The 57,671-nt window shown below is 47.2% G+C and carries 53 protein-coding genes and 1 pseudogene (1 of these 54 running past the window's edge); 24 read left to right on the plus strand and 30 right to left on the minus strand.

What is annotated here, in order from left to right; genetic code table 11:
- Positions 1 to 91: 91 nt before the first annotated feature.
- Positions 92 to 244: pseudogene (locus H615_RS22745) on the minus strand (IS5/IS1182 family transposase); the annotation flags it as partial.
- Between the two features lie 255 nt (positions 245 to 499).
- Complete coding sequence (locus H615_RS0119225; protein ID WP_027956656.1) at positions 500 to 1,111, minus strand: trimeric intracellular cation channel family protein; 612 nt, start codon at positions 1,109 to 1,111, stop codon at positions 500 to 502.
- A gap of 249 nt (positions 1,112 to 1,360) precedes the next feature.
- On the opposite strand from H615_RS0119225, the gene H615_RS0119230 reads away from it, so the two are divergent.
- The 4 genes from H615_RS0119230 to H615_RS0119245 all read left to right on the plus strand — a co-directional run bounded on the left by H615_RS0119230 (position 1,361) and on the right by H615_RS0119245 (position 3,861).
- A complete protein-coding gene (locus H615_RS0119230; RefSeq protein WP_027956657.1) occupies positions 1,361 to 1,888 on the plus strand; it encodes a helix-turn-helix domain-containing protein in 528 nt (175 codons plus the stop codon).
- Between the two features lie 16 nt (positions 1,889 to 1,904).
- Entirely contained in the window at positions 1,905 to 2,054 is a 150-nt protein-coding gene (gene sda / locus H615_RS22210) for a sporulation histidine kinase inhibitor Sda (protein WP_084163229.1), read from the plus strand.
- A gap of 77 nt (positions 2,055 to 2,131) precedes the next feature.
- On the plus strand, positions 2,132 to 2,833 hold the full coding sequence (locus tag H615_RS0119240; RefSeq protein ID WP_051254780.1) for a YqjF family protein: 702 nt from the start codon (positions 2,132 to 2,134) through the stop codon (positions 2,831 to 2,833).
- A gap of 74 nt (positions 2,834 to 2,907) precedes the next feature.
- Positions 2,908 to 3,861: a ring-cleaving dioxygenase gene (locus tag H615_RS0119245; RefSeq protein ID WP_027956659.1), complete on the plus strand. Its 954-nt coding sequence runs from the start codon at positions 2,908 to 2,910 to the stop codon at positions 3,859 to 3,861.
- 184 nt (positions 3,862 to 4,045) lie between these two features.
- Here H615_RS0119245 and H615_RS0119250 read toward each other — a convergent pair whose 3' ends face one another.
- Positions 4,046 to 5,995 carry an aconitate hydratase gene (locus H615_RS0119250; RefSeq protein WP_027956660.1) on the minus strand — a complete coding sequence of 650 codons (1,950 nt, stop codon included), beginning with the start codon at positions 5,993 to 5,995 and terminating at the stop codon, positions 4,046 to 4,048.
- 312 nt (positions 5,996 to 6,307) lie between these two features.
- Here H615_RS0119250 and H615_RS0119255 point away from each other — a divergent pair, with 312 nt between their 5' ends.
- Positions 6,308 to 7,591 (plus strand): helix-turn-helix domain-containing protein, encoded by a 1,284-nt coding sequence (locus tag H615_RS0119255; protein ID WP_027956661.1) that lies wholly within the window; start codon positions 6,308 to 6,310, stop codon positions 7,589 to 7,591.
- 255 nt (positions 7,592 to 7,846) lie between these two features.
- On the opposite strand, the gene H615_RS0119265 is transcribed toward H615_RS0119255, so the two are convergent.
- The 5 genes from H615_RS0119265 to treP all read right to left on the minus strand — a co-directional run bounded on the left by H615_RS0119265 (position 7,847) and on the right by treP (position 13,867).
- Positions 7,847 to 9,247: an MBL fold metallo-hydrolase gene (locus H615_RS0119265; protein ID WP_027956662.1), complete on the minus strand. Its 1,401-nt coding sequence runs from the start codon at positions 9,245 to 9,247 to the stop codon at positions 7,847 to 7,849.
- A gap of 171 nt (positions 9,248 to 9,418) precedes the next feature.
- Positions 9,419 to 9,922, minus strand: coding sequence for a DUF6933 domain-containing protein (locus tag H615_RS0119270; protein WP_027956663.1), 504 nt, complete (start codon positions 9,920 to 9,922; stop codon positions 9,419 to 9,421).
- Positions 9,923 to 10,010: 88 nt separating this feature from the next.
- On the minus strand, positions 10,011 to 10,727 hold the full coding sequence (gene treR / locus H615_RS0119275) for a trehalose operon repressor (RefSeq protein ID WP_027956664.1): 717 nt from the start codon (positions 10,725 to 10,727) through the stop codon (positions 10,011 to 10,013).
- Between the two features lie 21 nt (positions 10,728 to 10,748).
- The gene (treC, locus tag H615_RS0119280; protein WP_027956665.1) at positions 10,749 to 12,434 is read right to left on the minus strand and encodes an alpha,alpha-phosphotrehalase; all 1,686 of its coding nucleotides are present in this window, start codon (positions 12,432 to 12,434) and stop codon (positions 10,749 to 10,751) included.
- Between the two features lie 23 nt (positions 12,435 to 12,457).
- A complete protein-coding gene (gene treP, locus H615_RS0119285) occupies positions 12,458 to 13,867 on the minus strand; it encodes a PTS system trehalose-specific EIIBC component (protein ID WP_027956666.1) in 1,410 nt (469 codons plus the stop codon).
- 312 nt (positions 13,868 to 14,179) lie between these two features.
- Between treP and H615_RS0119290 the strand changes: the two genes are divergently transcribed.
- The 4 genes from H615_RS0119290 (at position 14,180) to trhO (ending at position 18,482) form a co-directional block, all read left to right on the plus strand.
- Positions 14,180 to 15,409 (plus strand): MFS transporter, encoded by a 1,230-nt coding sequence (locus H615_RS0119290; protein ID WP_027956667.1) that lies wholly within the window; start codon positions 14,180 to 14,182, stop codon positions 15,407 to 15,409.
- A 49-nt stretch (positions 15,410 to 15,458) separates the two neighbouring features.
- Positions 15,459 to 16,007: a cysteine hydrolase family protein gene (locus tag H615_RS0119295; protein ID WP_027956668.1), complete on the plus strand. Its 549-nt coding sequence runs from the start codon at positions 15,459 to 15,461 to the stop codon at positions 16,005 to 16,007.
- A gap of 80 nt (positions 16,008 to 16,087) precedes the next feature.
- Positions 16,088 to 17,452: an MFS transporter gene (locus H615_RS21675; RefSeq protein WP_035532789.1), complete on the plus strand. Its 1,365-nt coding sequence runs from the start codon at positions 16,088 to 16,090 to the stop codon at positions 17,450 to 17,452.
- An 88-nt stretch (positions 17,453 to 17,540) separates the two neighbouring features.
- Positions 17,541 to 18,482 carry an oxygen-dependent tRNA uridine(34) hydroxylase TrhO gene (trhO, locus tag H615_RS0119305; RefSeq protein WP_027956669.1) on the plus strand — a complete coding sequence of 314 codons (942 nt, stop codon included), beginning with the start codon at positions 17,541 to 17,543 and terminating at the stop codon, positions 18,480 to 18,482.
- A gap of 66 nt (positions 18,483 to 18,548) precedes the next feature.
- Here trhO and thiD read toward each other — a convergent pair whose 3' ends face one another.
- On the minus strand, positions 18,549 to 19,352 hold the full coding sequence (thiD, locus tag H615_RS0119310) for a bifunctional hydroxymethylpyrimidine kinase/phosphomethylpyrimidine kinase (RefSeq protein ID WP_027956670.1): 804 nt from the start codon (positions 19,350 to 19,352) through the stop codon (positions 18,549 to 18,551).
- Positions 19,353 to 19,462: 110 nt separating this feature from the next.
- Here thiD and H615_RS0119315 point away from each other — a divergent pair, with 110 nt between their 5' ends.
- The 4 genes from H615_RS0119315 (at position 19,463) to H615_RS0119330 (ending at position 22,870) form a co-directional block, all read left to right on the plus strand.
- The gene (locus tag H615_RS0119315; protein WP_027956671.1) at positions 19,463 to 19,786 is read left to right on the plus strand and encodes an MGMT family protein; all 324 of its coding nucleotides are present in this window, start codon (positions 19,463 to 19,465) and stop codon (positions 19,784 to 19,786) included.
- A 29-nt stretch (positions 19,787 to 19,815) separates the two neighbouring features.
- Positions 19,816 to 20,766: a PD-(D/E)XK nuclease family protein gene (locus H615_RS0119320; RefSeq protein WP_027956672.1), complete on the plus strand. Its 951-nt coding sequence runs from the start codon at positions 19,816 to 19,818 to the stop codon at positions 20,764 to 20,766.
- A 60-nt stretch (positions 20,767 to 20,826) separates the two neighbouring features.
- Positions 20,827 to 21,462, plus strand: a complete 636-nt coding sequence (locus H615_RS0119325; protein ID WP_027956673.1) for an SDR family oxidoreductase — start codon at positions 20,827 to 20,829, stop codon at positions 21,460 to 21,462.
- Between the two features lie 145 nt (positions 21,463 to 21,607).
- Positions 21,608 to 22,870 (plus strand): helix-turn-helix domain-containing protein, encoded by a 1,263-nt coding sequence (locus tag H615_RS0119330; RefSeq protein ID WP_027956674.1) that lies wholly within the window; start codon positions 21,608 to 21,610, stop codon positions 22,868 to 22,870.
- A gap of 637 nt (positions 22,871 to 23,507) precedes the next feature.
- Here the strand turns inward: H615_RS0119330 and H615_RS0119340 are convergent.
- Positions 23,508 to 24,380, minus strand: a complete 873-nt coding sequence (locus H615_RS0119340) for a 5'-3' exonuclease (protein ID WP_027956675.1) — start codon at positions 24,378 to 24,380, stop codon at positions 23,508 to 23,510.
- A gap of 174 nt (positions 24,381 to 24,554) precedes the next feature.
- Here H615_RS0119340 and adh point away from each other — a divergent pair, with 174 nt between their 5' ends.
- Positions 24,555 to 26,075 (plus strand): aldehyde dehydrogenase, encoded by a 1,521-nt coding sequence (adh, locus tag H615_RS0119345; RefSeq protein ID WP_027956676.1) that lies wholly within the window; start codon positions 24,555 to 24,557, stop codon positions 26,073 to 26,075.
- 40 nt (positions 26,076 to 26,115) lie between these two features.
- On the plus strand, positions 26,116 to 26,487 hold the full coding sequence (locus H615_RS0119350) for a DUF779 domain-containing protein (protein ID WP_027956677.1): 372 nt from the start codon (positions 26,116 to 26,118) through the stop codon (positions 26,485 to 26,487).
- A 63-nt stretch (positions 26,488 to 26,550) separates the two neighbouring features.
- Here H615_RS0119350 and H615_RS21680 read toward each other — a convergent pair whose 3' ends face one another.
- On the minus strand, positions 26,551 to 27,264 hold the full coding sequence (locus H615_RS21680; RefSeq protein WP_051254781.1) for a GNAT family N-acetyltransferase: 714 nt from the start codon (positions 27,262 to 27,264) through the stop codon (positions 26,551 to 26,553).
- Positions 27,265 to 27,371: 107 nt separating this feature from the next.
- On the opposite strand from H615_RS21680, the gene H615_RS0119360 reads away from it, so the two are divergent.
- Positions 27,372 to 28,382: an NADP-dependent oxidoreductase gene (locus tag H615_RS0119360; RefSeq protein WP_027956678.1), complete on the plus strand. Its 1,011-nt coding sequence runs from the start codon at positions 27,372 to 27,374 to the stop codon at positions 28,380 to 28,382.
- Between the two features lie 40 nt (positions 28,383 to 28,422).
- Here the strand turns inward: H615_RS0119360 and H615_RS0119365 are convergent, their stop codons facing one another.
- Complete coding sequence (locus H615_RS0119365; protein ID WP_035532791.1) at positions 28,423 to 29,253, minus strand: STAS domain-containing protein; 831 nt, start codon at positions 29,251 to 29,253, stop codon at positions 28,423 to 28,425.
- A 140-nt stretch (positions 29,254 to 29,393) separates the two neighbouring features.
- On the opposite strand from H615_RS0119365, the gene H615_RS22455 reads away from it, so the two are divergent.
- Positions 29,394 to 29,555 carry a hypothetical protein gene (locus tag H615_RS22455; protein WP_156896536.1) on the plus strand — a complete coding sequence of 54 codons (162 nt, stop codon included), beginning with the start codon at positions 29,394 to 29,396 and terminating at the stop codon, positions 29,553 to 29,555.
- Between the two features lie 473 nt (positions 29,556 to 30,028).
- Here the strand turns inward: H615_RS22455 and H615_RS0119380 are convergent, their stop codons facing one another.
- The 3 genes from H615_RS0119380 to H615_RS0119390 are packed head-to-tail and all read right to left on the minus strand — an operon-like array spanning position 30,029 to position 32,742.
- A complete protein-coding gene (locus tag H615_RS0119380) occupies positions 30,029 to 30,397 on the minus strand; it encodes a thiol-disulfide oxidoreductase DCC family protein (protein WP_027956681.1) in 369 nt (122 codons plus the stop codon).
- Positions 30,398 to 30,409: 12 nt separating this feature from the next.
- Positions 30,410 to 32,143 carry an aminodeoxychorismate synthase component I gene (pabB, locus tag H615_RS0119385; RefSeq protein ID WP_027956682.1) on the minus strand — a complete coding sequence of 578 codons (1,734 nt, stop codon included), beginning with the start codon at positions 32,141 to 32,143 and terminating at the stop codon, positions 30,410 to 30,412.
- Positions 32,140 to 32,742, minus strand: coding sequence for an anthranilate synthase component II (locus H615_RS0119390; RefSeq protein WP_027956683.1), 603 nt, complete (start codon positions 32,740 to 32,742; stop codon positions 32,140 to 32,142). Before H615_RS0119390 ends, pabB begins: the two co-directional genes overlap by 4 nt.
- A 174-nt stretch (positions 32,743 to 32,916) precedes the next feature.
- Between H615_RS0119390 and H615_RS0119395 the strand changes: the two genes are divergently transcribed.
- From H615_RS0119395 to H615_RS0119410, 4 genes are all read left to right on the plus strand, one after another.
- A complete protein-coding gene (locus H615_RS0119395) occupies positions 32,917 to 34,272 on the plus strand; it encodes a sensor histidine kinase (RefSeq protein WP_027956684.1) in 1,356 nt (451 codons plus the stop codon).
- Positions 34,250 to 34,870, plus strand: coding sequence for a response regulator (locus H615_RS0119400; protein ID WP_027956685.1), 621 nt, complete (start codon positions 34,250 to 34,252; stop codon positions 34,868 to 34,870). Before H615_RS0119395 ends, H615_RS0119400 begins: the two co-directional genes overlap by 23 nt.
- A gap of 60 nt (positions 34,871 to 34,930) precedes the next feature.
- A complete protein-coding gene (locus H615_RS0119405; RefSeq protein ID WP_027956686.1) occupies positions 34,931 to 35,653 on the plus strand; it encodes a Bax inhibitor-1/YccA family protein in 723 nt (240 codons plus the stop codon).
- 130 nt (positions 35,654 to 35,783) lie between these two features.
- Entirely contained in the window at positions 35,784 to 36,038 is a 255-nt protein-coding gene (locus H615_RS0119410) for a hypothetical protein (RefSeq protein ID WP_027956687.1), read from the plus strand.
- A 60-nt stretch (positions 36,039 to 36,098) separates the two neighbouring features.
- On the opposite strand, the gene H615_RS21685 is transcribed toward H615_RS0119410, so the two are convergent.
- The 3 genes from H615_RS21685 to H615_RS0119425 all read right to left on the minus strand — a co-directional run bounded on the left by H615_RS21685 (position 36,099) and on the right by H615_RS0119425 (position 40,322).
- Entirely contained in the window at positions 36,099 to 37,385 is a 1,287-nt protein-coding gene (locus tag H615_RS21685) for an alpha/beta hydrolase (protein WP_035532795.1), read from the minus strand.
- A 101-nt stretch (positions 37,386 to 37,486) separates the two neighbouring features.
- Positions 37,487 to 38,659 (minus strand): MFS transporter, encoded by a 1,173-nt coding sequence (locus H615_RS0119420; protein WP_027956688.1) that lies wholly within the window; start codon positions 38,657 to 38,659, stop codon positions 37,487 to 37,489.
- Positions 38,660 to 38,930: 271 nt separating this feature from the next.
- Positions 38,931 to 40,322 carry an amidase gene (locus H615_RS0119425; protein WP_027956689.1) on the minus strand — a complete coding sequence of 464 codons (1,392 nt, stop codon included), beginning with the start codon at positions 40,320 to 40,322 and terminating at the stop codon, positions 38,931 to 38,933.
- A 92-nt stretch (positions 40,323 to 40,414) separates the two neighbouring features.
- Here H615_RS0119425 and H615_RS0119430 point away from each other — a divergent pair, with 92 nt between their 5' ends.
- Positions 40,415 to 41,032 carry a hypothetical protein gene (locus H615_RS0119430; protein ID WP_027956690.1) on the plus strand — a complete coding sequence of 206 codons (618 nt, stop codon included), beginning with the start codon at positions 40,415 to 40,417 and terminating at the stop codon, positions 41,030 to 41,032.
- Positions 41,033 to 41,123: 91 nt separating this feature from the next.
- On the opposite strand, the gene H615_RS21690 is transcribed toward H615_RS0119430, so the two are convergent.
- From H615_RS21690 to H615_RS0119445, 3 genes are all read right to left on the minus strand, one after another.
- Positions 41,124 to 41,879, minus strand: a complete 756-nt coding sequence (locus H615_RS21690) for a CAP domain-containing protein (protein WP_035532797.1) — start codon at positions 41,877 to 41,879, stop codon at positions 41,124 to 41,126.
- Between the two features lie 86 nt (positions 41,880 to 41,965).
- Complete coding sequence (locus tag H615_RS0119440) at positions 41,966 to 43,105, minus strand: DEAD/DEAH box helicase (RefSeq protein ID WP_051254782.1); 1,140 nt, start codon at positions 43,103 to 43,105, stop codon at positions 41,966 to 41,968.
- A 136-nt stretch (positions 43,106 to 43,241) separates the two neighbouring features.
- A complete protein-coding gene (locus tag H615_RS0119445; protein ID WP_027956692.1) occupies positions 43,242 to 43,676 on the minus strand; it encodes an SRPBCC family protein in 435 nt (144 codons plus the stop codon).
- 152 nt (positions 43,677 to 43,828) lie between these two features.
- Here H615_RS0119445 and H615_RS0119450 point away from each other — a divergent pair, with 152 nt between their 5' ends.
- Positions 43,829 to 45,235 carry a Na+/H+ antiporter NhaC family protein gene (locus H615_RS0119450; RefSeq protein ID WP_027956693.1) on the plus strand — a complete coding sequence of 469 codons (1,407 nt, stop codon included), beginning with the start codon at positions 43,829 to 43,831 and terminating at the stop codon, positions 45,233 to 45,235.
- Between the two features lie 150 nt (positions 45,236 to 45,385).
- On the opposite strand, the gene H615_RS0119455 is transcribed toward H615_RS0119450, so the two are convergent.
- The 9 genes from H615_RS0119455 to H615_RS0119495 form a co-directional block, all read right to left on the minus strand.
- Positions 45,386 to 45,871: a GyrI-like domain-containing protein gene (locus tag H615_RS0119455; protein ID WP_027956694.1), complete on the minus strand. Its 486-nt coding sequence runs from the start codon at positions 45,869 to 45,871 to the stop codon at positions 45,386 to 45,388.
- A 193-nt stretch (positions 45,872 to 46,064) separates the two neighbouring features.
- Positions 46,065 to 47,021 carry an ornithine carbamoyltransferase gene (argF, locus tag H615_RS0119460; RefSeq protein WP_156896537.1) on the minus strand — a complete coding sequence of 319 codons (957 nt, stop codon included), beginning with the start codon at positions 47,019 to 47,021 and terminating at the stop codon, positions 46,065 to 46,067.
- Positions 47,018 to 50,038, minus strand: coding sequence for a carbamoyl-phosphate synthase (glutamine-hydrolyzing) large subunit (locus tag H615_RS0119465; RefSeq protein WP_027956696.1), 3,021 nt, complete (start codon positions 50,036 to 50,038; stop codon positions 47,018 to 47,020). The genes argF and H615_RS0119465 overlap by 4 nt, the downstream gene beginning before the upstream one ends.
- Positions 50,031 to 51,092 carry a carbamoyl phosphate synthase small subunit gene (locus tag H615_RS0119470; RefSeq protein WP_027956697.1) on the minus strand — a complete coding sequence of 354 codons (1,062 nt, stop codon included), beginning with the start codon at positions 51,090 to 51,092 and terminating at the stop codon, positions 50,031 to 50,033. Before H615_RS0119470 ends, H615_RS0119465 begins: the two co-directional genes overlap by 8 nt.
- 98 nt (positions 51,093 to 51,190) lie before the next feature.
- Positions 51,191 to 52,351: an acetylornithine transaminase gene (locus tag H615_RS0119475; RefSeq protein WP_211225381.1), complete on the minus strand. Its 1,161-nt coding sequence runs from the start codon at positions 52,349 to 52,351 to the stop codon at positions 51,191 to 51,193.
- A complete protein-coding gene (gene argB, locus H615_RS0119480) occupies positions 52,348 to 53,157 on the minus strand; it encodes an acetylglutamate kinase (protein WP_051254783.1) in 810 nt (269 codons plus the stop codon). The genes H615_RS0119475 and argB overlap by 4 nt, the downstream gene beginning before the upstream one ends.
- The gene (gene argJ, locus H615_RS0119485; protein WP_027956700.1) at positions 53,120 to 54,346 is read right to left on the minus strand and encodes a bifunctional ornithine acetyltransferase/N-acetylglutamate synthase; all 1,227 of its coding nucleotides are present in this window, start codon (positions 54,344 to 54,346) and stop codon (positions 53,120 to 53,122) included. The genes argB and argJ overlap by 38 nt, the downstream gene beginning before the upstream one ends.
- 21 nt (positions 54,347 to 54,367) lie before the next feature.
- On the minus strand, positions 54,368 to 55,405 hold the full coding sequence (argC, locus tag H615_RS0119490) for an N-acetyl-gamma-glutamyl-phosphate reductase (protein ID WP_027956701.1): 1,038 nt from the start codon (positions 55,403 to 55,405) through the stop codon (positions 54,368 to 54,370).
- Positions 55,406 to 56,063: 658 nt separating this feature from the next.
- Positions 56,064 to 57,368, minus strand: a complete 1,305-nt coding sequence (locus H615_RS0119495; RefSeq protein ID WP_035532801.1) for a lysine N(6)-hydroxylase/L-ornithine N(5)-oxygenase family protein — start codon at positions 57,366 to 57,368, stop codon at positions 56,064 to 56,066.
- 102 nt (positions 57,369 to 57,470) lie between these two features.
- On the opposite strand from H615_RS0119495, the gene H615_RS22750 reads away from it, so the two are divergent.
- Positions 57,471 to 57,671 carry the 5' portion of a GNAT family N-acetyltransferase gene (locus tag H615_RS22750; protein ID WP_244877779.1) on the plus strand. It continues 57 nt past the right edge of the window, so only the first 201 of its 258 coding nucleotides appear in the window; the start codon lies at positions 57,471 to 57,473; its stop codon lies off the right edge, out of view.

Here is a 57,671-nt window from a genome sequence, read left to right on the forward strand (position 1 = left end):
GCCCGAGCTTCCTCGCAAAACCCACGCTCGGCGATCTCGGACCACTCGTTCTTCCGCAGGAGTGGAAGGGGCACCGCTCCTTGGGAGTTCTTTAAAATCGAAAAAGACTCTCCTTCACCCTGCTCACCCTTGCTGGATGGAGGACAATCTTTTTCATATTCCGGCAGGCAGCCGTCATCAGCGCCTGTTCTTTCCCTTTTTGTTTTCCACGCAAGCGGCCATGCCGTTCTTTTGAATCTGCGAATCTGCTTAGGGCACAATCTCTCTCCTATATTCTGACGTCGGCACGAGGAGCCTTCGGTGGTGATGCCTGCGGGAACAGCACGGGCCGAAGATCCACTTGGTCAAATGGGTTTCTTGACCAAGTTAGCTGAGGCCGTGCCCGCGGCAAGCATCCACCGATAAGCGGAAAGTGACCCTTCACACGACAAATGGACAACTCTAACTGGTTAACACAAGCTTTTTCTACAGCCAAAGGAGTCCACGATGGACTCCTTTTTTATATGCGGTACAAATCCCGAAATCGTAAATGCCAGCCAAGGTGATACGACAACACTCGGCACAGGATGATCAGCAGAAAAATGCTGTATGTATGAAACGGATTGTAAAGGTCGACCCATCCAAGACCAATCACCACGCCCGTTACCATCGCCCATACCGCGTAAATTTCCTGATGAAGCACCATTGGGCGGCGCTGGGCCAGCACATCCCTTGTCACACCCCCGCCCACCCCTGTCAGGATAGCAGCGAAAACAATACCTCCCAGCGGGAAATCCTGCTGTACAGCAAAGGAAGCCCCTTGTAGAGCGAATGCCGAGAGGCCTACAGCATCAGGGTAGATATTCCAGCGGTCCCAGGCCATCACCCATGTTTTCGGAAAGAAATACACAATGGCAATGGTGATTAAAGCCACGTAAAATAAATATCCCTGTTCCCACACGTGAATCACCGGTACATCCAAAGCAATGTTCCGGATGATACCCCCGGCGAACGGTGTGGCGATTCCTAAAATAAACGTTCCGAATATATCATACCTCTCGTTCAGTGCGACAATAGCTCCACTAAAAGCAAATGCACTGACGGCGAGGATGTTCAAAATTTCCCAAGTCATGCCTCTCCCCTCCCTCTGCCGCTGACTGATATACGAATGTCATGCCGCATCGATTATATCAAATTCTTCAGTACCTCTATCGAAAAAACTAAAAAAATGTTGAAAATGCGTAAAAAACGCTAGAACTAGTATGTTTTATTCTATACACTACCATATATAGTGATTTTTGTTGCAATATGCCACAAGGAATTTTCTTCAACACGTAGAATTTATTATATAACTAAGCATTGTAGGATGTGATGATTCAGAATGAGAAGCTGGCTGATCAATTTAAGAAAAGAACAGGAACTCACCCAGCAGGAGATTGCAGAAGGGGCTCATATTGATAGAGCCTATTACGCACAAATAGAGAACGGTACCAGAAATCCCAGTATGACGGTTGCTTCTCAAATTGCGTCTTACCTGCACATCAACCCCTCTCTTTTTTACACCGAGCACTTGAGTGAACCTTTTGAAAAAGCGCTCGTAAATTCACCTATAGTCATTGCTCACTGTGATTTGAACCTCCGTTATACATGGATGTTCAACCCGCACCCGGACTTTAGAATGAATGTAGTCATGGGGAAAACAGATGAAGAACTGGACTTCAATGAAGGTACAACTGCCTTGATGAATCTGAAGCAGCGTGTGATCGACGATGGAATGGCCAGAAGAGAGATCCTCGCCTTTCCCCTATCCGAAGGCTTAACCAGATATGACGTATTTGCCCAGCCTCTTTATGATCAGCACGGACGTTTAACAGGTGCGGCAACAGTTTCTGTTGAAATGCTAACGTAATGAAGGAGGAGCTGTTATGGCTTTTGATAAACTATCTCCCTTCCTCCTGAAAGATGCCATTCATAAAGCCGTGGAGTTGAAGCTGGAGGAGGAGTTCATCCAGATGCTGCTGAATGAGATGAGGAAGAGGGAAAGAGAAGCAGGGGAAATAGCTTCTTTCGAATGACCGGAACAGCCGATTGAACACCTCTGGAATGTATGTTTCCACTCCGGGACGGGTAAAGCTAAACAGAGGTGATAATCATGGATAAAAGCCGATGGATAATGCATCAGGATTGGGATGATTTATATTTTATACACTGGCCCGTCCCTGTAGATGAACTGCGGACTCATGTACCTGAGGAGCTCGATATAGATGAATTTGACGGCTCAGCCTGGATTGCTGTAGTCCCCTTCCGTATGAGGAATATCCGGTTCCGCGGCCTGCCAAGACTTCCGTTTGGAACGGATCTTCTGGAGCTGAATGTAAGAACGTACGTCTCCTACAAAGGCGAACCAGGGGTTTATTTCATCACCCTCGACTCCGATCATCCTCTCGGGGTTTTTTTAGCGCGCACTGCTTTCGGACTCCCCTACGTACACGCCTCCATGCGGATGGATAACAGAGATTCAATTACGCAATTTTCCAGCCGGCGTACTCATAAAGGATACCCGCCTGCCCACTTTCATGCGGAGTTCCAGACAATCAGTGAACCTATGCAGGCCCGTCCCGGCTCACTTTTATACTGGCTGACGGAAAGGTACGCCCTCTGGATGGTTCAGGGAAAGCGTGTATATAAAGGCCCCATCATTCATAATAACTGGAAGCTGCAGAAAGCTGAAACGACTGTAACGACGAATCACCTGTTGGACTTTCTCCCTGCTGAACATTTCCAGCATAGACCGATCACCTATTTTTCCAGATCCGTCCAGACACGTATTTTTCCGTATGTACGTAAGTCATGAGCGCCCTTGTTGAACCTCATAACTTCCTGCGGTATAATTATCTCGAATTCAAAGTAAAATGAGGAGGATCAATCATGGAGTTAAAAGGCATCCATCATGTTTCAGCCATAACAGCTTCCGCTGCCAAAAACTATGATTTTTACACGAACGTGCTGGGGATGCGGCTCGTTAAAAAGACGGTAAACCAGGATTCCCCTTCTATGTACCACCTCTTCTATGCGGATGAAAAGGGAAATCCCGGGACAGACCTGACCTTTTTCGAAATACACCGGGCCGGCCATACCTATCCAGGGACAAGGAGCATTTCCACGACATCTCTACGGGTTAAAGATGATGAAGCCCTGTTATACTGGCAGAAACGCTTGATTGCTTACGACCTTGATGTAGATCGTGTACAGGAACGTTTGGGTAGAAAAACGCTTGCGTTCAGAGACCCGGAAGGCCAGCGGCTTATGCTTGTATCCGATCAGAACAACTCCGGCGTACGTGCAGGAACCCCCTGGGAAAACTCCCCCGTTCCTCAAGACAGCGGTATTACTGGACTCGGCCCTGTCCATTTGACCGTTCATGAAGCCGTTAAAACAGAAAAAGTCCTGACGGAAGTCCTTGGTTTCCGTAAAGTCGGCGCCTATGATCAATGGACGGTTTATGAGACTGGGGAAGGTGGGTCAGGAGCAGAAGTCCATGTGGAAGAAAAGCCGGACGAACAACCTGAAAAGCCTGGAAGGGGCAGTGTTCACCACGTCGCCTTCCGTGTTGAAAACGAAGAAGAATTAGCAAAATGGAAGACAATCATCGATGCCGCCGGTTATCCGAATTCAGGTCTTGTCGATCGCTTTTACTTCAAATCGCTGTATTTCAGAGAAGCCAATCACATTTTATTCGAACTGGCTACAGACGGACCTGGATTTGCCACTGATGAAGACCCGGCACACCTGGGTGAATCACTGGCTCTTCCACCGTTCCTAGAGCACGAACGCGAAAAAATCGAAAAAACCCTGACTCCACTGGATACTTCAAGAATATAAATTGTGCTCTATTTTGGATAAGCCACGTACGATCCACCAACCGTACGTGGCTTTCTATATTCAACTCATCTTCTCACTTCCACCCACGAAGAGCGAGGTTTGCAGGCTTCCAAAGCATGTAAAAAAGCTTGTAGAGAAATAGATCCTTTCCCTACAAGCTGATTTCGTTAAAATTGAATGTGTATTACGATTCAAGCCGCGATTTAACCCAGTTGATCAAACCACCTTTTTCCATAATGTCAATCTGTCTGTCCGATAAGGCATGCTCCAACTTGATCGTTTGACCCCTGCCTTTAATTTCAGCTTCAACCACAGGCGATTTTTTGATCTGTTCTCTCAATCCAGTGAAAACGAGAACGTCTCCCTGCTCAATCTCTTCTAATTGAGCCGGATCCTTGAATGTAAGCGGCAGCACGCCAAAGTTGGCCAGGTTCTGCCAGTGAATTCTGGCAAAATCTTCGACAACCGCTACTTTCATCCCTAAATACTTAGGAGCCAGAGCGGCATGTTCGCGGCTGGAACCCTGTCCGTAGTTGGCACCTGCCACAACAACATGACCCCCCTTATCTCTCTGCTCCATCGCCCGGTCATAATACGTGTCATCTACGATCTCAAAGGTGAACTTACTAATTTCAGGCAGGTTGCTGCGGTATGGCAGCACTCGCGCTCCTCCTGCAAGAATCTCATCGGTGGAAATGTCATCACCCATTTTCAGGAGCACAGGGAGCTCCATTTCGTCTGGAAGTTCCTCCATCTCTGGAATCGAGGCGACATTTGGACCTTTGACTAATTCGACTTCCTTTGCCTCCTCGTAGGGCAGGGGTTCATCCAAAAGACGTGTGTCCACGGTCGGCTCATCCAAATCCTGCACGTCAGGATAGTCAAACCCGGATTTTCTCGGGTCCGTTATGACTCCTGTCAAAGCAGAAACAGCTGCGGTTTCTGGACTGCATAGAAAAACGCTGTCTTCTTTCGTCCCGGAACGGCCGGGGAAGTTTCTCGGCGTTGTACGCAGGCTGTTCCGTCCTGTGGCAGGTGCCTGTCCCATACCGATACATCCATTACACCCCGCTTGGTGGAGGCGTCCTCCAGATTGAAGAAAATTAGCGATATGCCCTTCCTGTGACAAGTCAATCAGCATTTGTCTGGAGGTCGGATTTATATCAAAAGAAACCCCATCGGCTATATGTTTATTTTCAACAATTTTGGAAGCTATCGCAAAATCACGGAATCCAGGGTTCGCCGAGGAGCCGATATAAGACTGGTAAATTCCTTCTCCCTCCACTTCCTCTACAGGTACCACGTTGCCTGGGCTAGAGGGCTTGGCCACCATTGGTGTAATTTCTGAGAGATTCAATTCATCATGCACATCATACGCGGCGTCTTCATCCGGCGACAGTTCAATCCATTCGTCTTCCCTGCCTTGAAGCTTCATGAATCGTTTCGTTTCCTCATCGGAAGGAAAGACTGTTCCAGTTGCCCCAAGTTCTGCTCCCATATTCGCAATGACATGCCTGTCCATGGCTGTGAGGTTTTTCAAGCCAGGTCCATAATATTCAAACACGTGGTTCACTCCGCCTTTCACCCCGTGCCTGCGCAGCATTTCCAGTATGGCATCCTTCGCACTGACCCAGTCTGGAAGGGAACCGGTCACTTTTACGCCCCATACTTTCGGCATCTTCACATAAAACGGTTCACCGGCAACAGCCATCGCGACATCAATGCCGCCGGCCCCCATGGCAAGCATGCCCATACTGCCGTTGGCACATGTGTGGCTGTCAGATCCGAGCAGTGTTTTCCCCGGCCTCGCCAGCCTCTGCATATGGACAGGATGACTGACCCCATTTCCCGGCCGGCTGAAATAAAGCCCGAACCGTTTGGCGGCACTTTCTAAAAACAAATGGTCATCTGGATTTTTGCTGTCTTCCTGGATCAAGTTATGGTCTACATACTGAGCAGAAACCTCTGTTTGAGCCTGCTCAATCCCCATAGCCTCCAGTTCAAGCATCACCATTGTCCCTGTAGCATCCTGTGTAAGGGTCTGATCAATTTTCAAACCGATTTCCGATCCAGGCGTCATCTCTCCCTCGACTAAGTGGTCCTGGATCAGCTTCTGTGTGACATTGTATCCCACACGAATCACTCCTCCTCACTGATTGGTCGATATTTCAAGAATAGATGAAATTTTCCTATACCTTTTATACCCTTTCTCATGTATCATTACTCCTAAACCCATAATTTCCCTTGAAAAACATCTAATAGACACCCATTTTGTCCCTTCTATGAAAGTCCCCTCTAAAAACCACCTCTTAAGTACCATTTTTTCTGCGACTTGGGAAACTGCCGAAATTTATTGAAAATGATGAAACGAACATGTATTCTAAAAATAGATTTGAAAGAGATCTTTTCTCCCAAATCAACAGTTGATCAACTAGGTGTGTGGAAAATGGAATATGGAAAAGTACTTCGGTTCCATCGGGTGAAACAAGGGTTAACACAAAACCAGCTTGCTGATGGAATTATTTCCCCAGCGTATTTATCCAAGATTGAGAACGATCAGACCGTTCCTGCTATTGAGGTGCTCGAACTTTTGTATGAACGCCTCGGCCTTGATCTTCACGACTCATCCTATAATCATCCTTCCAAAGAAAAGCTGAAGGAATGGTATGAGACAATCGTCTTTAAAAGGAAAGAGGAAGCGGAGATGTTAAAGGAGGAACTTTCTCATCAAAAGGATACGCTGAACAATCATCATCTGTATATATTTTTCGAGCTCTTCCGCATTCGCCATCTTTTATTAGAAAACAAGGTGGAGAAGGCTTATGAGGCATGGAAAGATATTAAACAACATGAAGATACATTCGATGATGAAATGAAGTACTATTTTCATTTAAGTTCCGGCCTGCTTGAATATTATCGAGGAAATTTTGATGAATCTTTTCAACAGTTAATGGAAGCTAAGAACTACAGTAGTCCAGCAGGCATCGAAAAGTGGGAAATCAGCGACTTGTATTACCACTTATCCTTAAGCGCCAGCCAGGCCCATCATGTTTCTGCCTCTGTTTTCTATGCAGATCAGGCCTTGGAAATTTATAAAAGTCAGTATGACCTTGCCAAAAGTGCGGACTGCCACATTATTCTGGGCATCAGTTACAGCCGGTTGAAAAACTATACGAAATCTCTTGAAAATTATAATCTGGCCAAAAAAATCGCATCCCAGACCAAAGATAATCAACAGCTCAAACTGGTTTATATCAACATTGCGGTGTTGGAGTCGAGAATTGAAAATCATGACTCCGCCATACTCAACTACAAGAAAAGTCTAAACTACGTTTTCGAGTCAAAATCCACGTATGATTACCAGGAATATCTGAATATCGTCCACGGGCTGATCATTGAACATTACCGTCTGGATGATAAATCCGGGTGTCTTGAATGGATTGAAAAAGGCTTATCGGAAGTCGAAAAAACTGCTTCTGAAAGCCACTACCTGCACTTTAAGGTGTATTACAATTTACTGAAAGAACTGCCTGAAACACTCCCTTTCATTGAGGAAACTGTCCTTCCTTATTTTCAAAAAAAGAAGGACCATGTTTATGTGATCAGGTATTCTAAGTTCTTAGCCGATCTTTTTGAAAGGCAGAGAATGTATAAACGCTCATCCGAATATTTAAGGTTAGCAATGCAATTGTTAAATAAACATTCTCACTTAGGAGGTATAATGTTATGAAAAAAATCATTGCATTTGTCGCTGTTCTAGGTCTGGCTGTATCTATCGCTGCGCCATTGACTACAGATAGTGCAGTTGAAACCCACCCTAGACCATTAGTTTCTGAGCAAGTTTAATTTACGTGTTAATTTAATTTCTATATAATTAACACCTCCCCTAATCCTATACCTATACAAACTTTCGCCTCTACTTTTCTTGAGTAGGGGTCTTTTTTTGCAAAAAAACACGACCTTGTTTCCAAGATCGTGTTTTTCATCAGGATTTATCCCATTGTTGTTCCCAGGCCGCATATCCACCCTTCAAGTTGATGGTGTCCTTAAAGCCGTTGGCCTGCAGCAGGCTGACGGCGATCGCGGAGCGGACGCCGGATTGGCAGTGGACGATCGGTGTCCGGTCGTTCGGAATTTCATCAAGGCTTTCTTTCAAATGCCCAAGCATGAAATGATGGGCATGATCCATGTGACCTGCTTCCCATTCACCTGGATTACGTACATCGATGACCACATATCGATCATCCTGTTTATAGTGATTCTCCAATTCCTCCGGGGTAATGGACGTATAGGTTTCAAGTCCCCCGATCTGACTGAGATCCGATTGTGCAACATAAGCTGTAACTTCATCCAGACCGATGGCTTCCAGTGATTTTTTCATTTCACCTAAGCGGCTTTCTTCACCGATTAATACGATGGACTGGTCATAGTCGACGAGCCAGCCGGCCCAGTTTGAGAATGATCGATTGTAAGGGATATTGATTGTTCCTGGAAGGTGGCCTGCCGCAAAGGTCCACTTGTCTCTCGTATCAATGATGACCGCATCATTTCCTCGATAATCTTCCAGTTGATCCACCGTCAGTTTCTGCACATCTCTTCCTTTATTCAAAGACGGGCCTTCTTTATTCAGCTTTTTCATCATCCCAAAATATTTCGGTGGTTCCGGCTGACCATCAATCAATTCATCTGTAAATTCATCGATATCCGTGTGCTGAAGCGCCCAGTTATTCGCTTTTTCATAACCGACCGTAGAAGCAGGGACTGCCCCTAATGATTTCCCACACGCACTGCCAGCGCCATGGCCCGGCCAGACTTGAAGATAATCAGGGAGATCCTTGAAGGCTTCAAGGGATTGGAACATCTGGCGCGCTCCCTGCCTGGACGTCCCTTCTGAACCTGCAGCCTTTTCCAGCAGATCCGGACGGCCGACATCTCCTACAAATACGAAGTCTCCTGTGAAAATCCCCATAGGAACCTTGGAGCCCCCTCCTTCATCGGTTAGGACAAATGAAATACTTTCAGGGGTATGTCCGGGGGTGTGAAGAACATCAAATTTAATATTTCCAACGTAAAACTGATCTCCCCCGGTCAGTAACACGTGATTCAATTCATTTAAATACTCGTATTTCCAGTCATTGTCTCCCTCATTGGACAAATACAGAACTGCTCCGGTATGCTGAGCCAATTCTCTGGCACCAGAGAGAAAGTCCGCATGAATGTGTGTTTCCGTTACTTTCGTAATTGTAAATCCTTCTTTTTCAGCTGTTTCAAGATAAGGATTGATATCACGTGCGGGATCAATTACCATAGCTTCACCCGTTCGCTGGCATCCTGTCATATAAGACATCTGGGCTAATTCTTCATCAAAAAATGATTTAAAAAACATCGTTCGCATCCTCCTTAAAAAGCTTATATTGAATTTATAACATACCCCTAACCGTATGTAAAACCAAGAAGCTTATATATACCTGGACCATTTTGAGCAAAGAAAAACAAGGAACTTTCCAGTGAAGAACCGGCTTACTTATAAAAAAAAGCACACGAAAACCGTGTGCGCTTACTCTTCAAAGTATTTGTTTAAAGTGGTGACGGGATCCAGGTGCTTCAGAGGGCTCATAGGGAATACATTATTATCCTTATTCAACGCTACGGCGTCGATTTCCTCATAAGACAGGTCGCGGACGGTATGATCGATTCTTGCTTTTGTTTCATTCATCATACCCATGACACTGCGGTTATCCGTTTTGGTATAAACGATTTCATCAGTGGCATCAAGGATATAGTAGGCTGCCTTCTTATCAACATCCAGCAGTTGAAACAGCTGCTGAAGGGAACCTTTAATCACATTATCCAGATGCTCAAATTGTTCTTTCTGCAACCCGAAGAGCGTCAAATTAATACCCGTTTCATTGTTCATAAGCATCAGGCACTTTCTACCTTTCACGGTAATCATATTTGCATGCCATTTATATAAATCGGGAACATCCTGATATTCATTCAAATCACGAACAGGGGATTTCAATTCATTCTGCAGTTTTTTTGTAGCACCAATGACGAACATCTTTCCACCTCTTTCATTTCTTTAGCTACACCTATTTTACCTTTTTCAATATAAAAAACAAAGGAGAACCATTACGGCCCTCCTTTGTTCAAGCTTTCGTCCGCCTGGCGAAGTCTACAAATTGAAACTTGTCAGGACGGTGTCTGGATTCTGTAAATTGGAAGGCTGTCGTATCAGCAAGATAGACATAACTACGAATAACGACCACCTGCTGATGACCATTCAAGTCAAGCAGTTCCCTGTCTTCATCCGTGATATCTTCGACGACGATTTCCTTTTTGGCAAAACTGATTTCAAGCCCCAGCTCTTCTTCTATATAGTGATAGAGAGACTGTTCAGCTGTTTCCTTCGTAATATCCGGGATTAAATCTTCACGGATATAGTCTTTATCGAGAATGATCCGTTCTCCATCAATTTCTCTTGAGCGGATCAGCCTCCAAAGTTTCGCATCTTCCGGACATCCCAGCTGCCTGCGTATGTGGGAGGCCTGTGTGACGATGGTCAATTCATGCACAGACGTTTTCACTTCCTGTCCCATCTGGTCAGCCAGCTCTTTAAAGCTGGTCAGACCAGAAACAGGGAATTTGAATTTGTTCCGTTCCAGAACGACCGATCCCTTCCCACGCACTTTTTGGATATAACCATTTTGAGCAAGTAAATTCAGCGCCTTTCTGATCGTTTCCCGGGATGTATCAAACTGAGCAGTCAGCTCATGTTCAGATGGAAGTGTCTCACCGGCAGAAAAGACCCCCTGCTGTATCTTTTTCACGAGTTTATTAAAGATGACTACGTATTTGTTCTTCAAGGTTTATCCCCCTCTTCCATTTTACCTGCCTGGGAAATGATAAACCACAGATTCGTAAGGACGAAGAGAGATTTCTTTACTGATCGATGGTGCGTCCTCATAGTTGCTGATCAAGACGTCCATTTCTTCCTGACTGTTCATGGATGATGGCAGCTCGAACGTCGCAGCTTCTCCGTAAAAGTTATTGATGACCAGCAGCTTTTCTCCATTCCACTCCCGAAGATAGGCAAACACCTGTGGATGTTCAGGCGTAAGAAGCTGGTAATCCCCGAACGTAATGATATCGTAGGACTTCCTCAACTGAATCAGCCTGCGGTAATGATGAAAAATCGAGTTTTCCTTATTCATGACGTTTTCAGCATTGATGGTTTTGTAGTTATCTGCAGGCTCGATCCACGGCGTCCCATCTGTAAAACCAGCATTCGAGTTATCATTCCACTGGACAGGTGTTCGTGAATTATCTCTCGATTTCTGCTTGAGAATAGCAAGGATCTGCTCATCATCAAAGCCTTTTTCTTTGAATTCTTCGTACATATTCAAAGACTCCACATCACGATACTGTTCAATATGATTGAACTTAGGGTTGGTCATCCCGAATTCTTCACCTTGATAAATATAAGGCGTTCCCTGCATCATATGAATGACAGTCGCAAGCATCTTGCCGGATTCATCCGGATAGTTCACGTCATCCCCGAACCTTGAAAGAACACGGGGCTGGTCATGGTTGCACCAAAAGAGAGCATTCCATCCGCCGCCTTCATTCATTTCCTTCTGCCATTTCGATAGGATGGCTTTCAGTTCATGAAAATCAAAGTCGGCTACGGTCCATTTCTCTCCACCCGGATAATCCACCTTCAAGTGATGGAAGTTAAAGGTCATGCTGAGTTCCCTGCGTTCAGGAGCTGTATATTGAATACAATGGTCAATCGTGGTTGAGGACATTTCCCCAACCGTCATCAAATCATAAGGCTGGAAAACTTCCCGGTTCATTTCCTGCATGAATTCATGGACTCTTGGACCATCCGTATAGAATTTACGGCCGTCTCCGGGCGCTTTGGAGCCATCATCATCAGGAAATTCCTGGTCCTTGGATATCAGGTTAATGACATCCAGACGAAAACCATCGACACCTTTTTCTCCCCAGAACCGCATCATTTCATAAATATCCCCGCGCACCTGTTCATTTTCCCAATTCAGGTCGGCCTGAGTAATATCAAAAAGATGAAGGTAATATTGACCGGACGTTTCATCATAGGCCCAGGCACTCCCCCCAAACTTGGATTTCCAGTTGGAAGGCGCACCGCCGTTTACAGGATCTTTCCAGATGTAATAATCCCTGTACGGACTTTCCTTGGACTGAAGAGCTTCCTGGAACCACTGATGTTCGGTCGATGTATGGTTCACAACAATATCCATAATCAGCTTCATGTCTCGTTTATGCGTTTCATCAAGCAGTCGTTCAAAATCTTCCATTGTTCCGTACTCATCATGAATATCGTAATAATCACTGATGTCATACCCATTATCATTCTGAGGGGATTTATACATCGGAGTCAGCCAGAGAACATCCACTCCAAGTTCATTCAAATAATCCAGTTTCTCAATGATCCCCTGGATATCTCCGACTCCATTTCCCGTTGTATCGTTAAAGCTTTTCGGATAGATCTGATAGACAACCGCTTTTTTCCACCAGGGCTGTTCATTCATGACCTCACCACCATTTCATAGTTTTATACGTCTTTTTTACGTTTTGCATAGAGATAGGTTCCTACAAGAGGAAGCACGATGACGATAGCCATCCCTATCATGAAGTCAAGCCAATAATCGCTGACGATGGAGAAAATTCCCGGCACACCGCCGACTCCAATCGAATTAGCCAGCACGCCTTGGGCTGAGATATACAATCCGGCAATGGCGGATGAACTAATGGCTATAATGAATGGATATTTGAAACGCAGGTTCACACCGAATAAGGCAGGCTCTGTAATTCCCAGCCATGCGGAAACTCCTGACGATACGCCAAGACCCTTCAGTTTTTCATCCTTCGATGCAAGCCAGATCGCGAACGCCGCTGATCCCTGAGCAATGTTGGACAAAGCGAGCATCGGCCACAGGAATGTTGTGCCTGTGGAACCGACCAGCTGGATATCTACAGCCAGGAACGTATGGTGCATCCCGGTAATGACGAGCACGCCGTACAGGCCGCCGTAAATCAGTCCTCCAAGCCAGGAGAACGTATCAAATACGGCAACAAGGCCATCTGTAATCCAGTTTCCAACCGCAAATGTAATCGGTCCAATGATAATAAAGGTTAAAAAGCCTGTAACAAGTAAAGCAATCGGCCCTACGAAAAGCAGTTGAATGCTGTCAGGAATCCGCTTGCGCAGGAAAAGTTCAATCTTCGTAAGTAGATAAGCGGCAGCCAGGACCGGCAGCACTTGACCCTGATAGCCGATTTTCTCGACCGTCATACCAAATAAATTCCACGTTGGCACGGACCCTTCGGAAACAGCTTCCCCATAAGACCATGCATTCAATAAGTCCGGGTGAACGAGAACCAGTCCAATAACAATCCCCAAAATTGGACTTCCTCCAAATTTCTTAACAGCAGACCACCCGATCAATCCAGGCAGGAACACGAATGCCGTATTGGCGATAATAATAATCATGTTTGCGATATCTGACCACTGAGGATACACATCAATTAAGGCCTGATCATCAAAGAAAATATCGGGTGCTGTAAGCAGGTTGTTGATTCCCAAAAGCAGACCAGCAGTTACGATCGCCGGCAGAATCGGTATGAAAATATCAGCCAATGTTTTGATGGCTCGTTGAAGCGGATTCATTTTTTCACTTGACGCTTGCTTCACTTCTTCTTTTGTAGACTCTCCAATACCGGCCAGCGCTACAAATTCCTTATACACTTTGTCAACCGTTCCCTGGCCTACGACAACCTGGAACTGACCATTCGTCGAAAAGGAACCTTTGACCGCTTCAATCTGATTCAGTTTCTCCTGATCGACAATCCCTTCATCGTGCAGGGCCAGCCGCAGCCGAGTGACACAGTGCGTCGCAGCCGACAGGTTTTCCTTTCCACCAATGGCTTCTAAAATTTCTTCAGCCTGTTTTTTGTGATTCATATCCTTACCTCCAGATGTTATTTTTTTGTTCCCAAACAACGAGGTTCATCTACGGGTTTCCAAGCGATAATCTTAAACGCTTTCAACTACCTTTGAACTAAACTTGTATATACACGATTTAAATTCATTATAATTTGTATATACAAGTTATGCAACCGTTAACATCAACATTTCCGTATGGAATTCCCTTCCATGAAAAGGGAGCAAAAATCCGTTAGAAAGAACCTTATTATATGAGCAGATTGTTTTTTTATCCCTTTCTGTTATGGTATATATTTAGGGTGTCGAAATAAACAGGAAGAAGGGATAAGCATGCAGACCAGCAAAGCAGAAGCCCGGAAAAATGTGTGGGTCATGTGGTTTGCAAATTTCTTTATTGCAGGAAGCATCACGATGGTTCTTCCTTTTTTGTCGTTGTATATTGAAACATTCGGAAACTTTTCAGATGCCTACGTCCAGACATGGTCAGGATGGGTGTTCGGCGTCACATTCGTAACTGCTTTTATATGTTCACCGATATGGGGCAAGATTGGAGACCGATATGGACGAAAGAAAATTCTCGTCATGTCTGCGCTCGGATTAGCCTTATCGGTCTACTTCATGGGGCATGCCACTTCTGTATGGCAGCTCTTTTTCCTGCGTTTATTTATGGGCGTATTTACCGGATTCATCCCCATGTCCCAGGCACTCATCTCTACGCAGACACCTAAGGAGATGGCCGGACGGGTACTGGGAACGCTCCAGACCGGGAGTATTACCGGCAGTCTCCTCGGACCGCTGCTCGGGGGATGGATTGCAGATTCCATTGGTTACGCCGCTACATTCCAATACGTTTCCTTCGCCGTAGCCCTTTCCGCCATCATCGTCTTTCTCGGTGTCCACGAACAACAAGTGCAGAAAGAAAGCGAGGGTGAGAAATCCAGCTACAATACGAAAGAAGTGCTCAGCCATATTGTTCACCATCCACTGCTGCTAATGGTCATGGTGGTGTCCTTGTTTGTCCAGATCGCACACTTTAGTATTCAACCGATTCTTTCCTTGTTTGTCGGGGAACTCCACGGCCCGGAAAACCTGGCCTTGTTTTCGGGAATTGCATTTTCCGCTGCCGGACTGGGTAATTTAATGATGGCTAGAAGATGGGGGGAAATTGCAGACCGGGTCGGTTATATAAAAATTCTCATCTTCCTTCTGATTATGGCAGGTGTCGTATACCTGCCGGCTGCCTTCGTTACGAACATATGGGAGCTTGTTCTATTAAGGTTCCTTCTCGGTGTTTCCATCGGAGGCATTATCCCTGTTCGAACCGCTTACATTAGACAGGAAGCCCCTCTAGCCATGCAGGGAGAAGTCCTTGGTTACAACACGAGTCTCCGCTTCCTTGGAAACATCATCGGCCCTGCCATGGGCGGTATGGTTGCAGGTGCATATGGATTTTCGATGGTCTTTTTCGTTACCAGTGGATTGCTTCTTCTCTCCGGAGGCATGTTGTTTTTGGTCCTTCGCAGACGTAAACCCGTTTTCAATCACGCATCCAGTCACTAACAGATTTTATCTGTTAATATAGGTGTAAAGACATTCCGGGAGGGATTCGATGAATCGTGCACTACTAGTCATTGATTACACGAACGATTTTGTGGCGGATGAAGGGGCATTGACCTGTGGAAAAGCAGCTCAGGCGCTCGACCCATTCCTTACCAAGTTGAGCAGGGATTTTGTTGAGCAGGGGCAGACCCTCGTTTACGGGGTTGATGTTCATGAGCAAGACGATCCTTATCATCCGGAAACGAAGCTGTTTCCTCCTCACAATATAAGAGGATCAGAAGGAAGACATCTATATGGAAAAACAGGGAAAGTCTATTCGGCTAATGCCACCCGCTCCTCGGTTTTATACATGGATAAGACACGTTACAGCGCTTTCGCCGGAACCAACCTTGATCTGAAATTACGCGAACGGGGCGTTACCGACATTCATCTTACAGGGGTATGTACAGACATCTGTGTGCTTCATACAGCAGTGGATGCTTATAATCTCGGATATTCCCTCACGATTTATAAGGAAGGGACCGCAAGCTTCAATGAAACTGGTCATGCATGGGCACTGTCCCATTTTGAAACCGTCCTTGGTGCCAAAGTTATATGAAAGGCGCAGCTTTCGTTTCCCGGTGTGGAAGCGAAAGCTTTTCTTATGGCCCGGCATAACAGAACTAAATGGAAGGAGTGATGAGGTTGTCACCATCACCAGAACCATCTATGAAATATTTCAAAACCGTATTTATATTAAGTGCTGCTGTTCTCATTGTTGTCATGAATACAACAATGTTTAACATAGCACTTCCGAGCATTCTGCGGGAGTTTTCATTAGAACCTTCCGAAGGAGCCTGGATTGTTTCCGGGTATTCCATTGTCCTGGCTGTCTTTACGATTACCTACACGCGTTTAACGGATTATATCCCCATCCGTCATCTGTTGACGATCGGAATCACCATTTTCAGTTTATCTTCCATTCTGGGATTCTTTGCAGATTCCTACCTATGGCTGCTGACTGCCCGTCTTTTACAGGCGTCAGGGGCCGCTGCTATCCCAGGCTTGTCCATGGTATTCGCCGGAAGGTATATTCCGCCGGCACGCCGGGGAAGTGCTTATGCATTAATCGCTTCCTCCTCTTCCCTCGGTTTTGGTCTCGGGCCTGTTGCCGGCGGGTTTATTACGGACTACGTCGATTGGAATTTCTTATTTGTTGTCACCGTTATGGTTCTATTCATCGTTCCTCTCCTTTACAGGGTCATGCCGGCTGAAACAACGAAACGTGGAAGCTTTGATGTGTGGGGCGCTGTATGGTCTGGAGGTACGGCTACCTTTTTCCTTTTATACTTTTCCACCTTTACGCCGTGGTATTTAGCCGGGGGCATTCTGGCCGCCCTGTTATTATGGAGAAGAATCAATCATACAGCTGTACCGTTCATTCAACCTGAGATTTTAAAGAATGCTCAGTACCGGAAAATCTTATATATGAGTTTTCTCGGTTTCACGCTTCACTTTGCTGTTCTATTCCTGATGCCGATTATGCTTGAGCAGGTGTATGAAAAAGGAGCGGCAGCCATCGGCCTGATTATTTTCCCGGGAGCTATGCTTTCAGCTGTCGCTGCTGTGTATATCGGACGGCTGATTGACAGCTACGGAAACATCAGAATCCTATTATTGTCGCAGGTATTACTAATTATTGCCGGCGTTATCTTTTACACGTTCTCCGGGGTAAGCGCCTATTTCATTATGATCGGGTATATGTTTACAAGCTTCGGATTTTCCAGCTTGTCGTCCAGTTCCACGAATGAAGTATCCAATATTCTCCCCAATGAGCAGATTGGAGCCGGAATCGGGCTTAAACAGCAGATCCAGTTTATCGGCAGTGCGTCCGGTTCTGTTTTTGCTGGGATTCTCCTGGATTTCAGGAAGCAGCCGTACACAGTGTCTGACTTCTCCCTTCCCTTCGGAATATTAATTGTGTTTATGGCTCTGTCCATTCTGACACTGGCGCTTTATACAAGAAAGCCGGCTGTTCCAAACGTTCAAAAAACTGACATTTGAATTTTACCGTAGAATCGAATATGATGGAGAATGGAAAAATTTTAATTAACCCAAACTGATATAGATAGAACAATAGGAGGAATCACTTATGAGCTCAAAAGATTATCGAGTTCTGCTGTATTATAAGTATGTTGACCTTCCTGATTACGAAGAGTATTGCCAAAACCACCTGAAATTCTGCAAGGATCTCGGGCTGAAAGGACGAATCATTGTTTCTCATGAAGGAATCAATGGAACCGTCTCAGGTACAGTAGAACAGGTCGAGGAATATATGAACTACGTCCGCTCCGATGAGCGCTTCGCAGACATCCACTTCAAGATGGATGAGCATGAAGGGCACGCATTTAAGAAAATGCACTGCCGTGTGAAGCCGGAGCTTGTCAACTGGAGTATCGATGAAGATGATATCGATCCTAAAACCTTCGGTGGGAAGCACCTGAAGCCAAAGGAATTCAATGAAATGCTGAAAGATGAAGATACGATTGTCATCGACGGCAGGAACGAATATGAATACAGGATCGGCCATTTCCGTAATGCTATTCAGCCGGACGTCAACCACTCCCGCGAATTCCCTGAATGGATTGCTGAAAATGCAGACCAGTGGAAGGGCAAGAAAGTCCTGACTTACTGCACAGGAGGCATCCGCTGTGAAAAGCTGACCGGCATTCTTAAGAAAAACGGTGTTGAGGATGTGTACCAGCTCGAAGGCGGGATCACTACGTACAGTAAGGATCCGGAAGTGAAAGGTGAGTTGTTCGACGGAAAGATGTACGTCTTTGATGAGCGTATCTCTATTCCTGTCAATCATGTAGAAGAAAAAGTCATTGCTGAATGTGAGCACTGTGGAAAAGCAGAAGACCGTATGATCAACTGCAGCAACCCAGTCTGCAACCGTCAGTATGTCTGCTGTGAAGCTTGTGAAGAAGAGCACCACGCAGCCTGCACAGCTGAATGTAAAGAGCACCCGGAAAACCGCTGGGATGCTGTACAGAAAAAGCAGATTGATAAATACGACCGTATTCACGGATAAACAAAAAGGCTTGTTCCCTCCTTGGGAACAAGCCTTTTATTATTCTGCACTCCATCAGGCCTGGACTTATCCTTTAAGCCGGTGGGCGGCATGATAAGTGGAACCGATACCGCGGTCAAAGGATAACGCATGCTGGATGGCTGTCGTAACGAAAGACTTAGCCCGCCTGACAGAGTCCTCCACACTGTTACCTTTGGCCAGTTCAGCGGTGATGGCTGCAGAATACGTACAACCCGCTCCGCTCGTATGAATCGTCTGGACACGTTCTGATTCCAGTTCCATCATCCCACTTCCATCATAGAGCATGTCAACGGCTGGATAATCCTTTAATGCTCCCCCTTTAATCAATACATACTCTGGACCAAGATGATAGAGATCCCGCGCAGCTGCCTTCATATCCTCAGGGGTTTCCGGTACTGGAACACCAAGCATATGGGCCGCCTCCTGTAGATTGGGGGTAATGATTTTCGCTAATGGCAGCAGCTCGTTCATAAGTGTCTCAACAGCCTCATCCTTCAGCAGCTGTGATCCCATTTTCCCGACCATAACAGGGTCCACCACTACATTCTCCACCTGAGACTCCTCAATGATTTCAGCCGTCCGCTTAATGATTTCTTCTGTAAACAGCATTCCTGTTTTTAATGCATCAACGCCTACATGCTCAAGTGATGCGTATATTTGAGCTTCAATAGACACCAGCGGCTGTGTAAAAATGCCCTGCTCTGTTTTTCTATTATTTGCAACAAGAGCTGTTACAGCGCTCATTCCGTAAACATCAAATTCTTGAAATGTCTTCAAGTCCGCCTGAATGCCTGCACTTCCCTGTGAGGCTGAACCAGCGATACTTAAGACTCTTGGTATTTGTCCCATCATGGACCTCCTCTTTCTTCTCTGTTTATAAATTGTAACAAAAACAAAAGGTCCAAAGCTATCCAGTCCCCTTTTCTATCCTGTAGAATAAAGACAAAGGAGACGTGAAGATGAAACCGTTCACCGAAAGAACCATAACCATCATTAAACAGATCCCTGAAGGACACATCATGACCTATGGACAGGTCGCCCGTACAGCCGGTAACCCACGCGCAGCCCGGCAGGTTTCACGTATCCTTCACAGTATGAGCTCCAAATACCAGCTCCCATGGCATCGTGTCGTGAATGCCCAGGGACGGATCGCTTTTCAAGATGAAGAAAAAGCGGCTGTTCAGCAGAACCTTTTAGAGAATGAAGGAGTTTTGGTGCTTCATAATAAGGTGTCGTTGGAGACCTATCAATACGTGAATCATGAGCCTTATGAATCCATATAGCTGAATGTGTGAAAAAAGGATGTTTTTCAATGTTTGAAATCAAACCGTATCCCGAGTTGTCCTGGTCTCTTTCGCGGCATAAGACCATGCTGACCTGTTCCAGGAAATACGCCTATGATTACTACGTTTCCCATAATGGATGGCTGCGTCAGGCTGATTCGCTGGCCCGACAGTCGTATCGTTTAAAGAAAATCACCAATCTGGAAATGCTGTTCGGAAGCATTGTCCACGACTTGATTTATCAAACCCTGCAAAAAGTGCGCAGGGATGAGCCCCTGCCGGGCGAGGATCATCTTTTGGATGATATCCGTCACCATCTGAACCGTGGCTTTGTTGAATCCACAAAAAAAGAACACTTGTGGATGAACAGACCAAAGCACTACACCATGCTTCATGAAATATACTACAGCCAGTCCAATATTCTGCCGGCAGCCAAGGTGGAGAAAATCACAGGAAGGCTGCAGCAGGTGGTCAGACACTTCTTTAACAGCCGGACGTTCAAGGATGTTCAGAATAAAGAAGTGATGGAATTCATCGAATCGGAAACCTTTCGTTTCATGAAAGCGGATGGCGTGAAAATTTTCGTTGTCATGGACCTGGTCTACAAAGACGTCACAAGAAATAAATGGATCATCGTAGACTGGAAAACGGGAAAGTCTTCCGAAGAGGATCGCAGTCAGCTTTCTCTCTACGCCCTTTACCTGCTTCAAAAGTACGATATTCCATCTTTGGACGACATCATCATCCGAAACGAATATCTCCTTGATGGAACACATGTGGAGCATCAATTGGACGAGCAGGATTTGATCAATGTCCAGCACCTCTATCAAATCAGCATGGAGCAGATGAAGAGTTACCTGGCCGATCCAGATAAAAATGAGCCCCTCCCCCTTCAGCAGTTCCCGATGCAGAGCAACCCTTCCATCTGTTCACGGTGCAATTACCAGGAACTCTGCTTCCCTTCAGATTCGAATGTTTGAGAAAGATAAGAAAAGGCTAAACAAATAGCAGAAAACATTCTAGAAGGAGCTGTATACGACATGAAAGTACTTGTAGCAGGAGCAAACGGACATACCGGACGTCTATTAGTAGAATATTTAAAAGCTGACGGCCATGAGCCTTATGGCCTGATTCGTAAAGAAGAACAAAAAGCAGTAGTCGAGAAGCTTGGAGGAACCCCCGTCCTTGCCGATGTAACCAAAAGTGATGTAGGCTATGCGGTTAAAGGAATGGATGCGGTTATTTTCGCAGCAGGTTCAGGATCCAGCACCGGTGCTGACCAGACAGAAGCTGTTGACCGTGATGGTGCGATCAACCTCGTCAAAGCAACCGAAAACCTCGGCATTAAGAAATTCATTATGCTGAGCAGTATGGCCGCAGGTGAACCTGAGCGCGGGCCCGAGGAACTGAAGCATTACATGAAAATGAAGGGCGAAGCGGATGATTATCTTAAATCTACAGAACTTGACTATACCATCGTCCGTCCCGGCGGTCTGACCAATGAGTCCGGCAGCAGTAAAATCCAGGTCGGGGAAAAAGTAGACGCTGGAACGATTTCCAGAGAAGATGTTGCGAAAACAATGATTGCCTGCCTTCAAGAACAGAACTGCTATCACAAGACATTTGAAATGATTTCCGGTGACCAGCAGATTGAAGAGGCATTAAAAACATTATAATCATAAAAAACCAGGCCGCGTGCCTGGTTTTTTTATACATACTCCACAGGTATAGGCATAAAGTCATTTCATAGGACAAAAGTATTGAAAAATATAATTCTCTGCTATAATGTTAACAGCTGATGCGTTAAAGGAGTAGTGAATGATGAAAGGCTCATTAATAAAGCAACATCGGAAATTTAAAAATATGACCTTGGAAGAACTTGCATCAGGAATCTGCTCAGTCTCTTATTTGAGTAAGATTGAGCACGATACAATCAATGCCAGCGAAGAAATTTACCGCCTCCTCGGTGAGCGCTTAAAAATTAAACTGATTGATATTAACGAAGAGTTCGACGAGGCAATATACAACAACCTGCACGCCTGGCACGAGGCTTCCCAGATGAGGGATTTCACCCTTATGGACGAACTCCATGAAGAGTGTACTAACCAATTGAACGATAACCAGAATATTGAGTTGACCAACTTATATAAAATTGTTCACACCCGTCATCAAATGACTAAAATCGGAAAAACCCTGTCGGATGACGTCATGAAGGAACTTTCGAATATTTATGATGGTGCAAATCCAGAATATCGATTTTTCTTCCATAAAACCATTGGCGTTCATTATCTGTTATCAGCGGAATTGAAGAAATCCCTGAAGCATTTTATGGAAGCCGAACAACTCATGAATAAACTTCCCATCCACGAGGGGGAGGTTTATTTCCATTTAGCTTTAGCTTATTCAAAGATCCGATCGTTTGTTGAATCCACCTACTATGCCTACCAGGCTTTAGAGATTTATGAGGATCACCTTTATTATCAACGCATGGTTGACAACTATATTATTATTGCGATTAATTACAACTCCCTCGGCGTGCACCAAATTGCTGAAAGGTTCCTCTTAAAAGTTCTGAAGGTTGCTAAGTATCAGCTGCCTGTTACAGAAAAAAGAAGGATCTATCACAACCTCGGGATCAACTATATTAATCAGGAGAGATACTCAGATGCCTATCACTACCTTCAACAAGCCTACGAAATCGATACGAAGGAAACTATGTTCAGATCCAGCACCATATACCTGCTCGCTTTAACCAGTTACTATAGTGATGATTTATCCCAATGCTGGAAGTATATTGCGGATGGAGAGGCTGAGTCGGAAAAAGAAAATCTCCTGAAATACAAACACAAGTTTTACATCTTAAGGAATATGGTGAGTGAAACAACACTCGAAGATTCCTTCATGGAGAAGCTCGAGAATACAATTATTCCTGACTTCCGACGGTTGAATGAATACAAAGACTATAAAGAATTTGTAGAAATGCTCGGAAACCTCTATTACGAAAAACGCATGTACAAAAAAGCAGCGATGTACTACAAAGAAGCCAACCATTACAGAGAAACCCAAAAAAAAGATTTACTATAAAAAAAGGAGAAAGCATCCGCTTCCTCCTCAGCTTGTAGAGAAACCCCTGTTTCTTTACAAGCTTTTTTTGTTTCTTACCGCCAGGAGCGAAAGCCCCTTCCCTTTCCGCGGACGAGCGCCCGAGCTTCCTCGCAAAACCCACGCTCGGTGATCTCGGCCCACTCGTTCTTCCGCAGGAGTGGAAGGGGCACCGATCCTTGGGTGTTCTATAAAATTGAAAAAGACTCTCCTTCACTTAGCTCAACCTTGCTGGCTGGAGGACAATCTTTTTCATATTCCGGCAGGCAGCCGTCATCAACGCCTGTTCTTTCCCTTACTCTTTTCCACGCAAGAGGCCATAGCGCAGCCCATGCCGTTCTTTTAAATCTGCGAATCTGCATAGGGCACAATCTCTCTCCTCTATATTCTAACGTCGCCACGAGGAGCGTTCGGTGGTGACGCCTGCGGGAACAGCGCGAGCCGAAGATCCACTTGGTCAAATGGGTTTCTTGACCAAGTTAGCTGAGGCCGTGCCCGCGGCAAGCATCCACCGATAAGCGGAACGCTTCCCCTCAACACGACATGCGGAGAACTCGGACTGGATAACAAGGATTTTTCTAGAGCCTGAGGAGAAAGCATCCGCTTCCTCCTTTTCCTTTTACATCCCGGTAATGTTTTTCTTCCAGTTCTTAAATTCCAGCTCATCGAATTTGGCACCCATTTTCTCCTCATCGATATAAAACAGCGCATCATCAAGAGAACAGTCGACAGCTGCTTCACAATGAATCGCAGCAAGCTTCCGTGATAAATGAAGCATATCCAGGTTCTCTTCTATTTTGGAGCGCTGCCCTTTCGTCAATTCCTCGATATTTTCAAGGATGCCTTCAATAGTTCCATACTTCAGGAGAAGTTTCAGGGCTGTTTTTTCGCCAATCCCTTTCACCCCTGGATAGTTATCACTTGTATCCCCCATCAAAGCCTTTAAATCAATCATCTGGGATGGTGTAATGCCTTTTTCCTCATAAAAGCTGTCTTCATGATACTCAGCATAGTTTCCATATCCCTTTTTCAATAGGACGACATTCACATTCGGTTTCAATAGCTGGAGGAGGTCCTGATCTCCTGTCAGCAGGAAAACCTGGGAATCTTCACTATACACGCGGCTGAGCGTCCCCATACAGTCATCTGCTTCATACCCGACCTGCCCAACATTCGGTATATCCAAGGCGGCCACGGTTTCTTTAGCCAGTTCAAACTGGGGAATCAGCTCAACAGGCGGCTCCCCACGGTTTGCTTTATAATCCGGATATAAATCGTTACGGAAGGTTTTACTCCCCATATCCCAGCAGCAGATGACGTGCGTCGGCTGATATGTGTCCAACGCGGTGAATAAATGCTTCATCATCCCATAGACAGCATTCGTCGGCGTCCCTTTGCTGTTGATCATATAATAATTACTCATAGCCGTGGCGTAAAAAGCGCGGAATAATAGCGCCATGCCATCGACAAGAAGTACACGGTTGGTTGTCATACATAAGCTCCTTTTTCACTAGATACTCTTATTATAACAAGAATGTCTACAGCATCGAGCGCTGTTTTACGGTTTTGTTTTCTGTAAATTGACAATTTTCCATCTTAATGGTAGTTTCAAATTGAAGGTTTATGTAAACGCTTGCAAAATAATTTTAAATAGGAGGATGGATCTATGGTTTATGCTTTTCCGAACACAGCAGGGTCGGACGTTCAGTTTAAGGACCGCTATGATAATTTCATTGGTGGGGAATGGACAGCTCCCGTGAAGGGGCAGTACTTTGAAAATGTGACACCTGTTACCGGCCGTACCTTCTGTCAGGTCGCACGATCCACAGAAGAGGATATTGAACTGGCTCTGGATGCAGCTCATAAAGCGAAAGACTCGTGGGGGACAACCTCCGTCACGGAACGATCGCTGATTCTCAACCGGATTGCAGACCGTATGGAGGAAAATGCTGAAAAGCTTGCCATCGCTGAAACATGGGAAAACGGAAAAGCCGTACGCGAAACCCTGAATGCAGACATCCCTCTTGCTGTAGACCACTTCCGATATTTCGCTTCTGTTATTCGATCGGAGGAAGGAAGCATTGGGGAGATCGATCAGGATACGGTCGCCTACCATTTTAAAGAACCACTGGGCGTTGTCGGTCAGATCATCCCTTGGAACTTCCCGCTTTTAATGGGCGTTTGGAAAATCGCACCTGCTCTGGCTGCAGGAAATACGATTGTCCTGAAGCCGGCCGAGCAGACACCTGCGTCCATCCTTTATTTCATGGAGATGGTGCAGGATCTTCTTCCTGCAGGCGTCTTGAATATCGTAAACGGATTCGGTCTGGAAGCTGGTAAGCCTCTGGCGCAGAGCCCCCGCATCAACAAGGTGGCCTTCACCGGAGAAACGACGACAGGCCGTATGATTATGCAGTACGCTTCTCAAAATATCATCCCTGTCACGCTTGAACTTGGTGGTAAATCACCGAACATAATCTTTGAAGATGTGATGCGCGAAGATGACGATTTTCTTGATAAAACGATCGAAGGCATGGTCATGTTCGCCTTGAACCAGGGTGAGGTCTGTACATGTCCATCCCGTGCCCTCATCCAGGAGTCCATTTATGATGAATTCATGGAGCGTGCGATTAAGCGGGTAAAAGAAATCAAAACCGGAAACCCGTTGGACCCTGAAGTGATGATGGGTGCTCAGGCTTCTTCTGAACAGCTGGAAAAAATCCTCTCCTATCTTGAAATCGGTAAGGATGAGGGAGCGGAATGCCTGACGGGTGGAGCACGCAACCAGTTGGACGGTGACTTTAAGGATGGCTATTATGTCCAGCCTACAGTCTTTAAAGGAAATAACAGTATGCGGATTTTCCAGGAAGAAATCTTTGGACCCGTCTTGTCTGTGACCACATTCAAAGATCACGACGAAGCCATGAAAATTGCCAACGATACCCTTTACGGCCTCGGAGCTGGTGTATGGACGCGCGACATGAATACCGCCTATCGTTTCGGACGCGGCATTGAAGCCGGGCGTGTCTGGACAAACTGCTACCACGCCTACCCCGCCCATGCAGCCTTCGGTGGATACAAAATGTCCGGCGTCGGCCGTGAGAATCATAAAATGATGCTCGATCACTATCAGCAGACGAAAAACATGCTGGTCAGCTACAGCCCTAAAAAGCTTGGATTCTTTTGATCCCCTCTCACATTCCTAAAAGAAAGGAGACCTCTTTAAGATGGTGGAACGTGTAAAAGCAACCGATGCTGCCCTGGATCTCATCGACCGTCTGAAGAATAAGCACGGTCCCCTTCTCTTTCACCAATCGGGCGGATGCTGCGATGGCAGCTCACCGATGTGTTATGAAGAAGGCGATCTGATGATTGGCAGTCAGGATGTCCGGCTCGGGGAAATTGGAGAGACCCCCTTCTATATGAATAAGCGGCAGTTTGATTACTGGAAGCACACCCAGCTGATCATAGATGTAGTGGACGGCCGGGGAGGCATGTTCTCTCTTGAAGGAGTGGAAGGGAAAAGATTTCTTACGAGGTCCCGAGCCTTCACAGATGAAGAGTATCAGCAGTTGAAAGAAGCAGAAGTGAAGAAGTAAAAGGACTCTCTACCGGCTGCCGGGTAAATTCCCGGCAGTCTTTTTCGATCCCCGGCGGTCCATTCACTTTCGTTTCTTGTAAGCCGTCGTGACTCTTTCTTGTACACCACCTGCTTTTTCAAACAGCCTCAGCATCGCTTTATTATGGATGCTTGTCGAACCTATATGGGAGGAGGCGCCGAAGTCATGCTTCAGCCTGCGGAGAGCATCAAAAAACAACAGTGTACCCTTTCCTCTTGCACGCTCTTCAGGCACCAGTCCGAAATAAAAAATTCGTCCCTCCTTCTCTGTTCCAGGTTCAATATGAGGCATAACAATCCCAATCGGCCGGCTTTCCTCAAAAACGGTCAGGCAGGAAGATTCATACCCTTTGCCTAATTCCTGTTTGACGCTTTCCATATGATCGTCCATCGTCAGCGTTGATCTTCCGTTTGGAGAATCATTCATCGACTGCTCCCAGACTTTCTTAAATAAAGGTTCCCCTATCTCTGAGACTGTCTTCCATGTGTATGAAGAGGAAACAGAACGCAGAGACTTTAAAGAGTTCCGGTAAAAAACGGTCGTGTTATGCCTGGTAAAGCCGTTGTTCAGCAGGTACACCGCTGCTTCAGGTTGATTTTCCAGCATAAGCGTAATGACCTGCCCCGGGGAAGCGTCCTGTTCAAGGATATCTGCCAATGAGCAGATATCCGGTGCAGACAATCTCCCTGTATCTTCAATGGTGATATACTTTTCACCTTCAATTCGTTTGATGGAACCTTCTTCTGCAGGCATCATACATGTATCCCCTTCCATTGAATGAATGTTCATTACGCAGACCCTATTACTTTTCAGCAGGGTTTAAAAAGCGTTACGATAAAATAGAAACAAAGGAGGATGATCAAATGAGTAATCGAGAAATCCAGCTGGTAGAAAGACCTGTAGGCGCGCCTACCCATGAGCATATCAACATCGCTGAAACAGAAAGACCTGAACCAAAGCAGGGAGAAGTCCTTGTGAAACTTCTTTACGTATCTGTAGATCCTTATATGCGTGGACGTATGAGTGATGCGAAGTCTTACGTGGCCCCTTTCCAACTAAATGAACCGATGGAGGGCGGCGTTGTTGCTGAAGTTGTGGAATCTAAATCAGAAGCGCTTGCATCGGGAGATATCGTAACCGGCATGCTTCCGTGGCAGGAATTCACAACGGCAGATCCAACTACTCTGAGAAAAATCGATCCAAGCCTCGGTCCTGTAACCACCTCGCTCGGTATCCTGGGTATGCCGGGACTGACAGCTTATTTCGGATTGATGGATATCGGTCAGCCGAAACAAGGAGAGACGCTCGTCGTTTCCGGCGCGGCTGGAGCTGTTGGTTCAGCTGTCGTTCAAATCGGGAAAATTGAAGGCTGCCATGTCGTCGGTATCGCCGGATCTGATGAAAAGCTCGCGTATTTAAAAGATGAGCTGGGTGTCGATGAAGTCATCAACTATAAAACGGATGACGTTCCTGCCCGTCTTGATGAAGCCTGCCCGAACGGAATCGATATCTACTTTGATAACGTTGGCGGTGAAATTTCCGATGCGGTTTATCCACGCCTGAATAAATTTGCCCGGATTTCCCAGTGTGGAGCGATTTCCACTTACAATACGCCAAATGCCCAGGGGCCTCGCATGCAGTCCCACCTTATTAAAGCAAGCGCCCTAGTTAAAGGATTTACTGTAGGCGATTATCAGGATCGTTTCAGTGAAGGCTTCCAATACTTGTCTCAGAAACTTCAGGAAGGCCGGCTGACGTATGAAGAAACGATCATCGAAGGTTTTGAAAACGTCCCGGACGCTTTCTTTGGACTGTTTGAAGGGACCAACCTCGGAAAACAGCTCGTCAAAGTAGCTGAACCTTCCCATTCCTAATTTTTAAAAAACCTGTAGAAGGAAGCCTTCTACAGGTTTTTTACGTTTCAAGCGATGTGGAAGGGCGCTGGATGCCCAGATCACTAAGCGCCTGTTCAAGGCCGCCTTTCGTATGGATCCGTTTAAAGTTGACCCCAAGGTCCACCATTGTTTTTGCCATTTCCGGTCTCAGCCCTGTCAATGTCGTTTTCACACCGACAAGCTCCAATGCATGAAAGATTTGATAAATGTAATTGGCTACATACGTATCTATGATCGGGACCCCGGACACATCGATGAACAGCTCATCAAGATCCAGTTCCGTACTCCGGCGCAGAGACGTATCCATCACCATTCTTGCCCTTGGGGGATCGACCTCTCCTATAAGGGGCAGAACCGCCACCCCTTCAACGATGGTAACCACCGGCACAGATAATTCCGCGAGTCTGGTTTCTTTCCGGTCTGCCTCCTGCTGGATGCTCCTTGAATAACATTCGCTGAAATGCCGGGTAACTTCATCAAGGATGGAACTGATCGTTTTACTTACTTTTATAATCACTGAAGAAGAAAAAACGTCCTGTTCCACCTCTTCCTGAAAGTGATCCCAAAGGACCCGTCGGACGAAATGTACAGCTCGCAGCGACTGAGATAACTCCCCACCCTGGTTGATTTTGCTTTCCACTTCTTTCTCCGACCAGTTCTTCACTTTTTCATGAATTTCCAACGTCTCTTCTTCCAGGCTCTGGGCAATATAAATGAACAACTGCTCCCAGTCAGCAGTCATGAGGGCTTGTACCCCATATTCTTTTTTCTTCAACGCCTTGACTTGTTCACCCAGCGTCTCCTTGCTGGATAAAATCTTTTCTTTTATGTAGGACAGCTCATTATTCATCTGCAACCGTCTCCCTGTTTAAAGTATTCTTTTGTCCTAACCATACCATAAACTATTTTTTGAAAGAATAACTATGCCTATTCTTCTTTGTTCGATTTTTGTATGATGAGAAAGAAATAGTTTATCCTTGGAGGATCAATATGAATAAAGCGACTTTGATTGTTTTTCTTGTACTCTGTCTTCTCTTCCTGACCAGGGGGATCTACATTGGTGTTTCCCACGGGGAATGGACCTCTCTGTTCATTGCCCTGCTGATCATTGCATTTGGATCCTACCGCCTTTATAAGAAAAACCAAAAATAAAGCCTTCTGTAAAGAAGGCTTTCAGCTTGTAGAGGAACCTCTGTTTCTTTATAAGCTTTTTTCTTTCTTGCCGCCAGGAGCGAAAGCCCCTTCCCTTTCCGCGGACGAGCGCCCGAGCTTCCTCGCAAAACCCAGGCTCGGCGATCTCGGGGCCACTCGTTCTTCCGCAGGAGTGGAAGGGGCACCGCTCCTTGGGCATTCTTTAACATCGAAAAAGACTCTCCTTCACTTAGCTCACCCTTGCTGGATGGAGGAGAGTCTTTTTCATATTCCGGCAGGCAGCTGTCATCAGTGCCTGTTCTTTCCCTTTTTCTTTTCCACGCAAGCGGGAACAGCACGGGCCGAAGATCCACTTGGGCAGGCGACCTTCCTGACCAAGTCAGCTGAGGGCGTGCCCGCGGTATTCATCCACCAACAAGCGGTGTGACTCTTTACACGACAAATGGACAACTCTAACTGGTTAACACAGGCTTTTATGCATATCTGGGAAGATCGTATCTCCCGAACCACTGGTGCCTGTGGGCGGAAAACCAACGGTATAATGGTGACCCGATCCGGGAGGCGCCAGGGAGGGATAAGAGGACGCCCAGGGCTGCAAAAAAAGGCAGGGCAAGCATCAGCCGCCGAATCGTCTCAAATCCCTGAGTGATTTCTCCCTGCTTTGTCAGCATATGAATCTCGTCGAGGACATTTCGATCCTCTAAGTAAGGGTAGTTCCCATTTTTCTCTGTTTCCTGTACAGCTACCCATTTAATCTGCCCCATCCAGTCAAACTTTCTCAATACTTTTTTTACATAGAAGCAGAAAGGACACTGCGCATCGTAAAACACGATATGCTTCACTGGATCACTCCTTTATGAAAACTCCACCTTCACCCATCCGCGCAGGGCGTTCACCATCCAGATTTCATCGAATTCTCCAAGCTGATCCTTGTAGAGAATTTGTTCCTTTATCCGTGACTCATCCAACAGGTACTGCCGGTATGTCCCTCCGAGAAGACCACTGGTTACTGGTGGGGTGAGATACTCTCCTTGGTATTTAACGACAAGGTTCGCTATTGTGAATTCTGTCAGTTCCCCCCGTTCGTTCCAAAGCAGAACAGCCGCTTTACCGGGGGTCTTGTGTCTCTCATACACTTCCCTGTGGGTGGTTTTATGAAACAAAAAAGGATTCTGGTCGGACACAGGAGTGTCGGCAAGAGCGGTCTGAACCAGAGAAGCAGGCGGATCCATCGGTGTGACCTGAACTTCCTCCCGACCCTTTTCACCCGTGAGCAGCCTTACTTTGTACAGCCCCTCCGGCCGCTGAGCCGCTTCATCCAGTAAACGCGTCTTCAATCGGGATTTATTTAAAGAGAATCGGAAATACCGGGCCGATCGTTCCAGCCTCTCCAGGTGGTAATCCATTAGGTGAAGGTGCCCCTCCTCCAGCTTCATCGTCTCCAGAAGATGAAAATCGGGACGGTTTTCAGTGAGAAGACGCGCTTTGGTGAATACCTCCTGATATTCCCCTTCTGATGTCGAATCCCATGTTACTCCGCCTCCGGTTCCATATACCGCTCTTCCGCTGTCATGATTGATCATGATCGTCCGGATCGGGACGTTAAAAACGGCTTCCCTCCGGGGAGTGATAAAGCCGATCGCTCCGCAGTACACGTCACGGGGAGAATCTTCAAGCTTTTGGATGTATTCCATTGTCCGCACCTTAGGCGCTCCCGTAATCGACCCACACGGAAACAACGCTTCAAATACCTGATACATCGTAAAAGAGGCAGGAAGCTCTCCTGTGACGGTGGAAGTCATTTGATGGACCGTAGGATAGGTTTCTATTTCGAACAGAGCCGGTACACGCACAGACCCGGGTACGGCAAGCCGGCCGAGGTCATTCCTTAAAAGGTCGACAATCATCAGATTTTCTGATTTTTCTTTTTCAGAGACTTGAAGATGTCTGTACTGCTCTTCATCTTCCCGGTGAAACCTTCCACGCGCAGCCGTCCCTTTCATCGGCTTTGCTGTAATCGTGTCGTTGTCCATCCGGAAAAAAAGTTCAGGAGACGCGGATAAAAGACTTTGTCCTCCTATATTTATATAAGCACCATAATCAGGCTTCTGATTTTTAATCAAACGCTTATACAACGAATAGGCATCCCCGGAAAACGCTGCTTCCAGTCTTGTCGTATAATTGACCTGGTACGTGTCCCCCTCTTCTATACCCTTCTTTACTTGCTCGATGCCTTTTTGGTAGTGCTCATAGCTGCCCTTCATTTTCCACTGGGACACATGAAAAGGCAGGTCCGAGGAAGGCTCAGGAGCGTCTATCGCCTGCTCAAAGATACCGAACCAGACGAGCGGCCATTCCGGTGAATCATGAACAGCGAACGCCTCATCAAAAGCCGGTGCTGCCTCATAGGAGACAAATCCTGCCGCATAATACCCTTCATCGAGAACATGCTCCAGCCGATCGAAAATCCCCTTCACTTCCCGGTGATCGTCGGTGGTTAAGATTTCGACCGGTTTTTCAAATCGGCTGTTCTCCTTTTCCCCGTACTCGTTCACAAACTCAAAATGCAGGAAAGGCGTTTCGTTCATACAACCGCCCCTTTCCTGCCGGCTTGGTAGTGCAGAGCCTGCTGATACTTGTTCCACAGCATCGTAAAACCGTATTCAGTGAGAATCGATTCCGGGTGGAACTGGATCCCTTCCACTGGATAGTCTTTGTGCCGGACCCCCATAATGCTTCCATCTTCAGATGTAGCTGTCCGTTTAAGCTGCTCCGGAAGCTGGTGCTTATCGGCCTCAAGGGAATGGTACCGTGTGACCTGAACCTTTTCCGGAAGCCCTTCATACACGTGTGCCCCGTCATGGGTGATCGCTGTTACTTTTCCATGCATCGGCTTCCTCCCTTTACGGACCAAGCCTCCATAAGCTTCTACGATCAGCTGGTGGCCGAGACAAATACCGAGGATAGGGATGTCGGCTTCAAAGGTCCGGAGCACCTCCAGACAGACGCCGGACTCTGATGGTTTACCAGGCCCTGGGGATAACACAATCAGGTTTGGTGCAAGCAGGGAAATTTCCTCTACCGATACGGCATCATTTTTCCTGACGATGACATCTGTGTCCATCTGCCGAAAATACTGTACTAAGTTATACGTAAAAGAATCATAGTTATCAATAACGATGATCATAGCTTCGTTCACCTTTCGTCCGTAATCATAATGCTTTCATTATACTACCCTTTGAGGTCCTCCTCATAGGAAGAACTGCTGGTAAAATCCATCAGCTCAGGAAAAAACAATCGAAAATGCCTGATGGATATATTAGAATGTATAAAAAGATGCGCTCCAGTGAGGATGAATCAAATGTGGAAACAACTGCTTTATTCAAAAAGCATATGGATCAAAATCGCCTGTATCGTAATCGGTATTACGATGCCGTTGTGGCTGAGTATTGAACGGACAGGCATTGATGAATGGATGGGAACCCTCCAAACCGACCCCGATGGAAGCACCCTGATGCTTGCTGCCTTCGGCCTTGTCATGCTGAACACCATCCGGGCGCTGCCCCATTATATCGGTGCCCTCCTTCTTGGTGATGAATTAGGCAGACGCCTGGAACGGCCCTGGCTGAAGATTGCTGTACCGTTTGTCATCATTCCTCTTGTCTATGCCATCATCAACGGGTATAATTCGATCAACTATCATTTTGGCGGACCCGCCATCATTCTATTATTGTCCATAGCTGTTCTTCACCTGTTAGGAAAAGGGCAGCTCCGCCCGATTTACAAAGCCTTTATTCTCGCCCAGCTTTTATTCGGATTCCAGTGGCTGGACACGATCACATACCTGACAGCATTCGGATTCGGGGGCGGAGAACTTTCCATGCTGGTGAAAACTACGGCAGAACTGCTCGGATTTGAACAGGCGATCAGCCTTTACAGCTTCCTTTTCTTCGCCTTCTTTATTAGTAACGCTACCGTCCTTGCTGTCTACCTGACTATGGCAGAACAGAAAACACGAATGAGGCAGGACCTCGATATTGCCCGTCTCGACATGGTGGAATCCAGATCCGGCCGGGAAGCTCTGCACCTCGTTCATGATTTGAAAACACCACTCTCTTTAATGGAAGGGCTCAACTCCCTCATCCAGATGAAGACAGAAGACAGGGAAATCCTGCAGTACACCAATAAAATATCCTCATCCATCCAAGCCACCAGCGATATGGTTTCCGAAATCCTCTATCATGAAAAAAAGAACTGGTGTTCATTAAAGACTTTCATCGAATATGTCAGGGCCAATAAACTGTCAGAATCGGAGACGATGTACACGTTTGACCTGGCTGCGGATGAAGAACTGGAAATCAACATCAACAAAATCCGTATGACAAGAGCGCTTGTCAACTTAATTGATAATGCCGGAGATGCGGTCGAAGGAAAAGCAGATGCTAAAGTTACGATTGCTACGAAAGAGAGCAGGCAGGGCGTATCCGTCGGTGTCCAGGATAACGGCCATGGTATCAGCAAAGAGAACATCAATAAAATATGGAATGCAGGCTACAGTACGAAATCCCATCCGGGCGTCGGCCTGACATTTGTGAAAAACGTCGTGAAAGAGCATGGCGCTGAAATGACGATTGAAAGTAAGAAAGGCATAGGAACTACGTTCTGGATTCACTTACCGAAGGAGAGAGTACGAGATGAAAATATTAATCATGGATAATGACGAATCTCTTAGATATATGCTTACGGAATTCTGCCGCCATGCCCAATGGGAGTCCGATACGGCTGCCAATGGCCGTGAAGGCGTGGACCTGTTCCTGAAAGGAAGCTATGATGTGATTCTTGTAGACTACCATATGCCTGAGATGGACGGTTTACAGACGGTCAAGGAAATCCGCCGGCATAACTCGATCGTGCCTATCCTTGTCCTGACCGTCGACGAAAGGCAGGAGGTCGCCGACCGTTTCCTCGAAGAAGGGGCGACGGATTTCGCATTAAAGCCTGTGAAAGCTCCTGATCTTATTTCGCGGATCAAGCTTCACGCCCAGATTGCGAATATGAAACATGTTCAGGAAGAAGAGGAAGATGTCTTTACCGCCAAAGGAATCAGCAAAGGCACGCTCCATTCCATCGCTCAATACTTACAGGAAAACCGGGAAGCCTTCCCTGTCGACGTGATTTCTAAGGAAATCGGCCTTGCCTACCCAACGGTCTACCGTTACTTAATGCACCTGCTGGAAGAAGGAAAAGTAAAACAGGTGGTGAGCCACCAGCGCATCGGCCGTCCGAAGAAATTATATAAATGGTATGCTCACTAACATACATCCCCCGCCATCAGGGTACAGGGGTATCGAACGATTTATAAAGGAGGCTCTCTATTGAGAACCAGCAACCCGATATTGAAAACAGAAGCGTTCCAGCGATCCCGCGAACAGGGGAAAACGATGACACTGGGCGGAACGATCGCCAAAATAGCCGTTTTGTTCCTGTTCCTGCTTGGAACTGCCGGATATACATGGTACCAGTACGCCCAGGGTACCGACGTGACGATGATGATGTTGATCGGAGCGGTCGGAGGTTTGATTTTCGCTCTGGTTACCGCTTTTATACCTAAAGCCGCTCCCATTACCGCTCCCATCTATGCGGCGTTGGAAGGGTTTTTGATCGGCGGTCTTTCTGCTTATGCGGAAGGTGCTTATTCCGGGATTGTCATTCAAGCGGTCAGTTTAACACTGGCGGTCATGGCTGCACTGCTTTTTCTATATGCCGCCCGAATCATTAAGGTAACGAGGAACTTCCGTTTGATGGTTGTTTCCGCTACCCTCGGAATATTACTCGTCTATCTTGTGCAGTTCATCCTGCAGTTTTTCGGCATGGAAGTGCCCTATCTCCATTCAAGCGGCCCCATCGGCATCGGCATCAGTTTATTTATTACCGCCATCGCTGCGTTGAATCTCGTCCTTGATTTTGACTTTATCGAACAGGGAGTGGAACGCGGTGCACCTAAGCATATGGAATGGTACGGTGCCTTCGGTTTGATTGTCACGCTGGTCTGGCTGTACATTGAGATTCTCAGACTCTTACAGAAGATTCGGCGCTGAAACACTAAAAGCATGGAAGGAACCTCAAGGTTCCCTCCATGCTTTTTTCATAGACAACACTTCCCTTTCTGTACATCCTCTTCCATATCTAATAAAATTTACGCTTGATTGCAAAAAGAGGAGGGGAAGAATGAAAAAAGGAGCATGGTCCATTTCCATCCTATGTTTTTCTCTTTCCATCATTTTATGGATTCCCAACGTTTTTTTAAGCATCTCCAGTGGTGCCTGGATATTCACCTTTATTGCAGGACCTCCAGGAGCTGCTTCCGCCCTGATTGCTAAAAGCAAATGGTTGATCATTGGAAACCTCCTCATGTCCATAAGCTTTTTCTGGTTGATGGCCATTTTCCAAGTGATCGAGGGCATTGGCTATTACTTCTTTTAAAAGCGCTGAAGAAGGGCAGCCCCTGAAGATTCAGAGGCTGCCCTTTTTATAACAAGATCACTAAAAACCGTTGGTCTGTAAAAATGTGATCAGTGGCTCCGTGAGAGTCTCCGGCAGTGGAAGGTCCGGATCAGCATACGTTTCCAGATTTCCTTCGCGGTCTTCAGGGGCTTCCTTCAATACATGATTCATCCCTTCCACGAGAAGAAGCTCCGACTCCGGCGCCGCTTCCTTCAACCGTTCAGCTTCCTCTACTGGAATCTGAATATCATGGGTTCCGTTCACAAGTAAAACCGGCATATCCAGCTCCCTCAACTGGGCAGATGGATTGTAGCTCATCCACGAACGGAGAAACGGCTGCAGGTCAGAAGCAAATAAGCTCTGGAGGGGAGGGCTGACGCTTCCTGTATCCTCTCCGTTCCTCAGTTTCTCCAATACGTCCAGGCTTTCCTCATACAAATCCTCGGTCAAACTCTCCTCAAGCTGGGCTTCAAGTACTCGATCAATCGGCTGTCCAGCGCCGGCAAGGGAGACATAAGCATCCACAGCATGGCCTTCAGCGGCCATCATGCCGACAAGCGATCCCTGACTGTGCCCGATGACAGCTGTTTTCGTAAATCTGTCATCCCTGGAGAGTTTGTCGATCCATTGGCTGGCATCATGAACGAACACTTCAAACCTCATGTTTTGATTATCCATAACAGCCTCACGGTTCTTCCCCGCGCCCCGCTTATCATAGCGAACAGAAGCGATGCCGGATTGCGCAAGTTTCCCAGCAAGCATTTTCAGGCTGTCATTCCTCCCCTGCACACCCTGCGAATTTCCGTTACGATCCGTCGGGCCTGATCCGGGGATGAGCAGGGCGACCGGCGCCTGTTCCAGCCCTTCAGGCATCATCAATTCCCCGTAGAGGGTGGCTGAATCCGTCTCTATACTCAGAAACTCCCCCACTTCTTCAGGGGCCGCTTCTTTTTTCTGCATTTGGAAACGATAGGACTGTCCTTCCTGGGTAAATGTCCCCGCAAGCTCCCCGTTTGTTAATTGTCCATGGAATTGAATGGATTGACCCGGTACCGGCATCGTAAAAGCGACTTCCTCCCCGCCTGCCGCAATATCCGACAAGACGAAATCTTCCACGTTTTGTGCGGGGATGCTGATGGTTCCCTTCCATTCTTCTTGTTTATCCATATGTATAATAATGCCAAGCGGCTGTCCCGGCACTTCAATGGAACCTTCCCATCTTCCTTCCAGCATTTCAACACTCCTTTCGCCTTCTCCACTTTCTCCCGTTTGACACCCAGCTAAGAAAAGAACGACCAGGAAGATGCCCCGTATCCACTTATCCATCGATTCCCCACCCTTTCCTTTCTTAAATTTTACAGGAAATCCAGGTGAATATCACAACTTCAATAAAAAAACTCCGCCTCTTCAAGGAGACGGAGTAAACATCAAGCCTGCTGCTGACGGGATTTGCTGCTGTTCATAAAGAAGGTCATGAGCAGCATAAGGGCGAGGAATACAAGCACGATGCTGAATCCACCAGCCATTCCGAAAATTTCAGAGGCCAGGCCTACGATGTAACCGGCAATACCCCCGCCAATACCGGCGGCAATATAAATCAGCCCTAAGGCAGAGCCGCTTGTTTTAGACATCTGCGTCCCAAACGCTGTCGCTGTCGGGAACAATGCTGAGAAGAATAGACCGGCTCCTGCGAAAAGATACGGGAAGCTTTCCGCTACAAGGAAACTGATACCGACCATAAGCAGCGCCCCTGCCGAAAAGCTGATCAGGATCACCCGCTCGTTCACCCATTTTGTAATATAGGCGGCTGCGAGTCTTCCAACCATAAAGAAGACAGAGAAAATCGATAGAATAGCGGCTACCAGATCTTCTTTTTCTGCTGATGCCATGCCTCCTAAATCAAGCGATTTGAGGTAAACCGGGAAGAAGTTTGTAAAGGAAACCTCCGCCGATACTTGAAAGACGAGAAAGATCATAAGGAAAACGAATTGAGCATCCTTCAACATCGGAATAAAAGCCTTCAAATCGACTTTTTCTGCTTTCCCTGAAGGGAAGGCTACACTTGTGATATAGATAATGACAGCGACCAGTGAAACCGCAATGCCTATATAAAAATATCTCCAGGACGCGAATTGGAAAAGGAAGTTCAATACTTGTGGAAAGATGACCATCCCAAGACCATAAACACCCATCGCGAGGTTGAACATCTGGTTCTGCTTTTCTGGATAAGCTGCGGGAACGATCGCGTTGGAAGCTACCCCGAGCGCTCCAAGACCAAAACCGACAATCATATAAAAACCGAGGAAAAACATAATATTGGGGGCAAGGCCTGTACCCAGGAATCCAAGACCCATAATAATCGAACCGATGATGGTCATCGTACGCAGACCTTTTTTGTCTGTGTAATATCCAATGATGACACTGGCAAGCGTAAAGCCAAGCTGGAAGATTAAAACGACAAGACCAAACTGGCTCATGTCCAGACCCAGATCATTTTCCACCTGGTCAAGGACAATCCCTTTGGTGTTGGTCACCCCGCCTGATATAAATTGAGTAAACATTAAAATGATTAAAGCGTGTAAACTTTTCCCTTTCTTCATGTATGGTACCTCCTGATCGTCTTTTGTATGGGAACATTTTCAGGAAATACCCCGGTTTTTTTTCAGTAAAACTCCATTCTTCTATGTAACCGTTTTTTTATAAGTATTTTTACTATTATTCCAGAAAAATGATCCCCTCTTCCTGCGGATATCCTTTATTTTCCCGGTTACCCACCACTAATAAAATCTTAAAACACGGCATGCAGAGACGGAGATGACCTGATCTATGAAAAAAAATAAGGCTGGCGGGAGAACCCACCAGCCTTCATTATTATATTAATGTTTCATAACGGTGGAACCATGGCTCCGCCTCCTCCAGCTGCGCCGCCAGTTTAAAGAGCGTCTTTTCATCTCCGAACCGACCTGTGAAGTGGGAACCGACAGGCACATGGTTCTCTTTCCAATACAGAGGCACACTCATCGCAGGGAGCCCCGTCACATTGGCTGCCGGGGCAAGGTGGGCATAGGCCGCTGAAACAGCAAGGATTTCATCAATCGTCTTCTCTTCCCCGTTATAACAGCCGAGCGGAAGTGCTGAAGAAGCATTGACCGGGTGAAGGAGAACATCGTACTTCTCAAAGAACGCATGGAATTTCGCACTTTCAGCCGCCAGATAAAGACGTGCTTTTTCATAATCTAAAGCTGAATAGCCTTCTGCTTTTTCAATAAGTGTAGAAAGCATCCGTTCTACGCTGTGACGGTCTGCCGTTTTCCCATTCATCCGTGCCGCTTCTTTCACGGCCAAGGCGCCTCCTACGACCCACACCACGACAAAAGCGTCCATAAACCGGTTCAAATCAATGTCCGGATACGCCTGCTCGACGTGATGACCGAGCGATTCACACAGCCGTGCCGTTTTATTTACGGCTTTCTGAACATCTTGACTGATCGGCATAACGTCGCCGAAATCAGCCATATATCCGATTTTCAACGAGCCCAGATCGCGATGATCCAGGCCGGCATAAGGTTTTCCCTGCGCAGGAGTGGCAAATAGATCCCCTTTTTGCGGGCCTTCTAAAATATCAAGCAGGGCTGCACTGTCCCTGACAGATTTAGTCACCCCATGACTCACCGCAAAACTGTTCAAGTGCATGGAGAATGGCGTCCGACCCCTTGTGGGCTTAAATCCGAACAACCCGGTGTTGGAAGCAGGAATCCGGATAGAGCCTCCACCGTCACTGGCGTGGGCGAAAGGAACCATCCCTGATGCGACGGCCGCTGCAGCTCCACCACTCGATCCGCCGGGTGAGAAATCTCTGTTCCACGGATTTTTTGTAAACCCGAGATGTACAGACTCTGTCGCTGGTGTAAAGCCGAATTCCGGGGTGTTGGATTTTCCAATAATGGTCAAGCCTCCTTTTCTAAAGCGCTTGACGAATTCATCATCCCACCCAGCCTTGAATCCTTCCATCACTTTAGAGCCATATGTTAAAGGATGGCCTTTCACAGCATTCAAATCTTTAATCAAGAAGGGCAGACCCATAAATGGACCATCGGTGTTCACAGGCTCTTCAATTTGATGAACAACCGCATTGAGATCCGGGTTTTTCCGGTTGATTACAGCCCGGTAATGATCGATCACTTCTTCAATTTTCCATTCTTTTTGAAGGAGTTTCATTCGAAGCTCCCACGCATCATAACGGTAAAGTTCACGGTGTTCCATTATGTTTCCTCCTTTATACTTTCCTGAATATGTACAGGTTTGTCCCCTTTATACCAGGGTAAAGTAAAACAAACAAAAGAGGGGGAAAAGGTGTGCACCCTAATATCTTCTGGGCGGCGTATGCGGCCGCTCTCATGACTTTGTCCTTGTTTATCAGTGCCGCCCATCAGGAAGGACTGCTTCAGCTGACCCGGACGTTTCTCTGTTTTGGTGCAGCTCCGTCTTTGATTGGATACAGTACAAGAAGGGGCTGCTGGTTCCGCTGTTCCTGGAAACGACTGCTTCCTACGGTCTCCTGCCTGCCGGTAACTGCAGCGGTTTTTCTGGCAGGCACCACCGCCGCATACGACTTCCCGGCCGGAGAGACGCTGTCACCCGTTTGGATGGGCATCCATCTGACTCTATCGTTTTGGTCGGCGCTGCTTTTCTGGTCTCCTCTTTTGATTCCGGCTCCTTTTTTACGGAGACGAACCTCTATGAAAAAGTTCGCCTATTTGATTGTTACAGGCATGCTTTTCTACTTTTATCACCAAGCCGCCGGTTATGTACAGGGAGAACCTGTATCCATCACGTTTATGACCACAGGCACCACCGCATTGATCATGTACCTTTTCTATTTCATCCATACATGGGCAGCTGCAGAAGAACAAACGGACCGTCCAACGGTTAAAGGACAGTTCCACCGTTTCCAACGCAATGAGCCCTCATGATTCCATACTTACAGGGTAACAAGTACACATCTATTTTCACCACCGTAGACGAAAAAAAGCTGCCGGGAACTTCCCCGGCAGCCTTTCCTGTTCACGTCGATCTCGGCTTCATGAACAACTGGGTCCAATACGTACCGAACCGGCCCTGTCCTTCTACGTAACCCACTCCGATATGAGTGAAATCCTCATGAAGAATGTTGGCCCGGTGACCATCACTGTTCATCCAGCCTTCCACTACTTCCTCCGGTGTCCGCTGTCCGGCTGCAATATTTTCACCAGCAGCAAGATAGGAGAAGTCAAACTGATCCATCATATCAAACGGACTTCCATAAGTGGGCGATTCATGACTGAAATAATTCTTATCCGCCATATCCTGTGACTTCACATCGGCCATGCCGCTCAATCGATCATGCATTTCTAAAGGCGGCAGACCTTCTTCAGCCCGCTCTTTATTGACAAGGACAACGACTTCCCGCTCATATTCACCGGGGGTGTAACTGTCCAGTGCCTGTACCTCCGCTGTCGGCTCGGCTCCGTCCTTTACATCTGGTTGAGAAGAGGAGGAAGACTCAGCTGAAGGTTGTTCCCCTTCCTGTTCCGAGGGGGATTCATCTGGATAGGTCCATTGTATTTGATCTATAGAAGTAAAGAAGTCCTGAAGGTCCGACCGGAATCCTTCCACTTCTTTTTTAAAATTGGTTTCCTGTACCCATCCCTGAATATGCTGGCTCACTTTTTCATAAGAAGCTTTCGGCCCTTCTTTAAAAAGGTCCTGAGCAGAGACAGGAGTAGCTGCAACAATAATGACAAACAAGGCGGCTGAAAAGAGGACAAATTTCTTTATCATGATGATTCTCTCCTTGGTTTGTGAAGGTATGATTCTATCTCCAGTATTCCATGCTCCCCTTCAAAAGGCAACTGTCCCGCTGTCTGCTACCGGGTCTGCAGACGGCCTTTATAGATGATACTTTCCTCTAACGGAATATCAAGGTCTTTAGCCATCTTTTTCAAACGCTTCTCTTCCACAGGGTTGACGATGGAAACGACACGTCCTTCCACTGCCCCGATGCGGCCGGTCCTTCCTGCTCTATGCACATAAGAGCTCGGGTCCTTCGGAATATCCAGATTGACGACGTAATTGATTTCGTGGATATCCAGTCCTCTCGCGGCCACATCTGTCGCCATCAACAATGGATAAGTCCCGTTACGGAACTCCTTGACCGCTTTTGCTCGCTGCTCTTTTTTCGCATCACTGTGAAGGAGACCAAGGTCCAGCTTTTTGTAAACCAGTTTTTCAGCCATCACATTCAGTTTGGCGATATCCTGCATGAAGGCTAGTCCTGTGAACCCTTCGGTGTGGGCCAGCTTCCGGACCATTTCAATTTTTTCCCGATCTTCACTCACGATATAATGGTGGGTCACTTGTGGCTTTTTCATCTCTTCATCAATGCGGATGACTTCAGCATTCTCATCCATGAATGTCTGCGCCAGGTCGATGACTTCATCTGGAAGAGTCGCAGAGAACAACAGCTTCTGCGTATCACGCTGGACGCTTTTTAAAATATGGTTGATCGTTTCTTTGTGTTCAGGGACGAGAAGCTGATCCGCTTCATCAAGAACGACAGCCTTTACTTCATGGGCTTTTAATTTCTTTTTCTGGATGAGCTCATGGACACGCCCCGGCGTCCCTGCCACCATATGCGGTTTCTTTTTCAATTTATCGATTTGACGTTTCACATTTGCCCCGCCAATCAACGTTGTGCTCGTAATCCCGCTTCCCTTCGTCCACTTTTGAATTTCCTGGTGAATCTGCATCACCAGCTCATGGGAAGAAGCAAGGAGAAGGACCTGGGTATGCTTTTGGCTGCTGTCGATTTTCTCAATCAGTGGAAGAAGATAGGCAAGGGTTTTCCCACTTCCTGTCGGTGCTTCTGCCAGCACATCCTCCCCCGCTGAAATAGGAGGAAGAGACGCTTCCTGCACAGCTGTCCACGAATCAAAGCCGGATTCCTCCCATGCCTGTTTCGTAGAGGAAGATAAGCTCTCCAGCCATTCCTGTTGTTTATCTGTCATGATTTATTCGTTCCTTTCTATCTGAAAAACATAGTATATGATCCACGGTATAAAAAATAGGCCTCTTCCCATTTCGTTTGATGGAGAGGCCTTCATGTGTGATCCACAGCTTACTTCCAGTATAGCATGATTGGGTTTAAGATTCGATAAACTTCTTCAAGTGCTGCAGGTGATCCTGGTCTTCTTTTTTTATGATCTGTTTGATTAACGGGCGGGTCAGCGTATTGCGAAGTCCCTGTGTGAACAATTCACCCTTGAAGACCACCTTCGTTCCTCCCGGTGCCGGTTCAAACTGATAATGGTAACGAAGGTCAAGACCACTCTGCACACTCTTCACCGAATACGACCGGTTTTCTTCCAAGGCGGTGACCTCAATGACCGCCGAGACCTTCCTGCCTCTAATCTCTCTCGTCTCTTTGAATTTATACCCTTCCCTTACAGGGCCATCACTCAGCAGTTCCACCGCAACGACCGCTTCCATAATCTGCGGACTGTTGGAAAAATCCACAGCAGCTTGGAATACTTCTTCTACCGGCCGTTCAATCAGGACCGTCTGGGTCATAAAACTCATAGTCTTCCTCCTCTCTCTCCTTTTCCTATTCTCCACAAAAGGCCCTTCCCCCTTTTTCCAGATGATGATTCCATTTCTCCCGATCCTGGAGGTATAACACGTGCGGAAACACACAACCTACGAAAAATAGAGGTATGAAAGGGGGACCGATTATGGACTGGTTATCCGTCCTTCCATTTATCGTTGTCATCTTCGCAGCCATATGGACCAGGCAGGTCGTTCCAAGTCTCCTCTTCGCGGTTGTTGTTGCCGGATATATTATGGATTTCCACTGGCTTGGAGGGATGTTGACGGCTCTCGGTTTTATTATTGACGGCCTGAAGGATGAAAGCAACATTAAAATCATCCTGTTTTTATATGCTTTTTCTGCTTTGATCGGTCTGATTAAAATGTCCGGCGGGATTAAAGGGTTTGTGCAGGAAGCGGCCGAACGGATTGAACATAAGCGGGGAGCTTTTATGCTGACCTGGATTTCCTCTGTCGGAACCTTCAGCGCCCCAAGCTTCCGGATCGTCACGATTGGACCTGTCATGAAAGCGCTAAGAAAATCCATCCCTATGACGAAACAGGAGCTTGGATTTGTCATCGAGACGACCGCCTCCCCCCTCGTCGTCCTGATTCCGATTGCTACAGCCTTCGTCGGCTACATGACCTCCGTCATCGAATTATCACTTAAACAGGCAGGACTGGAGGGAGACTCCTACAGCCTTTACATTCAAAGCATTCCCTACAACTTTTTCGCTTTTGCAATGCTCGGGGTAGGCTTCTATCTAAGTTTTTTCCATAAAAATAAGACGCCTGCCACCGATGCTGAAAATCATGGGGAGCAGACGGAGGATGATCATTGGGAGGACTGCCACCCGGCCGTAACGAAAGATCTTCCTGCCAAACCGTGGCATTTGATTGTCCCTTTGATCAGCGTCATTTTCCTGACTTTTCTACTCATGTACAGTCTCGGCGTTCAAGCCGGACGCCAAGGACTCGATGCTCTGATCAACGCCAATGTGCTTGATGCCATGGTCCTTGCGGTTGTGCTTACGTTAACAGCCTTTGTCATCTACCTGAAGCTGCGGTCGGAATCCTTGAAAAAAATGATGGACAGCTTAATTGCCGGCGGGAATGATATGATGGGCGTCATCCTTCTCCTTGCGATGGTATGGGGGCTGAGCACCGGATCGGAAGCGCTTGGTTTTGCGGAGACGATCTCCTCCTCCTTTTCCTGGGTCCCTGCAGGATTTGTCGCCGTGATTACTTTTATTGCAGGTTGCGGCATCTCCTACTTCATCGGGTCCTCCTGGGGGACTTGGGGCATCCTGATGCCTGTCGGAGTATCCATTGCAGCTGCCGCCGACAGTTCCCTTCCTATGGTAATCGGAGCTGTTTTTGCAAGTGGTACGTTCGGAGCTTTCGCTTCTCCTTTAAGTGACGATACGAATACGACGGCCGGAATTCTGGATTTGAATCCTATGAAGTACGCCCGGTTCAAGCTCCGGCCCGCTCTCATTGCCGCCGGTGCTGCCGCTGTTCTCTATTTCATGCTTTCCTTCTTCCTTACTTGAACATTGAAGCACAAAAAAGGAGCTGATCCGCTTAAACAGATCAGCTCCTTTTTTCAGAGTCTCATTTGGTGACGCCTGCGGCAGAAAGCCGAGCGGTAATCCACATTTTATCCAGCTTGAACACCGGGGAGCCGGAGTGGTTTTCCAGCCTCATTTGATTGGCAGATAGAGACAGTATCTTGTTTCCTGTCCTGTGTAAGGATGATACTCCTCAAAGCCGAATCCTTCCACCTGCTGATATCCATTTTCTACAATCCATTGATGAAGAAACGTATACGGGTCAAAGTCATGAATAGAAGGGTCATAATCGATCATGGCGTACGTGTGAGCAGGGACGGTTTTTGTAATCATATCCTGTGGAATCTTTTCAAAACTCTCGACTTCCACGGCAGCAATCCAATAAAAAGCATCTCTGGATTCATTCCAATTCGGCGGGTCTACAAACATTCCGATCGAACGGGGGGCGTGGACACGGTTCTTCACTTTCGGCAGTTTCATCGTATGAAACTGCTCCATCAGCCTCGGCACCTTGATGGACCGTTCATCCATCATCGTTTGACAAGAGACACCGACCACCTTGAAATGGGGCTTTTGAACGACCTTAGGTTCCACTGCTGTTGTCACTTGCTCACTCATTGCATGGCCACTCCTTTTGATTTTGATCTCTCTTTGACTACTTCCACATGAAACCTTGTAATCCCTTGTAGAAATATCGCGTTCGATGATATTCGCAGCCATTCGACTATCTTTTTATGCACCCTGGCGTAAGATAAAGTATAAAGTTCCATTCCTTTATCTTACGGTGGAGGGAGGAGCATTTATGTCACTTTTATTTCCAGCCGATAACCGCCTGGAGAACAGCCTTCTGCACGTGCATACGATTTTCAGCCTGTTGAAAAACGACCGAATGGGTTCCATCAATGACGTCGGCCGTCACTTCCTCTCCCCGGTGGGCAGGAAGACAGTGGAGGAAGGTGACATCGTCAGCCGCCTGCTCCAACAATGCACCATTGACCTGGTAACCGTTGAAGTCCCGAAGGCGGGCCTCCGCTTCGTCCTCCTGCCCCATACTCGCCCAGACATCTGTATAAATGACATCAGCCTTCCATGAGGCACGCGTGGGGTCGGATTCGATCGTCACTTTCCCGTCATATTTGCCGGCAAGCCCGCGGGCCCGTTCTGTCAGCTCCGTGTCCGGTTCATAGCCTTCCGGTGTACAGATGACCACTTCCATCCCCATCATAGCGGATAGGATCATCAAGGAGTGGGCCACATTGTTGCCATCGCCGATATAGACCACTTTCAATCCAGAAAGACGGCCCTTGATTTCAAGAATCGTAAAGATGTCCGCAAGAGCCTGACACGGATGGTAGCGATCACACAACCCGTTGATGACCGGGACAGAAGCATGAGCAGCCAGTTCCTCGAGTTTCTCATAGGAGGTGGTCCGGTACATAAGCGCATCCACATACCCTGACAGAACCTGTGCCGTATCGGCAATCGTTTCACCACGACCAATTTGAATATCCCTTGAATTCAAGTAAAGGGCGTGCCCTCCCATCTGGACCATTCCGACTTCGAAGGACACCCGGGTTCTTGTGGAAGATTTCTCAAAGATCATGCCGAGCGTCTTCCCTTTCATGGACTGCGAGTAAGGATTCTCCTTCACATACTGGGCGGCCGCCAGAAGCCGGGAGACATCCGACTGGGTATAATCAAGCCACGTCAGCAGGTGACGGCCGTGCAGGGATTCATTGGCTGCGTGCATTTGTTCCATTAAATTCATAGGGATTTCACTCCTTCAAGGGATTGTTGCGGCAGAGGGACAGGGACAGGATCTTTGCATTCCAATCCTTTTACATACGCATCAAAGGTCGCTGCCTCGCTCATGACGGTCAGGCCGTTTTTGACAGCTGTAATTCTGCGTTTTTCTGCTTCCTCACCCGATTGGTCATTGACATAAACAGCAGCATCTTCTTTCGTAATCCATTCCTTAAAGGGCAGGTCAGAAGCTTCCGGGACGTGTCTTCCTTCCAGTTCCACTAAACACGCTTCCTTTACGTCATACAGATCAGGGAGGTGAGCGAATACCTTGGCAAGAGCTTCCTCGACCGTTTCGCCTAGACACATGCCTTCACCCGTCGATTTCATGTTCGGGCCAAGCTTATGATCCAGGTCCGTCATGGCATAGGAGGAGAAAAGCGGATATTTGACAGCTGTCTCCTGAAAAACGGGATCCGGCTGTTGGGATAGACTGAATTCAGCGTCGTCGGTCAGGATCCGGACGGCCCAGTCCACCATCGGGATATCTGCGACCTTACTGACGATCGGAACCGTACGGCTTGCCCGCGGATTGACTTCCAGGACGTACACGTCATCCTGCTGAATGAGAAATTGAATGTTCATTAAGCCGCAATAGGTGAATTCCACCGCAATTTTTTCACTATACGTGCGGATTTTCTGCTTCAATGAATCTGTCAGTGTGGATGGAAATACAGCCATACTGTCGCCTGAATGAACTCCACCAGGTTCGATATGTTCGATGATGTCCGGCAGGTAGATCGAATGGCCGTCCGACACGAGATCCACCTCTACTTCCGCTCCTTGAAGCAGAGAGTCCAAAACGATCGGATAATGACGATCATCCGATTCAGCGAGCGCCTGCTCCAGCTCCTGTTTATCCTGTACAATGACCATTCCCTGACCACCAATGACATACGAGGGGCGGCAGAGAAGCGGGAAGGTATAAGAATCCGCAGCTTCCAGCGCTTCTTGCTTGGAATGACAGGTCGTTCCGGCCACATGCGGGATACCGAGTTTTTTCAGCGCTGCGTAAAATTTATCACGGTCCTCCAGGGCATCAAGCACATCGGCGCGGACCCCAGCTAACGGAAGGCCCGCTTTCTCCAAGTCTTCGGCCAGATTAATCGCCGTCTGTCCTCCAAACTGAGGGAAGACAAGGTCAATGCTTTCGTGTTCCACAATGGAAGCGATGATTTCTTTTTGGATCGGTTCAAAATAAAGGCGGTCGGCGGTTTCATAATCGGTACTGACCGTTTCCGGATTATTATTGATCATGATCGTCGTCCATCCCTGCTTCTGAAGGCTTTCAATCGCCTTAACTGCACTGTAGTCGAATTCAACACCCTGACCAATTCGAATGGGCCCGGAACCAAGAATCAACGCCTTCTTCCCTTTTGAAGGAAGCGGTGCAATTTCATTCATACCGGCAAAAGTACTGTATACGTAGTTTGTTGCGGCTTCAAATTCGGCCGCACATGTATCGACAAGTTTAAAGGAACGCTGGATATCATACTCTCTGCGTGCCTCTTCCACATCGGCTGTTGTGCACCCGGCGAGTGCTGCGATATGGTCGTCCAAAAACCCGTAGACTTTTGCCTGATGAAGCAGCGGCTGTGACAGTCCTTCCGTACCAAGAGCCATTTCTGTATCGACTAAATGACGGATGACTTGAAGGAACAAAGGATCGATTTGTGTCTCCTGATGGATTTTATCCATCGACGTCCCTTTCCGAATCAAGTCATAGATGGCAAAAAAGCGCAGGTCCGTCGGCTGGTACAGATGGTACCAATGATTGTCCACTTCAGGAATTTTCGTATCGAGCGATTGTACAGCCTTCTGGAACGCTCCCTCCATCGTACGGTCGATCGCCATCACTTCGCCGGTCGCCCGCATTTTTGTGCCAAGCGAACGGTCCGCCTGTGGAAACTTATCAAACGGCCATCTTGGGAATTTGACGACAACATAGTCAAGAGCAGGCTCGAAACTTGCGTACGTATATCCTGTTAATGGATTCTCCAGCTCATCCAGTGTGTATCCAAGTGCAATCTTGGCAGCCATTTTAGCAATCGGGTAGCCCGTCGCCTTTGAAGCAAGGGCGGAGGAGCGGCTGACACGCGGATTGACTTCAATGACGTAATACTGCTTGCTTACAGGATCGAGGGCCAGCTGGACATTGCATCCTCCAATGACTTCAAGCGCTGATACGATTTTTATTGAAGCGGAACGAAGCATTTGATAGTCATCATCTGTCAAAGATTGAGAAGGCGCGACGACGATGGAATCCCCCGTATGCACACCGACGGGATCGAAGTTTTCCATATTGCAAACCGAAATACACGTCCCCTTATGGTCCCGCATGATTTCATATTCGATTTCTTTAAAGCCGGCAATGCTTTTTTCGACGATGACCTGATGAATCGGACTCGCCTTTAAACCTGTAGCTATCAATTCATCCAGGTCTGCCTCATCGTGAACGATTCCACCACCGCGTCCCCCAAGGGTGTAGGCCGGGCGGCTGATGATTGGATAACCGACCTCAGCAGCGAACACGCGCGCTTGTTCCGTCGTAGTGATGACCTCACTTTCCGGTACCGGCTGATCAAGGTCGTTCATCAAGGCACGGAACAATTCACGGTCTTCTCCCTGCATAATCGAGGAGATTCCTGTCCCCAGAAGAGTGAGGTCATATTTTTTCAACACTTCTTCCTTTTCCAGTTCGACGGCGAGGTTCAGTGCCGTCTGCCCGCCCAGCCCCGCTAAAAGGGAATCCGGGCGCTCCATCGCAATGATTTTTTCCAGACTCGCTACCGTCAGTGGTTCGCAGTAGACTTTATCCGCAATATCATAATCCGTCATGATGGTCGCCGGGTTATTGTTGACGAGGATGACTTCATGACCTTCTTCTTTCAGCGCCAGACATCCCTGTGTTCCGGAATAATCAAACTCTGCGGCTTGACCGATCATGATCGGACCTGATCCGATAACCAATACTTTAGACATGTTCCTTCACTCCTTTGCTGCCTACAAGACTAATGAAATCATCAAACAACCATTCCGCATCCTGTGGACCAGGGTGGGCTTCAGGGTGGAACTGAGCCGACATCAACTGTCCTGAATCATGCATCAACCCTTCAATCGAACGATCATTCACATTAAAGAAACGCTCTGACAGCGGCGTCTTTGATAAACTGTCTTTTTTCACAACGTAGTTATGATTCTGGGACGTTAGAAAAACCTTCCCTGTTACGGCGTCTTTGACAGGGTGATTGGCACCGCGGTGACCAAATGGAAGCTTCTCCGTATCCGCTCCGTAGGCCAGTGCAATAACCTGATGTCCCATGCAGATTCCGAAGGACGGATACTCGTCGAGAACGGATTTGATTTGTTCAATCTTCGGTAAAGCATCTTTCGGGTCTCCAGGACCGTTGGACAAAATAATGGCATCTGGTTTCACCTTATGAACCGCTTCAACCTGTGTAAAAGGAATAACCGACACTTTCACTTGGCGCTTCAGCAAAGCCTGCAGGATGGATTTTTTCCAGCCAAAATCGATTAAAGCGACATGAAGACTTCCTTCACCATACGTCTCTACCGTCTCCCCCTGTACAGCGAATATCTGCTGATCAGACGGTTCGGAAAAGTCGTGATGATTCTGATGACTCATGACTGCCTGTTGTGTCCCATGAGCCCGTATCGCTTTCGTCACTTCCCTTGTATCTACGCCCGTAAGATAGGGCACCTGCTGCCCATCCAAATACGCCCCGAGCGACTGGGTCGACTGGTAGTGAGAAGGCTGCTGTGTGCATTGGTACATGACCACTCCGCTCACTTGAATTTCGCTGCTTTCTTCATCCGTATCATTAATGCCGTAGTTACCAATGAGTGGATACGTGAAAACGACAATCTGATCTTTGTAGGAGGGATCTGTGAGAACTTCCTGATATCCGGTCATTCCGGTAAAGAAAACAATCTCCCCCTGCATGGGTTCTTGTAACGTCGAAGAAGCCTTTCCTGTAAATGTCCGGCCGTCTTGTAAATGTAGATAACTTTTCATGACCTTCACCTCGCTGAATGAATATTTATTATATATACTGAATTTTTATACATTGAGTGTCTGGAAAAGACGGTGCTTAAAAGTCACCGTCTTATCTTTTAGGCGTTCTGCAGGTTTTTTTCCTGTTCCACAAGGGATGCCTTGATCAAAGCGGCAGCCCGCTGTAGTTCCTCCGTTTCCACCGTTAATGGCGGAAGCAGTCTCAGGACATTCGGTCCGGCTACAACAGCCAGCAGTCCTCTGCCTCTGAGGGAGTGGACGAGCTCAATGGCCGGCGTGTCCACCTCCACTCCGATCATCAATCCTTTTCCACGGATATCCTTGACGCTGTTTAGAGAGCTAAGCTCTTCTTGGAGCGCTTGAACGAACGTGTGCCCCTTTTCCTCTACGTCGGTTAAGAAGGAAGAAACAAAAATCTCTTCCAGCGTCGCCTGCACAGCGGCAGAAGCCAGCGGATTTCCGCCAAATGTAGAGCCGTGGGCCCCGGCTGAAAAGGAAGGGGCCAGTTTTTCTTTTCCAATCATCGCTCCGACTGGAAACCCACTGCCAAGCCCTTTCGCTGTCGTTACGATATCCGGGTTCAGACCATGATGCTGGTAGGCGAACGGTTTTCCTGTCCTGCCGATCCCTGTCTGTACTTCATCAATGATCATGAGTGCTCCGAGTTCGTCGCACTTGGCTTCAACTGCCTGAAGAAATTCTGTCGTACCGGGGATGACGCCCCCTTCTCCTTGAATCACCTCAACCATAATGGCGGCAACAGAACCATCATGAACGCGCTCAATGGCTTCCTTGTCATTGTAAGGAAAGTATTCGAACGTCTGCAGCAGACTTCCAAATCCTTCCTGAATTTTCGCCTGGCCTGTTGCACTCATCGTCGCAAAGGTCCGTCCATGGAAGGACTGTTTGAAGGAAATAATCTTTTCCCTTCCTGTATGCTTTCGAGCCAGTTTAATAGCCGCTTCATTAGCTTCCGCCCCGCTGTTGCAGAAGAATGCATAATCCAGACCGGATCCTTCACATAAAAGCTCCGCCGCTTTCTGTTGAGCAGGAATTTCGTAGAGGTTGGATACGTGCCATACCTGATCGAGCTGCTTCTGAAGGGCTTCCTGGACCTTCGGTGGACGGTGTCCGAGATTACAGACAGCGATCCCTGATACAAAATCGAGGTATTCCTTTCCTTGATCGTCCGTCACTTTTGTACCTTCTCCAGATACAATCGTTAACGGAAAACGGTTATATGTCGGAAATAAACTCATAATACGGTCTCCTTTCGGCCAGAACGGATGGAGGTTCCTTTCAGGTGGCTACCCTGTACAAGACGATCCCCGCCGCTTACAATCCACACTTCCTGAAGCCGGTCGGATAAGGCTTCGACGGCGGACTGCACCTTTGGAATCATCCCCCCATAAATGATACCTTCCTGGATGTACTGATTAATTTCCTCCGGGGTCGTACCCTCAACCAGCTTCCCATCGACTAAAATACCGGGAACATCTGTGACAAAGAGGAGCTTTTCTGCTTGAACAGCTCTTGCTACTGCGGCGGCGGCGGTATCGGCATTGATGTTTACCGTGCGTCCGTCTGTCGTTTTTCCAAATGGAGCGACGACCGGTACGTATCCACCCTCAAGCAGGTGATCGAGCACGGATGGATCGACCTCTTTAACTTTTCCAACGAAACCAAGCTGCGCTTCGTCCACAAAGCCAGCGGTCAACAATTCGGCTTCAGAGCCTTTCACACCGAGAGCTTTTACCCCTCGTCCGGAAAGTCTTCCTGTAATTTGACTGCTCACGGTACCACCAAGGGCCATCTCAACAGCTTCCATCGTATCTGCTGTCGTTTTCCTCAATCCTTCAATAAACTCCCCTTTGATCTGCAGACGATCAAGCAGCCGGCTGATAGCAGGTCCTCCACCGTGCACGATGATGCAGCGGTAATGGGTAAGGAGTTCCTGGAAACTGTCATAAAAATCGTCTGTCAACTTATCGAGCATACTGCCGCCGAGTTTGATGACAATGGTTGGTTTATGTTCGGTAGCTGGCGTTGATTTTGACGTAGTCATACGTTAAGTCACACCCCCAGGCCGTTCCAGCTCCATACCCTTCATCAAGATGGATGGAAATATGCACTTCTTCATTGTCCAGGTCCTCCGTTGCCTGCTCTTCTGAAAACGGACACGGCGTCCCTTTGCTGAAGACGAGCTGATCCTCAATGTAAATGTCACACGCTTCCGCGTTCACTTCAGCTTCACTGTGACCAATCGCACCGACAATCCGACCCCAGTTGGCATCCAGCCCGTAGACGGCCGTCTTCACAAGACTTGAGCCGACTACCTTTTTGGCAATGATCCGTGCCTCTTCATCTGAACGAGCACCGGAAACGTTCACTTCGATGAGCTTGGTAGCCCCTTCCCCGTCTTTAGCGATCTGCTTGGCCAGATCCTCGCACACCAGTTGAAGGGTCGTTTGGAATGCATCCCAGTCTTCGTGATCCTCATCAAGCGGTTCATTATCCGCATGGCCGTTGGCAAGAGTCAAAACCATATCATTCGTGGAGGTTTCCCCGTCCACAGTAATCTGATTGAACGATTTATCTATCGATTGGCCGAGAGCGCGTTGGAGCGCTGCTGGTTCAATAGCCGCATCGGTCGTAATGAAACCAAGCATTGTCGCCATATTTGGGTGAATCATCCCTGAACCCTTGGACGCGCCGCCGATGGTCACGGTTTTCCCATCAATGACTACCTGGTAGCAGGCGGATTTCTGACAGGTATCTGTCGTTAAAATCGCCTGTTGAAAATCGCTGTACCCCTCTTCCGATACTTCAACGGTTTCACACCCGTAGGATATTTTCTCCATAGGAAGCTGCTGTCCAATTACACCGGTTGAAGCGACGGCTACGAAATGTTCAGGCAGACCAAAGCGTCCGGCGATCATTTTTCTCATTTCATAGGCGTTCTGCAAACCTTCTTCTCCTGTACAGGCGTTCGCTACGGCACTGTTAATGACGACCCCCTGGAGTTTTCCTTCTTCATTGACACTCTCTTGAGTCACCTTCAATGGAGGAGCCTGGAAATGACTCTGTGTATAAACGGCTGCAGCAGAAGCTGGTGTTTCACTGAGCAGAAGGGCAAAGTCTTTTTTACGGTAGCGGAGGCCGCTGTGAATCCCGCCTGCACGGTACCCTTTTGGAGACAAAATGGAGCCTCCCGTTACTTTTTCCATCTGCTTTGATTTATCCACTTGTATCAAATCATTTCTCTCCTTCTTTAGTTAGGGATAGACAGGATGTGGCGCAAGTCCTGTTCTTTCGTCAAGCTGGAATAATAGATTCATATTTTGAACGGCCTGACTGGCTGCACCTTTCATTAGGTTATCAATGACACTGACGATGGTCACCCGGTTCGTTCTTGGGTCGACCGTTACACCAATATCACAATAATTGGACCCGTATACGTCTTTCGTAGCTGGAAATTCTCCCGGCCTTCGCACACGGACGAATGGTTTGGATTCATAGTATTTGAGAAAAAGAGAATGCAGTTCTTCGGCTGTCTTTTCTTCTTTTAATGTTACATAGATCGTAGCCATGATTCCTTTCGTCATCGGAACCAGATGGGTGGAAAACGTCACCGGACGCGTGTCTCCACTCCATACGGAAAGCTGCTGCTCAATCTCCGGGATATGCTGATGCTGATTCACTTTATAAATCTGGAAATTTTCCTGGGCATGAGCGAAATGCGTCAATGGATTGGCATTTTTACCTGCTCCGGAAACACCCGATTTCGCATCGATGACAATAGATGATGGGTCTGCAAGGTTTTCGGATATCACTGGACCGAGTCCGAGCAGAGAAGCCGTCGGGTAACAACCCGGATTAGCGATCACTCCGGCTGCACGAATAGCTTCTGAATTCCATTCAGGAAGTCCGTAAACAGCTTCCTGAAGGGTTTCAACAGGAGCCGGCGGCTTTTTGTACCATTGCTGATAAGCTTCAGGATCCCGCAGGCGCAGATCTCCGGATACATCGATAATTTTAGCCTTTCCTCCAAGCAGTTCAGGTGTAAGTTCCGACGACACTCCTGAGGGTGCTGCGAGGAACAGGACATCCTGCTCTTCCTTCATCTTTTCAGGGTCAAGATCCTGTAATTCATGTCGGCTCCCCCCCGCAAACCGGGGAAACATTTCCTCATAAACTTCTCCTGCCCTTGATGAGGAGTACAGCGTTATTTGACTGATCTGCGGGTGGGTGCTGAGGATCCGGAACAGTTCCATGCCTCCGTATCCTGTCGCCCCTACAATTCCTGCTTTCAACGAAAAAACCACCTTTATGTATAAATATGATAAGGTCTGTATATTTACAATATTATTAACCCTTAGCAGTCATCTGTCAATAGGCAGCTGCCACATTCTGACGATTTTACAAAGTCGTAATCTCATAGACTGCGGTTGTTGCAATCCACCCAGCTTTTCAAGCTCATAGTTATCCACATGTGCATAACTGACACCTATCCCTGAAAACTTCTGTTTTTATTCACATATACACACATTTATACACAAAAACCACAATCAAAGTCTTATATGCCCCTCCCTATCTAAGAAAAGGTAAGGATCTTTCCACATAAAAGGTTTGACGGTCACGTTCCGCTTATCGGTGGATGCTTGCCGCGGGCACGACCTCAGCTAACTTGGACAGGAAAACCATCTGTCCAAGTGGATCTTCGGTCCGTGCTGTTCCCGCAGGCGTCACCACCGAACGCTTCTCGAGACCTCACCTTATGACGGAATGAAAAAGAGGAGTTTTTCTGTTGACCAGAAAAACTCCTCTCTTATCCTATAAAGTCATAGGTGCGAAAAAATGTGCTTCCCCTTCACCGGAAAACCATCCGTATGGATCATAACAGCCAAAGCAGAAATCACAGGGTTGTCTATACAATGAAATGGTCCAGTATGTGCCACATCGTTTCGGTTATTAGACGTCAAAGGTTTGGAAAACGTTTGTCTCATTCAGAGGATAAACGTTTCTCTTCGTCAGGTGGTTAATAATCACCTTATTCCGGTGTACCGACAACCCGAGATTCGTGGAACCAACGCCATGGGTGTGGGAAATGCCGCTGTGGACATAAATATGATTGGAGTTCGGTTTCTGCTGCACCAGACGGTAATCCTCTGTCACTTTATAACGACCCTCATCATCCCACACCAATAGATCGGTGAGTTCCGTGACAAAGTCCGGAACATACGGCTGATAACCTGTAGCTGCAATAATCACTTCAGAATCATGGCTGAATGTTTCATCCTTCTGAATATGACGGCCTTCAAGGGTATAACCCCCCGCTTCATTTCTTTCTACTCCATTGATTTCACTGAGCACTTTCAATCCGACGTTCAATGTCTCCCGACCGACCGAATGCTCGTATAACAAATTATAGATATCATTAATGGTATGATTGCTGATTCCTTTGTAATACAATCCCTGTCCGGCAAAAATATCATCTTTCTGCTTTTGGGGAAGCTGATAAAAGTAATCCACATAATCCGGAGAAAAATGCTCCAGACTCAACTTTGATTCTTCCATCGATTCAAATCCGGCAGAGCGGGTGATCCAATCCAGCCGGTAGCCCCCGCTCCTCTGCTCTTTCAGAAGTTCACGAAACGTTTCGGCAGCACTCTGTCCTGAACCGACAACTGTGATCGATTCCGCATTCCTGCAGTCGTCATAGTGTGATAGAAATTCTGACGTATGAAAAACTCCTCCGCCCTCCACTTTTCGGAACGAGGCCGGCATCACAGGGACACTGCCTGTACCGAGCACGAGATTTTCTGCGAAATACGTGCGGATCTCCTGTGTTCCTACATCCCGGACTTCAACCACATACAACGACTTTTCTTCCTCAAGCGTCAATCCCACAACCTCTTTTCCAAACACACAGCTGGTCAACTGTTCAGCCGCCCATTGGCAGTAATCGTTATACTCCCTCCTCGGGATATCCAGGCGCTGCAGAAAATAAAAAGGATACATCCGACCATTTTTATTGATGTAATTCAAAAAGCTGTATGGGTTTGTCGGATCCGCCATCGTTACTAAGTCGGCGAGAAACGGGACCTGCATTTTCGTCCCTTCGATCAACATGCCTGGGTGCCATTCAAAGGCGGGCTGTTTTTCAAAAAACAGGGCCTCTACATCTTCAAGCGGCTCAGAAAGCGCTGCTAAACTGAGATTGAATGGTCCTACCCCTACACCGATTAAGTCATAAACCTTTTCTCGTTGCTCCATCATCCACGACTCCTTATCTGAAAAGTAATAGATTTCAGAATTTGATCTGCTAGTCTTATGTTATCATATGCTCAGCATGTTCGTAGAGAGGAGCAGATATACTTGAACGATGAAGTGATGATCCATAAAAGGGAACCCGCTGCTTACATGGATGTCCTTCTGCTGGCTGATGAAAGCGAAGAGCTGATCCGGTCGTATATGAAGGAGGGCGATTTCTATGCGATTACAGTAGACGGCAGAACAGCAGGGGGATGTGTGTGTACCTCCCCGGATGAATCTACAATCGAAATTAAGAATATTGCT

The sequence above is a fragment of the Halobacillus kuroshimensis DSM 18393 genome (genome assembly GCF_000425705.1).
Taxonomy (GTDB): Bacteria; Bacillota; Bacilli; order Bacillales; family Halobacillaceae; genus Halobacillus; species Halobacillus kuroshimensis.

Coding starts and splice junctions, on each gene's coding strand:
- H615_RS0119245 (WP_027956659.1), top strand. CDS start 2,908: ATGGAGTTAAAAGGCATCCATCATGTTTCAGCCATAACAGCTTCCGCT.
- H615_RS0119350 (WP_027956677.1), top strand. CDS start 26,116: ATGGTGGAACGTGTAAAAGCAACCGATGCTGCCCTGGATCTCATCGAC.
- H615_RS0119420 (WP_027956688.1), bottom strand. CDS start 38,659: ATGAAGAAAGGGAAAAGTTTACACGCTTTAATCATTTTAATGTTTACT.
- H615_RS0119425 (WP_027956689.1), bottom strand. CDS start 40,322: ATGGAACACCGTGAACTTTACCGTTATGATGCGTGGGAGCTTCGAATG.
- H615_RS0119475 (WP_211225381.1), bottom strand. CDS start 52,351: ATGAGTTTATTTCCGACATATAACCGTTTTCCGTTAACGATTGTATCT.
- H615_RS21675 (WP_035532789.1), top strand. CDS start 16,088: ATGAGGTTGTCACCATCACCAGAACCATCTATGAAATATTTCAAAACC.
- H615_RS0119225 (WP_027956656.1), bottom strand. CDS start 1,111: ATGACTTGGGAAATTTTGAACATCCTCGCCGTCAGTGCATTTGCTTTT.
- thiD (WP_027956670.1), bottom strand. CDS start 19,352: ATGGGACAAATACCAAGAGTCTTAAGTATCGCTGGTTCAGCCTCACAG.
- H615_RS0119400 (WP_027956685.1), top strand. CDS start 34,250: ATGAAAATATTAATCATGGATAATGACGAATCTCTTAGATATATGCTT.
- H615_RS21680 (WP_051254781.1), bottom strand. CDS start 27,264: ATGATGCCTGCAGAAGAAGGTTCCATCAAACGAATTGAAGGTGAAAAG.
- H615_RS0119470 (WP_027956697.1), bottom strand. CDS start 51,092: ATGAAAAGTTATCTACATTTACAAGACGGCCGGACATTTACAGGAAAG.
- H615_RS0119325 (WP_027956673.1), top strand. CDS start 20,827: ATGAAAGTACTTGTAGCAGGAGCAAACGGACATACCGGACGTCTATTA.
- H615_RS0119495 (WP_035532801.1), bottom strand. CDS start 57,368: ATGGAGCAACGAGAAAAGGTTTATGACTTAATCGGTGTAGGGGTAGGA.
- H615_RS0119465 (WP_027956696.1), bottom strand. CDS start 50,038: ATGTCTAAAGTATTGGTTATCGGATCAGGTCCGATCATGATCGGTCAA.
- H615_RS0119395 (WP_027956684.1), top strand. CDS start 32,917: ATGTGGAAACAACTGCTTTATTCAAAAAGCATATGGATCAAAATCGCC.
- H615_RS0119340 (WP_027956675.1), bottom strand. CDS start 24,380: ATGACAACCAACCGTGTACTTCTTGTCGATGGCATGGCGCTATTATTC.
- H615_RS21690 (WP_035532797.1), bottom strand. CDS start 41,879: ATGATAAAGAAATTTGTCCTCTTTTCAGCCGCCTTGTTTGTCATTATT.
- sda (WP_084163229.1), top strand. CDS start 1,905: ATGGCTTTTGATAAACTATCTCCCTTCCTCCTGAAAGATGCCATTCAT.
- H615_RS21685 (WP_035532795.1), bottom strand. CDS start 37,385: ATGGATAAGTGGATACGGGGCATCTTCCTGGTCGTTCTTTTCTTAGCT.
- treP (WP_027956666.1), bottom strand. CDS start 13,867: ATGAATCACAAAAAACAGGCTGAAGAAATTTTAGAAGCCATTGGTGGA.
- H615_RS0119410 (WP_027956687.1), top strand. CDS start 35,784: ATGAAAAAAGGAGCATGGTCCATTTCCATCCTATGTTTTTCTCTTTCC.
- H615_RS0119320 (WP_027956672.1), top strand. CDS start 19,816: ATGTTTGAAATCAAACCGTATCCCGAGTTGTCCTGGTCTCTTTCGCGG.
- H615_RS0119255 (WP_027956661.1), top strand. CDS start 6,308: ATGGAATATGGAAAAGTACTTCGGTTCCATCGGGTGAAACAAGGGTTA.
- pabB (WP_027956682.1), bottom strand. CDS start 32,143: ATGAACGAAACGCCTTTCCTGCATTTTGAGTTTGTGAACGAGTACGGG.
- H615_RS0119445 (WP_027956692.1), bottom strand. CDS start 43,676: ATGAGTTTTATGACCCAGACGGTCCTGATTGAACGGCCGGTAGAAGAA.
- H615_RS22455 (WP_156896536.1), top strand. CDS start 29,394: ATGAATAAAGCGACTTTGATTGTTTTTCTTGTACTCTGTCTTCTCTTC.
- treC (WP_027956665.1), bottom strand. CDS start 12,434: ATGAATGAACAGCCCTGGTGGAAAAAAGCGGTTGTCTATCAGATCTAT.
- H615_RS0119440 (WP_051254782.1), bottom strand. CDS start 43,105: ATGACAGATAAACAACAGGAATGGCTGGAGAGCTTATCTTCCTCTACG.
- argB (WP_051254783.1), bottom strand. CDS start 53,157: ATGACTACGTCAAAATCAACGCCAGCTACCGAACATAAACCAACCATT.
- H615_RS0119450 (WP_027956693.1), top strand. CDS start 43,829: ATGGACTGGTTATCCGTCCTTCCATTTATCGTTGTCATCTTCGCAGCC.
- H615_RS0119290 (WP_027956667.1), top strand. CDS start 14,180: ATGCAGACCAGCAAAGCAGAAGCCCGGAAAAATGTGTGGGTCATGTGG.
- H615_RS0119315 (WP_027956671.1), top strand. CDS start 19,463: ATGAAACCGTTCACCGAAAGAACCATAACCATCATTAAACAGATCCCT.
- argF (WP_156896537.1), bottom strand. CDS start 47,021: ATGAATTTAATGGAACAAATGCACGCAGCCAATGAATCCCTGCACGGC.
- H615_RS0119365 (WP_035532791.1), bottom strand. CDS start 29,253: ATGAATAATGAGCTGTCCTACATAAAAGAAAAGATTTTATCCAGCAAG.
- H615_RS0119240 (WP_051254780.1), top strand. CDS start 2,132: ATGGATAAAAGCCGATGGATAATGCATCAGGATTGGGATGATTTATAT.
- H615_RS0119265 (WP_027956662.1), bottom strand. CDS start 9,247: ATGTTTTTTAAATCATTTTTTGATGAAGAATTAGCCCAGATGTCTTAT.
- H615_RS0119270 (WP_027956663.1), bottom strand. CDS start 9,922: ATGTTCGTCATTGGTGCTACAAAAAAACTGCAGAATGAATTGAAATCC.
- adh (WP_027956676.1), top strand. CDS start 24,555: ATGGTTTATGCTTTTCCGAACACAGCAGGGTCGGACGTTCAGTTTAAG.
- H615_RS0119390 (WP_027956683.1), bottom strand. CDS start 32,742: ATGATCATCGTTATTGATAACTATGATTCTTTTACGTATAACTTAGTA.
- trhO (WP_027956669.1), top strand. CDS start 17,541: ATGAGCTCAAAAGATTATCGAGTTCTGCTGTATTATAAGTATGTTGAC.
- H615_RS0119360 (WP_027956678.1), top strand. CDS start 27,372: ATGAGTAATCGAGAAATCCAGCTGGTAGAAAGACCTGTAGGCGCGCCT.
- H615_RS0119455 (WP_027956694.1), bottom strand. CDS start 45,871: ATGAGTGAGCAAGTGACAACAGCAGTGGAACCTAAGGTCGTTCAAAAG.
- H615_RS0119330 (WP_027956674.1), top strand. CDS start 21,608: ATGAAAGGCTCATTAATAAAGCAACATCGGAAATTTAAAAATATGACC.
- H615_RS0119295 (WP_027956668.1), top strand. CDS start 15,459: ATGAATCGTGCACTACTAGTCATTGATTACACGAACGATTTTGTGGCG.
- H615_RS0119230 (WP_027956657.1), top strand. CDS start 1,361: ATGAGAAGCTGGCTGATCAATTTAAGAAAAGAACAGGAACTCACCCAG.